59 protein-coding genes and 1 riboswitch (2 of these 60 running past the window's edge) are annotated in these 54,488 nt (G+C 65.0%); of the genes, 33 read left to right on the top strand and 26 right to left on the bottom strand.

Annotated elements, in window-relative coordinates:
• The 5 genes from M2343_RS10125 to M2343_RS10145 all read left to right on the top strand — a co-directional run.
• Positions 1 to 177, top strand: the 3' portion of a protein-coding gene (locus M2343_RS10125) for a DUF2849 domain-containing protein (protein WP_181558725.1). It extends 123 nt beyond the left edge of the window; the window shows 177 of its 300 coding nt (coding positions 124-300); its start codon lies beyond the left edge, outside the window; its stop codon occupies positions 175 to 177.
• Between the two features lies 1 nt (position 178).
• On the top strand, positions 179 to 1,810 hold the full coding sequence (locus M2343_RS10130; protein ID WP_264576543.1) for a nitrite/sulfite reductase: 1,632 nt from the start codon (positions 179 to 181) through the stop codon (positions 1,808 to 1,810).
• The gene (locus M2343_RS10135) at positions 1,803 to 2,243 is read left to right on the top strand and encodes a DUF934 domain-containing protein (RefSeq protein WP_264576544.1); all 441 of its coding nucleotides are present in this window, start codon (positions 1,803 to 1,805) and stop codon (positions 2,241 to 2,243) included. The genes M2343_RS10130 and M2343_RS10135 overlap by 8 nt, the downstream gene beginning before the upstream one ends.
• Positions 2,236 to 3,015, top strand: a complete 780-nt coding sequence (locus M2343_RS10140; protein WP_264574460.1) for a phosphoadenylyl-sulfate reductase — start codon at positions 2,236 to 2,238, stop codon at positions 3,013 to 3,015. The genes M2343_RS10135 and M2343_RS10140 overlap by 8 nt, the downstream gene beginning before the upstream one ends.
• Before the next feature lie 297 nt (positions 3,016 to 3,312).
• Entirely contained in the window at positions 3,313 to 4,497 is a 1,185-nt protein-coding gene (locus M2343_RS10145) for an NAD(P)/FAD-dependent oxidoreductase (RefSeq protein WP_264576545.1), read from the top strand.
• 235 nt (positions 4,498 to 4,732) lie between these two features.
• Here the strand turns inward: M2343_RS10145 and M2343_RS10150 are convergent, their stop codons facing one another.
• Positions 4,733 to 6,235, bottom strand: coding sequence for a replicative DNA helicase (locus tag M2343_RS10150; protein ID WP_264576546.1), 1,503 nt, complete (start codon positions 6,233 to 6,235; stop codon positions 4,733 to 4,735).
• 160 nt (positions 6,236 to 6,395) lie between these two features.
• Between M2343_RS10150 and M2343_RS10155 the strand changes: the two genes are divergently transcribed.
• Positions 6,396 to 6,695 carry a GIY-YIG nuclease family protein gene (locus M2343_RS10155; RefSeq protein WP_264576547.1) on the top strand — a complete coding sequence of 100 codons (300 nt, stop codon included), beginning with the start codon at positions 6,396 to 6,398 and terminating at the stop codon, positions 6,693 to 6,695.
• Between the two features lie 78 nt (positions 6,696 to 6,773).
• On the opposite strand, the gene bcp is transcribed toward M2343_RS10155, so the two are convergent.
• A complete protein-coding gene (gene bcp / locus M2343_RS10160; protein ID WP_264577539.1) occupies positions 6,774 to 7,238 on the bottom strand; it encodes a thioredoxin-dependent thiol peroxidase in 465 nt (154 codons plus the stop codon).
• Positions 7,238 to 9,955, bottom strand: a complete 2,718-nt coding sequence (locus M2343_RS10165; protein ID WP_264576548.1) for a bifunctional [glutamine synthetase] adenylyltransferase/[glutamine synthetase]-adenylyl-L-tyrosine phosphorylase — start codon at positions 9,953 to 9,955, stop codon at positions 7,238 to 7,240. Before M2343_RS10165 ends, bcp begins: the two co-directional genes overlap by 1 nt.
• 128 nt (positions 9,956 to 10,083) lie before the next feature.
• Between M2343_RS10165 and M2343_RS10170 the strand changes: the two genes are divergently transcribed.
• Positions 10,084 to 10,872 carry an ArsR/SmtB family transcription factor gene (locus tag M2343_RS10170; protein ID WP_264576549.1) on the top strand — a complete coding sequence of 263 codons (789 nt, stop codon included), beginning with the start codon at positions 10,084 to 10,086 and terminating at the stop codon, positions 10,870 to 10,872.
• On the opposite strand, the gene M2343_RS10175 is transcribed toward M2343_RS10170, so the two are convergent.
• From M2343_RS10175 to tgt, 3 genes are read right to left on the bottom strand one after another with little or no spacing between them, the layout of a single operon-like run.
• On the bottom strand, positions 10,869 to 11,417 hold the full coding sequence (locus tag M2343_RS10175; RefSeq protein ID WP_264576550.1) for a pseudouridine synthase: 549 nt from the start codon (positions 11,415 to 11,417) through the stop codon (positions 10,869 to 10,871). The genes M2343_RS10170 and M2343_RS10175 overlap by 4 nt on opposite strands.
• Before the next feature lie 7 nt (positions 11,418 to 11,424).
• Positions 11,425 to 12,567, bottom strand: a complete 1,143-nt coding sequence (locus tag M2343_RS10180) for a cupin domain-containing protein (protein WP_264576551.1) — start codon at positions 12,565 to 12,567, stop codon at positions 11,425 to 11,427.
• A gap of 8 nt (positions 12,568 to 12,575) precedes the next feature.
• Positions 12,576 to 13,763 carry a tRNA guanosine(34) transglycosylase Tgt gene (gene tgt / locus M2343_RS10185; protein ID WP_264576552.1) on the bottom strand — a complete coding sequence of 396 codons (1,188 nt, stop codon included), beginning with the start codon at positions 13,761 to 13,763 and terminating at the stop codon, positions 12,576 to 12,578.
• A gap of 449 nt (positions 13,764 to 14,212) precedes the next feature.
• On the opposite strand from tgt, the gene M2343_RS10190 reads away from it, so the two are divergent.
• The 7 genes from M2343_RS10190 (at position 14,213) to M2343_RS10215 (ending at position 19,784) form a co-directional block, all read left to right on the top strand.
• Positions 14,213 to 14,605, top strand: a complete 393-nt coding sequence (locus M2343_RS10190) for a hypothetical protein (protein ID WP_264572030.1) — start codon at positions 14,213 to 14,215, stop codon at positions 14,603 to 14,605.
• A 139-nt stretch (positions 14,606 to 14,744) separates the two neighbouring features.
• Positions 14,745 to 15,635, top strand: a complete 891-nt coding sequence (locus M2343_RS10195) for a MipA/OmpV family protein (protein WP_181558713.1) — start codon at positions 14,745 to 14,747, stop codon at positions 15,633 to 15,635.
• A gap of 33 nt (positions 15,636 to 15,668) precedes the next feature.
• Complete coding sequence (locus M2343_RS10200) at positions 15,669 to 16,208, top strand: hypothetical protein (RefSeq protein WP_264576553.1); 540 nt, start codon at positions 15,669 to 15,671, stop codon at positions 16,206 to 16,208.
• Between the two features lie 4 nt (positions 16,209 to 16,212).
• Positions 16,213 to 16,323, top strand: a riboswitch (TPP riboswitch).
• 58 nt (positions 16,324 to 16,381) lie between these two features.
• Positions 16,382 to 16,792 carry a DUF2065 domain-containing protein gene (locus M2343_RS10205; RefSeq protein WP_264576554.1) on the top strand — a complete coding sequence of 137 codons (411 nt, stop codon included), beginning with the start codon at positions 16,382 to 16,384 and terminating at the stop codon, positions 16,790 to 16,792.
• Between the two features lie 29 nt (positions 16,793 to 16,821).
• On the top strand, positions 16,822 to 18,717 hold the full coding sequence (gene thiC / locus M2343_RS10210; protein ID WP_264576555.1) for a phosphomethylpyrimidine synthase ThiC: 1,896 nt from the start codon (positions 16,822 to 16,824) through the stop codon (positions 18,715 to 18,717).
• Positions 18,718 to 18,810: 93 nt separating this feature from the next.
• Positions 18,811 to 19,077 carry a DUF4062 domain-containing protein gene (locus M2343_RS16720; protein WP_413716016.1) on the top strand — a complete coding sequence of 89 codons (267 nt, stop codon included), beginning with the start codon at positions 18,811 to 18,813 and terminating at the stop codon, positions 19,075 to 19,077.
• Positions 19,062 to 19,784: a hypothetical protein gene (locus M2343_RS10215; protein ID WP_264576556.1), complete on the top strand. Its 723-nt coding sequence runs from the start codon at positions 19,062 to 19,064 to the stop codon at positions 19,782 to 19,784. Before M2343_RS16720 ends, M2343_RS10215 begins: the two co-directional genes overlap by 16 nt.
• Before the next feature lie 11 nt (positions 19,785 to 19,795).
• On the opposite strand, the gene M2343_RS10220 is transcribed toward M2343_RS10215, so the two are convergent.
• Both M2343_RS10220 and M2343_RS10225 read right to left on the bottom strand, forming a co-directional pair.
• Positions 19,796 to 20,062 carry a Txe/YoeB family addiction module toxin gene (locus M2343_RS10220; RefSeq protein ID WP_264574446.1) on the bottom strand — a complete coding sequence of 89 codons (267 nt, stop codon included), beginning with the start codon at positions 20,060 to 20,062 and terminating at the stop codon, positions 19,796 to 19,798.
• Positions 20,059 to 20,319, bottom strand: coding sequence for a type II toxin-antitoxin system Phd/YefM family antitoxin (locus M2343_RS10225; RefSeq protein WP_264576557.1), 261 nt, complete (start codon positions 20,317 to 20,319; stop codon positions 20,059 to 20,061). The genes M2343_RS10220 and M2343_RS10225 overlap by 4 nt, the downstream gene beginning before the upstream one ends.
• A gap of 63 nt (positions 20,320 to 20,382) precedes the next feature.
• On the opposite strand from M2343_RS10225, the gene M2343_RS10230 reads away from it, so the two are divergent.
• Positions 20,383 to 20,772: a nuclear transport factor 2 family protein gene (locus M2343_RS10230; protein WP_264577540.1), complete on the top strand. Its 390-nt coding sequence runs from the start codon at positions 20,383 to 20,385 to the stop codon at positions 20,770 to 20,772.
• 99 nt (positions 20,773 to 20,871) lie between these two features.
• Positions 20,872 to 21,114, top strand: a complete 243-nt coding sequence (locus tag M2343_RS10235; protein ID WP_264576558.1) for a hypothetical protein — start codon at positions 20,872 to 20,874, stop codon at positions 21,112 to 21,114.
• On the opposite strand, the gene M2343_RS10240 is transcribed toward M2343_RS10235, so the two are convergent.
• The 4 genes from M2343_RS10240 to M2343_RS10255 all read right to left on the bottom strand — a co-directional run bounded on the left by M2343_RS10240 (position 21,111) and on the right by M2343_RS10255 (position 22,915).
• Positions 21,111 to 21,527, bottom strand: coding sequence for a DoxX family protein (locus tag M2343_RS10240; RefSeq protein WP_264576559.1), 417 nt, complete (start codon positions 21,525 to 21,527; stop codon positions 21,111 to 21,113). The two genes, M2343_RS10235 and M2343_RS10240, sit on opposite strands and share 4 nt — an antisense overlap.
• A 13-nt stretch (positions 21,528 to 21,540) precedes the next feature.
• Positions 21,541 to 21,675 carry a hypothetical protein gene (locus M2343_RS10245; RefSeq protein WP_264572020.1) on the bottom strand — a complete coding sequence of 45 codons (135 nt, stop codon included), beginning with the start codon at positions 21,673 to 21,675 and terminating at the stop codon, positions 21,541 to 21,543.
• Positions 21,676 to 21,779: 104 nt separating this feature from the next.
• On the bottom strand, positions 21,780 to 22,034 hold the full coding sequence (locus M2343_RS10250; protein WP_264576560.1) for a DUF2061 domain-containing protein: 255 nt from the start codon (positions 22,032 to 22,034) through the stop codon (positions 21,780 to 21,782).
• A gap of 95 nt (positions 22,035 to 22,129) precedes the next feature.
• Complete coding sequence (locus M2343_RS10255; protein ID WP_264576561.1) at positions 22,130 to 22,915, bottom strand: DUF2726 domain-containing protein; 786 nt, start codon at positions 22,913 to 22,915, stop codon at positions 22,130 to 22,132.
• A gap of 159 nt (positions 22,916 to 23,074) precedes the next feature.
• Here M2343_RS10255 and M2343_RS10260 point away from each other — a divergent pair, with 159 nt between their 5' ends.
• Positions 23,075 to 23,530 (top strand): COG3650 family protein, encoded by a 456-nt coding sequence (locus tag M2343_RS10260; RefSeq protein WP_264576562.1) that lies wholly within the window; start codon positions 23,075 to 23,077, stop codon positions 23,528 to 23,530.
• Positions 23,531 to 23,544: 14 nt separating this feature from the next.
• Here M2343_RS10260 and M2343_RS10265 read toward each other — a convergent pair whose 3' ends face one another.
• Positions 23,545 to 24,327, bottom strand: coding sequence for a transglutaminase-like domain-containing protein (locus M2343_RS10265; RefSeq protein WP_264576563.1), 783 nt, complete (start codon positions 24,325 to 24,327; stop codon positions 23,545 to 23,547).
• A 139-nt stretch (positions 24,328 to 24,466) separates the two neighbouring features.
• Between M2343_RS10265 and M2343_RS10270 the strand changes: the two genes are divergently transcribed.
• On the top strand, positions 24,467 to 26,035 hold the full coding sequence (locus M2343_RS10270) for a hypothetical protein (RefSeq protein WP_264576564.1): 1,569 nt from the start codon (positions 24,467 to 24,469) through the stop codon (positions 26,033 to 26,035).
• A gap of 474 nt (positions 26,036 to 26,509) precedes the next feature.
• Positions 26,510 to 27,202 carry a PEPxxWA-CTERM sorting domain-containing protein gene (locus tag M2343_RS10275; protein ID WP_264576565.1) on the top strand — a complete coding sequence of 231 codons (693 nt, stop codon included), beginning with the start codon at positions 26,510 to 26,512 and terminating at the stop codon, positions 27,200 to 27,202.
• Positions 27,203 to 27,290: 88 nt separating this feature from the next.
• Here the strand turns inward: M2343_RS10275 and M2343_RS10280 are convergent, their stop codons facing one another.
• A complete protein-coding gene (locus M2343_RS10280) occupies positions 27,291 to 28,160 on the bottom strand; it encodes a 3-hydroxybutyryl-CoA dehydrogenase (RefSeq protein WP_264576566.1) in 870 nt (289 codons plus the stop codon).
• 107 nt (positions 28,161 to 28,267) lie between these two features.
• On the opposite strand from M2343_RS10280, the gene M2343_RS10285 reads away from it, so the two are divergent.
• Entirely contained in the window at positions 28,268 to 29,398 is a 1,131-nt protein-coding gene (locus tag M2343_RS10285) for a DUF1176 domain-containing protein (protein ID WP_264576567.1), read from the top strand.
• Positions 29,399 to 29,417: 19 nt separating this feature from the next.
• Here M2343_RS10285 and M2343_RS10290 read toward each other — a convergent pair whose 3' ends face one another.
• The 5 genes from M2343_RS10290 to M2343_RS10310 form a co-directional block, all read right to left on the bottom strand.
• Complete coding sequence (locus M2343_RS10290; RefSeq protein ID WP_264576568.1) at positions 29,418 to 29,999, bottom strand: MarR family winged helix-turn-helix transcriptional regulator; 582 nt, start codon at positions 29,997 to 29,999, stop codon at positions 29,418 to 29,420.
• Positions 30,000 to 30,129: 130 nt separating this feature from the next.
• On the bottom strand, positions 30,130 to 33,048 hold the full coding sequence (locus tag M2343_RS10295) for a TonB-dependent receptor domain-containing protein (RefSeq protein ID WP_181558698.1): 2,919 nt from the start codon (positions 33,046 to 33,048) through the stop codon (positions 30,130 to 30,132).
• A 202-nt stretch (positions 33,049 to 33,250) separates the two neighbouring features.
• On the bottom strand, positions 33,251 to 34,507 hold the full coding sequence (locus M2343_RS10300; RefSeq protein ID WP_264576569.1) for a gallate dioxygenase: 1,257 nt from the start codon (positions 34,505 to 34,507) through the stop codon (positions 33,251 to 33,253).
• A gap of 176 nt (positions 34,508 to 34,683) precedes the next feature.
• The gene (locus tag M2343_RS10305; protein ID WP_264576570.1) at positions 34,684 to 35,289 is read right to left on the bottom strand and encodes an SOS response-associated peptidase; all 606 of its coding nucleotides are present in this window, start codon (positions 35,287 to 35,289) and stop codon (positions 34,684 to 34,686) included.
• A gap of 58 nt (positions 35,290 to 35,347) precedes the next feature.
• Positions 35,348 to 36,604 carry a hypothetical protein gene (locus M2343_RS10310; RefSeq protein WP_264576571.1) on the bottom strand — a complete coding sequence of 419 codons (1,257 nt, stop codon included), beginning with the start codon at positions 36,602 to 36,604 and terminating at the stop codon, positions 35,348 to 35,350.
• A gap of 206 nt (positions 36,605 to 36,810) precedes the next feature.
• On the opposite strand from M2343_RS10310, the gene M2343_RS10315 reads away from it, so the two are divergent.
• From M2343_RS10315 to M2343_RS10325, 3 genes are all read left to right on the top strand, one after another.
• Positions 36,811 to 37,269 carry a cupin domain-containing protein gene (locus tag M2343_RS10315; protein WP_264576572.1) on the top strand — a complete coding sequence of 153 codons (459 nt, stop codon included), beginning with the start codon at positions 36,811 to 36,813 and terminating at the stop codon, positions 37,267 to 37,269.
• A gap of 78 nt (positions 37,270 to 37,347) precedes the next feature.
• A complete protein-coding gene (locus M2343_RS10320; protein WP_264576573.1) occupies positions 37,348 to 37,764 on the top strand; it encodes a group II truncated hemoglobin in 417 nt (138 codons plus the stop codon).
• A gap of 209 nt (positions 37,765 to 37,973) precedes the next feature.
• Complete coding sequence (locus tag M2343_RS10325) at positions 37,974 to 38,630, top strand: flavin reductase family protein (RefSeq protein ID WP_264576574.1); 657 nt, start codon at positions 37,974 to 37,976, stop codon at positions 38,628 to 38,630.
• A gap of 308 nt (positions 38,631 to 38,938) precedes the next feature.
• Here the strand turns inward: M2343_RS10325 and yihA are convergent, their stop codons facing one another.
• From yihA to rpmH, 5 genes are all read right to left on the bottom strand, one after another.
• Positions 38,939 to 39,607 (bottom strand): ribosome biogenesis GTP-binding protein YihA/YsxC, encoded by a 669-nt coding sequence (gene yihA, locus M2343_RS10330; protein ID WP_264576575.1) that lies wholly within the window; start codon positions 39,605 to 39,607, stop codon positions 38,939 to 38,941.
• A gap of 222 nt (positions 39,608 to 39,829) precedes the next feature.
• Positions 39,830 to 41,551, bottom strand: coding sequence for a membrane protein insertase YidC (yidC, locus tag M2343_RS10335; protein ID WP_264576576.1), 1,722 nt, complete (start codon positions 41,549 to 41,551; stop codon positions 39,830 to 39,832).
• A 49-nt stretch (positions 41,552 to 41,600) separates the two neighbouring features.
• Positions 41,601 to 41,813: a membrane protein insertion efficiency factor YidD gene (gene yidD, locus M2343_RS10340; RefSeq protein WP_181558690.1), complete on the bottom strand. Its 213-nt coding sequence runs from the start codon at positions 41,811 to 41,813 to the stop codon at positions 41,601 to 41,603.
• A 169-nt stretch (positions 41,814 to 41,982) separates the two neighbouring features.
• Positions 41,983 to 42,423 carry a ribonuclease P protein component gene (gene rnpA / locus M2343_RS10345; RefSeq protein WP_264577541.1) on the bottom strand — a complete coding sequence of 147 codons (441 nt, stop codon included), beginning with the start codon at positions 42,421 to 42,423 and terminating at the stop codon, positions 41,983 to 41,985.
• 44 nt (positions 42,424 to 42,467) lie between these two features.
• Entirely contained in the window at positions 42,468 to 42,602 is a 135-nt protein-coding gene (rpmH, locus tag M2343_RS10350; RefSeq protein ID WP_014074358.1) for a 50S ribosomal protein L34, read from the bottom strand.
• 263 nt (positions 42,603 to 42,865) lie between these two features.
• On the opposite strand from rpmH, the gene ruvA reads away from it, so the two are divergent.
• The 9 genes from ruvA (at position 42,866) to pal (ending at position 49,656) form a co-directional block, all read left to right on the top strand.
• Positions 42,866 to 43,483: a Holliday junction branch migration protein RuvA gene (ruvA, locus tag M2343_RS10355; protein WP_264572363.1), complete on the top strand. Its 618-nt coding sequence runs from the start codon at positions 42,866 to 42,868 to the stop codon at positions 43,481 to 43,483.
• The gene (locus M2343_RS10360; protein ID WP_264576577.1) at positions 43,480 to 43,956 is read left to right on the top strand and encodes a hypothetical protein; all 477 of its coding nucleotides are present in this window, start codon (positions 43,480 to 43,482) and stop codon (positions 43,954 to 43,956) included. The genes ruvA and M2343_RS10360 overlap by 4 nt, the downstream gene beginning before the upstream one ends.
• Before the next feature lie 55 nt (positions 43,957 to 44,011).
• Positions 44,012 to 45,037, top strand: coding sequence for a Holliday junction branch migration DNA helicase RuvB (gene ruvB, locus M2343_RS10365; protein WP_264576578.1), 1,026 nt, complete (start codon positions 44,012 to 44,014; stop codon positions 45,035 to 45,037).
• A 116-nt stretch (positions 45,038 to 45,153) separates the two neighbouring features.
• Entirely contained in the window at positions 45,154 to 45,612 is a 459-nt protein-coding gene (gene ybgC, locus M2343_RS10370) for a tol-pal system-associated acyl-CoA thioesterase (protein WP_264576579.1), read from the top strand.
• A 20-nt stretch (positions 45,613 to 45,632) separates the two neighbouring features.
• Positions 45,633 to 46,337 carry a protein TolQ gene (gene tolQ / locus M2343_RS10375; RefSeq protein WP_181558686.1) on the top strand — a complete coding sequence of 235 codons (705 nt, stop codon included), beginning with the start codon at positions 45,633 to 45,635 and terminating at the stop codon, positions 46,335 to 46,337.
• A complete protein-coding gene (locus tag M2343_RS10380) occupies positions 46,337 to 46,807 on the top strand; it encodes an ExbD/TolR family protein (RefSeq protein WP_181558685.1) in 471 nt (156 codons plus the stop codon). The genes tolQ and M2343_RS10380 overlap by 1 nt, the downstream gene beginning before the upstream one ends.
• Positions 46,808 to 46,816: 9 nt before the next feature.
• Positions 46,817 to 47,680, top strand: a complete 864-nt coding sequence (locus M2343_RS10385) for a TonB C-terminal domain-containing protein (RefSeq protein ID WP_264576580.1) — start codon at positions 46,817 to 46,819, stop codon at positions 47,678 to 47,680.
• Between the two features lie 5 nt (positions 47,681 to 47,685).
• Entirely contained in the window at positions 47,686 to 49,029 is a 1,344-nt protein-coding gene (tolB, locus tag M2343_RS10390) for a Tol-Pal system beta propeller repeat protein TolB (RefSeq protein ID WP_181561302.1), read from the top strand.
• 111 nt (positions 49,030 to 49,140) lie between these two features.
• Positions 49,141 to 49,656 carry a peptidoglycan-associated lipoprotein Pal gene (pal, locus tag M2343_RS10395; RefSeq protein WP_264571999.1) on the top strand — a complete coding sequence of 172 codons (516 nt, stop codon included), beginning with the start codon at positions 49,141 to 49,143 and terminating at the stop codon, positions 49,654 to 49,656.
• 87 nt (positions 49,657 to 49,743) lie between these two features.
• Here pal and M2343_RS10400 read toward each other — a convergent pair whose 3' ends face one another.
• Both M2343_RS10400 and M2343_RS10405 read right to left on the bottom strand, forming a co-directional pair.
• Complete coding sequence (locus tag M2343_RS10400; protein ID WP_181558682.1) at positions 49,744 to 50,046, bottom strand: hypothetical protein; 303 nt, start codon at positions 50,044 to 50,046, stop codon at positions 49,744 to 49,746.
• 29 nt (positions 50,047 to 50,075) lie between these two features.
• Positions 50,076 to 52,949, bottom strand: coding sequence for a M16 family metallopeptidase (locus tag M2343_RS10405; RefSeq protein ID WP_264576581.1), 2,874 nt, complete (start codon positions 52,947 to 52,949; stop codon positions 50,076 to 50,078).
• A 276-nt stretch (positions 52,950 to 53,225) separates the two neighbouring features.
• Between M2343_RS10405 and clpB the strand changes: the two genes are divergently transcribed.
• Positions 53,226 to 54,488: the start of an ATP-dependent chaperone ClpB gene (gene clpB, locus M2343_RS10410; protein WP_264576582.1), read on the top strand. 1,317 nt of this gene lie beyond the right edge of the window; 1,263 of the gene's 2,580 nt are visible here — the first part of the coding sequence; the start codon lies at positions 53,226 to 53,228; its stop codon lies beyond the right edge, outside the window.

Here is a 54,488-nt window from a genome sequence, read left to right on the forward strand (position 1 = left end):
GCCGAAGCCGCCGCGCGTCGCGTGAACGAAGCCTATGTGATCGACGGCGAGCAGGATGGTGAGGGCAATATCCGCCCCGCCCACATCAAGGAGCGCATCCGCGCGCTCGGCCCGACCGTGCGCCTCGACTTGAGCCTCAAACCCGCCGACCCCAATGCCGGCAACTGGGTGATCTGACATGTACCAATATGACACTTACGACCAGGCGATGGTGGATGCCCGCGTTGCCGAATTCCGCGACCAGACCAAGCGTCGCCTCGACGGGCAGCTGAGCGAGGCGCAGTTTCGCCCGCTCCGCCTGATGAACGGCCTGTATCTCCAGCTGCACGCCTATATGCTGCGCGTCGCCATTCCCTATGGCACGCTGTCGGGCAAGCAGATGCACATGCTCGCCCACATCGCGCGCAAATATGACCGCGATTACGGCCATTTCACCACCCGCCAGAACATCCAGTATAACTGGATCAAGCTCGCGGACGCGCCGGATATTCTGGCCGATCTCGCATCGGTGGAGATGCACGCCATCCAGACCAGCGGCAACTGCATCCGCAATATCTCGTCCGACCAATATGCCGGCGTCTCCGCCGACGAGGTCGCCGATCCGCGCCCGCTCGCGGAGTTGCTGCGCCAGTGGTCGAGCTTCCACCCGGAGTTCACCTATCTGCCGCGCAAGTTCAAGATCGCGGTGATCGCGAGCGCAGAGGATCGCGCGGCCATGCGCCTGCACGATATCGGCATCGAGCTGGTGAAGAAGGATGACGAGATCGGCGCCCGCGTGTTCGTCGGCGGCGGCATGGGCCGCACACCGATGGTTGCGCCGGAAATCCGCGACTTCGTGCCCTTCGCGGAGATCGTCTCCTATCTGGAGGCGTGCCTGCGGGTCTACAATCGCCACGGCCGGCGCGACAACAAGTACAAGGCGCGTATCAAGATCCTCGTCCACGAGATGGGCCGGGAGGAATATACCCGCCAGGTCGAGGAAGAGTTCGCGCACATGAAGACGCTCGGGCTCGATCCGCCGCTGGCCGAACTGGCGCGCATTGCCGATCACTTCGCGCCCCCCGCCTATGAGAACGGCCTCTCGGACGAGATCGACCTCTCCGACCGGGATTTCGCGGCCTGGGTGAGCACGCAGGTGAAGCCGCACAAGGTGCCGGGCTATGCCATCGTCAACATCAGCCTCAAGCCCATTGGCGGCATTCCGGGCGATGCCTCCTCCGCGCAGATCGACCTGATGGCCGACCTGGCCGAAAAGTACAGCTTCGATGAGCTGCGCGTCACCCACGCCCAGAACATCGTGCTGGCGCATGTCAAGAAGGCGGATCTCTATGCGCTGTGGAAGGCGCTGGAAGAAGCCGATCTCGGCACCGCCAATCTCGATCTCATCAGCGACATCATCGCCTGCCCGGGCCTGGATTATTGCAGCCTTGCCAATGCGCGCTCAATCCCGGTCGCGCAGAAGATCGCGCAGCGTTTCTCCGATCTCGATCGGCAGAAGGAGCTGGGCGAGCTGAAGCTGAAGATCAGCGGCTGCATCAACGCCTGCGGTCACCACCATGCCGGCAATATCGGCATTCTCGGCGTCGACCGGAAGGGTGTGGAGAATTATCAGCTCCTGCTCGGCGGTTCCGGCGCGGACGATGTCAGCCTTGGCCAGATTACTGGTCCTGGTTTCGACGAGAACGGCATTGTCGATGCGGTCGAGAAGGCCACCAACGTCTATCTCGCCAACCGGCAGGAGGGCGAGCGCTTCGTCGACACCTTCCGCCGGATCGGCATGGCCCCGTTCAAGGAGGCACTTTATGCTTGAATATCTGTCCCTGCGTGAAGGCGGCGAGGCAGCCGAACTGCCCGCCGTGACGCTGGAGGCCTTTTCCGGCCAGAGCAATTCGGCCGCGGTGCGTATCGAGCCGGGCGAGGACGCCCGCGAATTGCTGCCGCATCTGGACCGCGTGGCGCTGGTGGAGGTGAACTTCCCCGTATTCGGTGACGGACGCGGCTATTCGGCGGCGCGCATCCTGCGTGAGGCTGGCTATGCCGGCGAGTTGCGCGCGGTGGGTGATGTCGCGGTCGATCAGATCAGCCATATGGTTCGCTGCGGGTTTGACAGCTTCCGGCCGGACAAGCCGCTCGACCCTGCGCTGGTCGAGGCAGCGCTCAACCGCTTCCCCGGCGTCTATCAGAAGACCGTCGATCCGCGCGCGCCGATCTGGGCGCAGCGCCACGGAGCAAGCAATGGCTGAAGCCGCTCGCCAGATCGACCGGATCGACGCCGCCCCGCGCTGGACGCAGGCGGATGCGGACGCGCTCAACGCGCGCTTCGCGGGCGTGGATGCGGGCACGATGCTCAAGACGCTGTTCGCCGAGGATGCGCTCGGCACGGTCGCCGTCGTCTCCTCCTTCGGCACGGAAAGCGCGGTGCTGCTTCACCTCATCGCGCAGGCGGACAAGAGCGTGCCGGTGATTTTCGTCGATACGCTCAAGATGTTCCCCGAGACGCTGGACTATCGCGATACGCTGATCCGCACGCTCGGCTTCACCGATAGCCGCGTGGTCGAGCCGAAGGCCGACGTGCTGGCGGCGAAGGACGACAAGGGCCTGCGCTGGTCCTACGACCCCGATGGCTGCTGCGAAATCCGCAAGGTCGAGCCGCTGGCGCGCGCCAAGCAAGGCCTCGATGCGTGGATTAGCGGGCGCAAGGCCTTCCAGTCCGTGACGCGCCAGAACCTGCCGCGCTTCGAGATCGAGGACGGGCGCCTGAAGATCAATCCGCTGGGCGATTGGGACAAGGCGGCGCTGGAAGCCTATTTCACCGCGCACGACCTGCCCCGCCATCCGCTGGAAGCACAGGGCTATCTGTCGATCGGCTGCGAACCCTGCACCAGCAAGGTGATGCCGGGCGAAGACCCGCGGGCCGGCCGCTGGCGCGGCTGGGACAAGGTGGAATGCGGCATCCACACCAGCTCGACGCCGCTGGCGGACCCCGAAGACCCGGCCAACCAGCCGGCGTTTTGAGGGGGAAACTCGGCGTCGAAAGCCTCGGGGCCTGTCCGGGATTGCCGCTTGATCTATCGTCACCCCGGGCTTGACCCGGGGTCCAGCTAACTGAAATAGCCCTCTCCCCTTGAGGGGAGAGGGTTGGGAGAGGGGAAACTCGGCACAGCAACTCGCCCCTCTCTACTCCGGCTAGCCGATAAATCGGCAAGCCTGCGTATCTCTCCCCTCAAGGGGAGAGAGTAACTTGCCGGTCAAGCTTCCAAACCTGGTCGTCACGGCGTAGGCATTGCGCCTCACCCCCAGCCGAAAGCCCCCATGCCCACCTCCCCCACCCCCTATGACGCCATCATCCTGGGCGCCGGCGCAGCGGGGTTGATGTGTGCGGCGGTGGCCGGGCAGCGAGGACGCAAGGTGCTGCTGCTCGATCATGCCAACGAGCCGGGCAAGAAAATCCTCATTTCCGGTGGCGGGCGGTGCAACTTCACCAATCTCCACACCGCGCCGGATCGCTACCTCTCCAGCAATCGCCATTTCGCCAAGTCGGCGTTCAGCCGCTACACCGCGCAGGATTTCCTCGCGCTGGTCGAGCGCTACGGCATCGCCTGGCACGAGAAAACGTTGGGGCAACTCTTTTGCGACGGTAGCGCGCGGCAGATCGTCGCCATGCTCCTGGAGGAATGCGCGAAGGGCGCGGTCGACATCGCCTGCGCCTGCCCCATCCGCGAGGTCACCCATGCCGATGGCCAGTACCACGTCAACACACCGCGTGGCATCGCGACCGCGCCGGCGCTGGTCATCGCCACCGGCGGGCCGTCCATTCCCAAGATGGGCGCGACCGGCTTTGCCTATGATCTCGCCCGCCAGTTCGGCCTCAAGGTCGTGCAGCCCCGCCCGGCGCTGGTGCCGCTGACCCTCAGCGGCGACGATGCGCTGTTCCGGGAGCTGTCCGGCGTCTCGGCCGATGTCGTTGCCCGCACCGGCAAGACGCGCTTTCGCGAGGCGGCACTGTTCACGCATCGCGGGCTTTCCGGCCCGGCGATCCTGCAAATCTCCTCCTACTGGCGCCACGGCGAGGGCGTTGGCATCGATTTTCTGCCCGATCATCCGCGCGACTGGCTGCTTGCCGCCAAGCGGGAGGCCCCGCGCACGACCCTGCGCCGCCTGCTCCGCGCCGCGCTGGCGGAGCGCCTCGCGGACCGGCTGGCAGCCGATCTTGCGCTGGAGGCGGAGCTCGGCAATCTGCCCGACCGCGCTCTTGCCGCCGCGCAGGCGCGTCTGGCGGACTGGACGTTCATGCCAAACGGCAGCGAGGGCTATGCCAAGGCGGAGGTGACGGCGGGCGGCGTGGATACGGCCGGTCTTTCCTCGCAGACAATGGAGGCCAAGGCCGTGCCGGGGCTTTATGTGATCGGGGAGGCGGTGGATGTCACCGGGTGGCTGGGCGGCTATAATTTCCAGTGGGCGTGGGCCAGCGCCCATGCGGCGGGCCAGGCTATTTAAGTCCGCCGCACCATCATCGCACCCCAAGTGCTCCTGCGAAGGCAGGAGCCCAGGGCGGAGAAGCCGGTCGATTGCGCCCTGGGTTCCTGCCTTCGCAGGAACACGAGATCAGCTACAACCGCCGCTCATCCCCGTTCGTGTCGAGCGGAGTCGAGACACCCAAGGACAGCGCTCTCCGTGTCTCGACTTCGCTCGACACGAGCGGCACCTGAAGGTTCGGGGCTAGCCCCTCACCTCACTCATAACCATCATCCGCCCCGGCATAGCTATCGTCCGCCAGATCGGTGAACCGCGTGATCTTGGAATCGAAGTAGAGCCGCACCTTGCCGGTGGCGCCGTGGCGCTGCTTGGCGACGATCAGCTCGGAATGGCCGGTGATCCGGTCCATCTTCTCGCGCCAGGCGGCATAAGCGCCCTCGTCCTCGATCTTGGGCTCCTTGCTCATCTCGTAATAGTCCTCGCGATAGAGGAACCACACCATGTCGGCGTCCTGCTCAATCGAGCCGGATTCGCGCAGGTCCGAGAGTTGCGGGCGCTTGTCCTCGCGGCTTTCCACCGCGCGGCTGAGCTGGGAGAGCGCGATCACCGGCACCATCAGCTCTTTGGCGAGCGTCTTCAAACCACGGCTGATCTCGGAAATCTCGTTGACGCGGCTATCGCCGGCCTTGCCCGAGCCTTGCAGCAGCTGGAGATAGTCGACCACGATCATGCCGATATTGTGCCGGCGCTTGAGGCGGCGGGCGCGGGTGCGCATCGCCGCGATGGTGAGGCCAGCGGTATCGTCGATGAACAGCGGCAGATCCTGCAACTCGCGCGAGGCGCGGACGAGGTTCTGGAACTCGCTATGGTTGATCCGCCCCATGCGCAGCTTCTCGCCGCTGATGCCCGACTGCTCGGCGAGAATACGCGTCGCCAGCTGATCGGCGGACATTTCCAGGTTGAAGATGGCAACCGGCGCGCCAATCGACTTTTCCGGCGGGATGCCATCGGCCATGTCGCGCATCCAGCGGCTGGCGGCATTATAGGCGATGTTGGTCGCCAGCGAGCTTTTGCCCATGCCCGGCCGACCGGCAACGATGATGAGGTCCGACGGGTGCAGGCCACCGGTGCGGTTGTTCAGGCCATCCAGGCCCGAGGTGATGCCCGAGACATGGCCCCCGGAATTGAGCGCCTTCTCCGCCATGCCGACCGCAAGCCGCGTCGCCTGCGCGAAGGTCTTCATGCTGCCGGTGTCACCACCCTGCTCGGCCACCGCATAGAGGGCCAGCTCCGCCTGCTCGATCTGCCCCTTAGGGTCGATGGCATCGGAGGTGTCGAGCGCCTTGTCGACCAGCTCCCGCCCGACACCGACCAGCTCGCGCAGCAGCGCCAGATCATAGACCTGCCGGGCAAAATCGCGCGCGCCGATCACCGCCGCGCCGCTGCCGGTGAGCTGCGCAAGATAGGCCGGGCCGCCCAGTTCCTTGAGCGCGGGATCGCTTTCCAGCAGCGGCTTCAGCGTGACCGGATTGGCGACCATGTTGCGATCGACCAGCTTGAGGATCGCCTCATAGATGCGCCCGTGCAGCGGCTCGAAGAAATGCTCGGCGCGCAGCTCCATCTGCACGTCCTCGACGATCCGGTTGTCGATCATCAACGCGCCGATCAGCGCAGCCTCCGCCTCCACATTGCGCGGCATACGGGCTTCAGAGCCGGGCACATCGGGCACCGGGGCAAGACGGATCGTGTTTTCTGACATGGGGGAGGCATTGTCCTCTCTTCCGAGGTGCGGCGCAAGAGCCGAGGAAACGCGCCCTGTGGAACCTGGGGATAACAATGGGGATGGATTTTGGAAGTGGCCACCTCAACTCCGTCACCCCGGGCTTGACCCGGGGTCTCGCTTCTCAGCGCATAAGTCCATGGATCGGGAGCGACAGGGTGGCTGGGTCTACATCATGGCAGATCGCTATCGCGGCACGATGTATGTCGGCGTGACCGCTCATCTCGGCGCGCGCGTTCTTCAGCATCGCAGCGGAACAGGATCGGACTTCTGCGCCCGTTATGGATTAGCCCGAATGGTGTGGGCGGAGCCGGGCGAGGACATCGCCCAATGCATCGCTCACGAAAAACGGCTCAAGCGCTGGCGACGCGAATGGAAGTTCGCGCTGATCGAACGTGATAATCCCGACTGGAATGACAGGTTCGATCTGCTTGTCTGAAGAAGCGGGACCCCGGGTCAAGCCCGGGGTGACGCGAGAAGAGTGGTCGATCTGCCGCGCAATCCGCGGCACAAACCCTCACCCCAGCCCCTTCACCGCCTCCAGAACCTCGGCGGCATGGCCCTTCACCTTCACCTTGGGCCACACGCGCACGATCTTGCCTTCCGCATCGGCCAGGAAGGTCGCGCGCTCGATGCCCATATATTTGCGGCCATAAAGGCTCTTCTCAACCCAGGTGCCGAAGGCCTCGCACACGCTGCCATCGCCATCGGATGCCAGCGTGACGGCGAGGCTGTGCTTGTCGGCGAAGCGCTTGAGCTTGGCCGGCGCGTCCTTGGAGACCGCAATCACCGGCACGCCCAGCGCGCCGAACGCATCGATCAGCCCGGTGAAGTCGATCGCCTCGGTCGTGCAGCCGGGCGTATCGGCCTTGGGGTAGAAATAGACGACCAGCGGCTTGCCACGAAAATCCGCGAGCCGGATCGGCGCCTCGTCCGCACCGGTGAGAGTGACGTCGGGCAGGGTATCGCCTTGGCTCAGCATCATGTCGTTCCTTCCGATGGCGCCGCCTGGCCGGCCAGCGCGTTCCAGCTCATGGCGATGATCTGCCGCGCGGCATCGATTCGGGCAAGCAGCTCGCCCCAGTCGCGGGCCCCGCAGGCCCGTGCGACCAGCCAGCGGCTTTCCTCCACCGGCTCGCTCGATTGCGGCGCGACGAGGCGAGCGACGACCAGATAGCGAGTCAGCAGGTCCGCCGCTTCGCGCAACGCGCCATCCAGCAGCCCGGCGGCGACCAGCCTCTCCAGCGCGATGTTAAGGCTGGGCGAGAAGCCGGTGCGATGGGTGAGCTGGGTTACATGGATGAGGAATTCCAGATCGACGAGGCCGCCCGACATCAGCTTCACGTCGAGTGGCCCGGCCGGCGGCTTGTGGGTGGCGATGTCGCGCCGCATCTTCACCGCCTGCGCGAGCAGTTGCGCGGGGTCGCGCTCCACCATCAGCGTCTCCCGGACGATCTGGTCCAGCGCGGCGCGGGCGCTGGGCGATCCGAACACCGGACGGGCACGGGTAAGCGCCAGATGCTCCCAGGTCCACGCCGCCTCGGCCTGATAGCGCGCAAAGCTCTCGAAGCTGACCGCCAGCGGGCCCTGATTGCCCGAGGGGCGCAGCCGCGTGTCGACCTCATAGAGCGCTCCGGCGGCCGTCGGCACGGAGAGGGCGTTGATCACCCGCTGGGAGAGGCGGTTATAATAGAGCGTCGCGCCCAAGGGCCGGCGCCCGTCCGATTCCGCGTTGAAATCGCCGCTGAACAGGAAGATCAGATCGAGATCGGAGGCGTGGGTGAGCAATCCGCCGCCAAAGCGCCCGAGCGCCAGGATGGCCAACTCGCTGCCCGGCACCCGGCCATGAGTCTGCTCGAACTCCGCCACGGCGGCTGCGGCGAGCACGTCCACCGCCGCCTCCGCCACCCGCGCATAGCCCCGGCCAACCTCAAGTGGATCGACCTCGCGACTGACGATCTGCACCCCCAGCGCAAAGCGCCGCTCGCCCACGACATGGCGGACATGATCGAGCCGGTGCTGGAAGTCGTCGCCGGCATCATGCGTGCGCATCGTCTCGATGAGCGTCGGCACATCGGGCGGCAAATCGAGCGCGCTCTGGTCGATCAGCCCATCGAACAGTGCCGCCCGGCGCCCCAGCGCATCGGCCAGCGTGGGCGCATGGGAGAGGATCGTCACCAGCGTCTCGGCCAGTGCCGGACGCGCGACCAGCAGGCGCAGCAGATTGACCGCCGTCGGCAGGCCCTCGATCACCTGATCCAGCTTGTTGAGCGCAGTCAGCGGCGCCGGCGCACGGGCGATTTGGCGCATCAGGCCGGGCAGCAGCTCCTCCAGCGCCTCGCGCGCCGGGGCGCTGCGCAGCGGGCGCAGGCTGCCGTCGCGCCAGCGGGTGATGCGCGCGACGAACGGCTCGGTCTCCTCGATGCCGATGTCCTCCAGACGCTGCGCCAGTGCGCGCGGCTCATCGGGCAGGCGGTCATCGCCTTCCTCATCCTCGCCGACCAGCCCATCGAAAGTGAGGCCGGTCGCCTCGACATGCGGCCGCAATGCCGCAAGCAGTGCCGCGCCGTCGTCATAGCCGGCCAGCCGCGCGACATTGTCCAACGCGGCCGGGCTTTCGGGCAGCATGTGCGTCTGGCGATCATCGACCATCTGCAGGCGATGCTCGATCGTGCGGAGCATCACATAGGCCGCATCGAGCCGCGCGCGCTCGTCAGGCTGGATCAACCCCGCCTCGCCCAGCACGCGCAGCGCCGCGCGCGTGGCCGGTGCCCGCAGCGCAGGATTGCGCCCGCCCTGAATGAGCTGGTGCGCCTGCGCGAAGAACTCCACCTCGCGGATGCCGCCGCGCCCGCGCTTCAAGTCGAAGCCGGGGCCGAAGCGCTGACCACTGGCGTAGTGCGCGCGGATACGCCGCGAAACATCGCTGATCGCCCGGATCGCACCGAAATCCAGACTGCGCCGCCAGACGAACGGCCGGATCGTGCTGAGGAATTCCTCGCCCAGCGCGATGTCGCCGGCCGCCGCGCGGGCGCGCACGAAAGCGGCCTGCTCCCAACCGACCGCGGCGCTCTCATAATAGCTGATCGCCGCTTCGACCGGCAGGATGATCGGCGAAACCTCGGGCGACGGGCGCAGCCGCAGGTCGACCCGGAAGACATAGCCGTCCCCGGTCCGCTCGGTAAGCAGCGCGACCATCCGCCGCGCCAGCCGCAGCGCTGCCTCCTGTGGTTCTTCCTTGCCGCGCGTCGGGATCGTGTCGGGATCGAAGATCAGGATCGGGTCGATGTCCGAACTGTAATTCAGCTCCCGGCTGCCATGCTTGCCCAGCGCAATCACCGCGATGCCGCGCGGCGCCTCATCCGGATAGCGCTCGGCAAACGCCGCATTCAGCGCCGTTTCGATGGCTTCGTCGGCAAAGTCGGAGAGCCGCCGCGTGACGATATCCAGATCCCAGAGCCCGGCCAGATCGGCAATCGCCGCCACCAGCGCCAGCGCACTGCGCCGCACCCGCAGACGCCGATCCGCCGCCGCATCGGGCTCCAGCGCCCGCCCGGCCTCCCACGCCGCCTCAGCCTGCCCCTCAAGCAGCAGCGCGACCAGTTCGGGATAAACATCGATCTGCCGCGCCAGAAACGGCGAATGCGACCGCGCGCGGTCAACGGCATCGGCAATGGGGGTGGTGGTCAGGCTCTCCATTGCCGCCTCTTAGCGGCAGGAGGGGTGGGCGGAAAGGTCCGTCATGGCTCCGCCGCCACGCCCGCTTCCATCCAACTGCCCGCCGACTGATTGACATGTGACCATATGGTCACTTATCAATCAGGCCCATGGACGCAGTCTTCGATGCTCTTTCCCATCCTGATCGGCGCGCGTTGCTTGACTTGTTGTTTGAGCGCGACGGGCAAAGCGTGAGCGAATTGCAGGCCCGATTTCCCGTCTCCCGCTTTGCCGTGATGAAGCAACTCAAGCTGCTTGCTGCGGCCGGGCTCGTCACAAGCCACAAGAGCGGGCGGGAAAAGCGCCACTATCTCAATCCCGTGCCGATCCGCCTCGTCGCGGATCGCTGGATATCCCGCTACGCGGCACCCTTTGTGGGGGCGCTCGCTGATCTCAAGACACAGGCAGAAAGGACCTCAGCCGTGGCCGATCCAAGGCATGTTTACGAACTCTATGTGCGCGCGCCAGCACAGGCGGTGTGGGACATTCTGACCGATGACGCCAAGACGCCACTCTACCAGCATTTTAACATGACCTCACAGACGGAATGGCGTGTCGGCGGTGCGATTTCCTTCATGATGGACGACCGCCCAGTGATCGTCGGCGAGCTTCTCGCGCTCGAGCCGCCCAAGCGTCTGGTCATGACCTTTCACGCCCGCTGGTCAGCGGAAGTGGCTGCCGACAAGCCATCACGGGTAACTTGGACCATTGAGGATATCCCCGGCGGGGCCTGCAAAATCACCCTGATCCACGATGACTTTGGCGGGGATAGTGCCACGAGCCGTCAGGTCGGGGGTGGTTGGCCGGAAACCCTGTCGCGTCTCAAAACCCTGGTGGAGACCGGCACGCCTTTTGAAATCACCCCGGCTTATGCCCCCGCGGACGGCGACGGCGCCTAAACCGCCACCTCGCGCCACGCCCCCGGCGCCAGGCCGTCCAACGTCCACTGCCCCACTTGCCAGCGCACCAGCCGCAGGGTCGGGTGGCCGACCGCTGCGGTCATGCGGCGCACCTGGCGGTTGCGGCCTTCGCTGATGGTGAGGCGCAGCCAGCAATCGGGCACGCTCTTGCGCACGCGAATTGGGGGATCGCGCTCCCAGAGGTCCGGCGGGGCGATGCGGTCGGCCTGCGCGGGGCGGGTCATGCCATCGTTGAGCATCACGCCACGCCGCAAGCGCTCCAGCGCTGCCTCGTCCGGCTCGCCTTCCACCTGCACCAGATAGGTCTTGGGCGTCTTGTAGCGGGGATCGGAGATGCGCGCCTGCAAGCGGCCATCATCGGTGAGCAGCAGCAGCCCCTCGCTGTCCCGGTCCAGCCGCCCGGCGGGATAGACGCCCGGTACATCGATATAGGCCGAGAGCGTTGGGCGCGGCGACGGAGAGCGTGCATCGGTGAACTGCGGCAACACGCCATAGGGTTTATTGAAGAGGATGAGCCGCGCCATCGTCCGCTTAATCCTCTGGATCGAGGGTGACGCTGCCCTGACTGGCCAGTGCCGCGATCAGCGCCAGCACCGCCGCATCCGGGGTCTCCACCGGCACGTCATCCCCTGCGCAGAGCCGCTCGGCGAAGCGCGCCGCGTCCCCCGTGCAGGCGAACGCCTCGCCATCGACGAACAGCGTCAACGCGTCCGCCCAGTCACGGACGAACACGAAGCGGCTGGCTGGATTGCGGCGCACCGGCAAGCCCTCGTCCAGCGCCTCCTGCACGTCCTCCGCCAGCACCGGCGCTTCAGGCCGCCAGTCTGCCTGCGGATATTTGGGCGTGCTGCTCGCTTGCCCGAACCAGCGCGCGAATCCGGCGCGATCCGCCAGTGCCTGCGTCGCCAGATCATGCAGCCGGGCCAGCGCCGCGGGCGTTATTTCGCCAGGATTGGCCTGGCGCGACAGGCCGGGGTCGGCATAGCGATCATCCTCGGCCAGCCCGTCGGCGACATGCGCGCTCCAGTCCTCGATCAGGTCGCGCTGGGAGGGTGCGCGAAAGCCGATGGAATAGGTCATGCAATCCGGCCCGACCGCCACGCCATCATGAGAGACACCCGGCGGCAGATACAGGATGTCGCCCGGCTCCAGCAGCCATTCCTCGCTCGGCAAAAAGTCCGCGAGCAGGCGCAGGTCGTCGTGGGGGCGCAGTGGGGTCGACTCGTCGCACAGCCCGCCGATCTGCCAGCGCCTTTTGCCCGCGCCCTGGATGAGGAACACGTCATACTGGTCGAAATGCGGCCCGACGCCCCCGCCGTCCGTGGCATAGCTCACCATCACATCGTCCATCCGCCAATTGGGGATGAAGCGGAAGGGCGCCATCAGCGTGGCCACCTCTTCGACATAATGATCGACCGCCTGCACCAGCAGGGTCCACGGCGCCTCGCCGAGGTCGCCAAAGCGCGTCTCGTCCAGCGGGCCATGCTCCACCGCCCAGTCCGTGCCGGCCTGGGTGATCAGCCGCGATTCCACCTCATCCTCGCAGGCCAGGCCGGCGAGATCATCGGGCTCCAGCGGATTAACCCACTCGGCCCACGGATTGCGGATGAGCAGCGGCTTGCGCTGCCAATACTCCCGCAGGAACAGGTCGATATCGAAATCGGCGAGACGCATCGCCGCGCTCAAAACGCCTTGCTCGCATAATCGGCGCGGAAGCGGCCGGCGAACTCGGTAAGCCGCCCGGCGCCGATCGCATCCCTCAGTCCCGCCATCAGCGCCTGATAAAAATGGAGATTGTGCTGCGTCATCAGCATCGCGCCCAGCATCTCCCCGGCCTTGACCAGATGATGCAGATAGGCACGGCTGACGCTGCCGCAGACCGGGCAGGTGCAGCGCGCATCGAGCGGTGTCGGATCCTCGGCAAAGCGCGCATTGCGGATGTTGAGCGGCCCGGCCCAGGTGAAGGCCTGCCCGTTCCGCCCGGAGCGGGTCGGCAGCACGCAATCGAACATATCGATGCCGCGCTCGACCGCGCCGACAATGTCGTCTGGCTTACCCACGCCCATCAGATAGCGCGGCTTCTCCACCGGCAGATGGCCCACGCAATGGTCGAGGCAGGCGAACATCGCCTCCTGCCCCTCGCCCACGGCAAGGCCACCGACGGCATAGCCATCAAAGCCGATCTCAACGAGCGCCTGCGCAGACTGCTTGCGCAGCTCCTCATCGAGCGCGCCCTGCTGGATTCCGAACAGCGCCGCCCGCGCGGCATGGTCTCCGCCCGCATCGAAGCCCGCGCGCGAGCGCGCCGCCCAGCGCATCGAGCGCTCCATGGCCTGCGCCTGCGCATCGCGGCTGGTGGTGGTCGGAACCAGCTCGTCAAAGCACATCACGATATCGCTGCCGAGCAGCCGCTGGATTTCCATCGATCGCTCGGGGCTGAGCATATGGCGCGAGCCATCGATATGGCTGGCAAAGGCGACGCCCTGCTCGGTGACCTTGGTGAGCGCAGACAGGCTCATCACCTGATAGCCGCCGCTATCGGTGAGGATCGGCCGCTCCCAGCCGGAGAGCGCATGCAGCCCGCCCAGCGCCGCCACCCGCTCCGCACCGGGTCGCAGCATCAGGTGATAGGTATTGCCCAGGATGATATCCGCGCCCGCCGCGCGCACTTCCGCCGGACGCATCGCCTTGACGGTCGCCGCCGTGCCGACCGGCATGAAGGCCGGCGTGCGGATCACGCCGCGCTTCATGACGATCTCGCCGGTGCGGGCCTTGCCCTGCGTGGCCTGGACGCTGAAGGCGAACCGCGCCGACTGCGGATCGGCGGGCACGCGGAAGGGCGGGGGAGTATGCGGGGCGCTGTCGCTCATGCCCGCGCCATAGCGCGCCACGGCCGCATTGACACCCCCCGGCGGGCGACGTGTGTCAAGCCAAGAGGATATAACGAACACCCTTCTCCCCTTGAGGGAGAAGGATACGCAGCCTTGCCGCCTTCTGGCGGCTAGGCGGAGTTGGATGAGGGGTGGCGGATCTCTGATCCGCGCGATCCTGGGGATCGCTCACCCCTCTCCCAGCTTCGACTAAGGCAGCAGGCTGCCAAGTCTGCGCATCCCTCTCCCTCAAGGGGAGAGGGCATGAAACCCACCGGCAACCTTCCTTCACCGCCGTTAGATAATCCCGCAAAATTCCATCTGGACCGCCCGCGCACCCGCGCTAAAGTCCGCGCCAGCCGAGGAGCCCACAAGGCCCCGGACCAATCGCCTGCCCCATGCTGCCCGGGGGTGGGCATCATCGGGAGAGATCAGTGGCAGAGTTCGACATGATTGATGCAACGGCCTGGGCGGCGATGCTGCTCGGGGCCTTTACGCTGGCCGCCGCCATCGGCGCGCTGCGCAAGCCTGGCCTGTGGCAGACGATGGTCAAGGAGATCGAGCAATCGCCTGCGCTGCAATTGCTCTGCGGGCTGGTTGAACTGATCCTCGGCGCCGCGGTCTATCTCGCCAATCCATGGATTCCGGCGGATATCCTCACCTGCATCATGAAGGCCATTGGCGGCATCATGATGATCGAGGCGCTGGTCGTGCTCGCCTTCTCGGACCTCTACTTCCACTTCTGGCTGCGCAATCTGGCAAACATGCAGCGCATCTGGGTGGCGCTGACGCTGGTCTGCGGGCTGGCCCTCACCGTGGCGGGACTGATGCGGCTCAACTGACCGCGCGCGGCATGCTGCGTGATGCCGGAAGGACGCAGGCGGACAGGATTGTGGACGGTGAGACGGGCGTGATCGGCGCAGCGGGAGCCTTCTGCCTCCTGCGGCGTTGCACGGATCAGCCTCTTGTCGGAGTTTCAACTTGCGCCCTTTCCCCTCCCTATCCCCTTGTCTTCTCGCCATTCTGGCCGTCGCCCCCGCTTTGTCGGCACCCGCCCTCGGCCAGACCACAACGGCGGCAAGCGAAGCTGCCGAGCAGCGTGAAGCCGCACGCGCCCGCGCGGGGGACCGGCTGACCATCGGCCTGGGCGCCGCAGTGATCCCGGAATATGAGGGCGCCAACGGCACCAGCATCACGCCAGTGCCCGGTGCGGTCGGCAAGCTGGGCGGCCTCAACTTCCTGTATGTCGGAAACCGCGCCAGCATCGATCTGATCAACGATGGCGGCTCGCGCTGGGATTTCCAGCTCGGTCCGGTCGCTACCATCGGCCTCAACCGCACCAATGTCGACAAGATCGACGACGAGCGCATCCGCGCGCTCGGCAAGGTCGGCACCTCGGTCGAGTTGGGCGGCTATGCCGGCATTGCCCGCTGGGGCCTTATCACCAGCAACTATGACCGCCTCTCTGCAACGGTCACCGCGCGTAAGGATGTCGCGGGCGCCCATGGCGGCACGATCATCACGCCGTCGGTCAGCTACATGACGCCGCTGAGCACCAAGAGCCTCGCGGTCGTGTCCTTTAGCGCCAATCATGTCGATGGCGATTATGCCGGCACCTATTTCTCGATTACCCCCGCACAGAGCGCCGCCAGCACCCTGCCCGTCTATACCGCCGGCAGCGGCTGGAAGGACTGGACGCTCGCCGCCGCCGGCAACATCGCCCTGACAGGTGACCTCTCGGGCGGCCTCTCGCTGGTCGGTGGCGTCGCCTATACCCGCCTGCTCGGCGACATCGCCGACAGCCCTGTGGTCCGCCTCGCCGGATCGCGCAACCAGTGGATGTTCGGCGCGGGACTGGCCTACACATTTTGACGAAATGGCGGCGCGCCGGTACGCCGGTGCGCCATGGAACGTTGGACCCAAGCGCTTTTCACGCACTCATCGACCCGAGAGGCTATTCTCGAACACCGTTTTCTTGCGGCAATAGGGAGTCAGCTTTGGGAGGAAGGCGAATTCGACCTCGCTGTCTCGCATAGCGAGGTCGACAATGCCGGGCATGACGTGATCATCGAAGCGCGCGGGGTAGTGAGGCACATTCAGCTCAAGGCGCTCCATGCGGCCGGGCGTGCTCGCCATTTTCCTGTTCAAAAGCGCCTGGAGGATAAACCTTCAGGTTGCGTCGTTCTTATGCGTCATGATCTCAGAACGCTGATGATCACTGGATATGGCTTCTACGGAGGCATGCCCGGCGAAAAAATGCCTAGCTTGGATGGAAAGATCGTCAAGCACAGCAAGGCAGATGCAAAAGGGAACAAAGCCCTACGCCCGGGCTTGCATCTGCTGCCAGTTTCCCGCTTCCAACCGGCCCCGGACGCGCAGTCTCTGACGCGACTGCTCTTCGGCGAGCCCGGTTTACAGCTTGGCCCCGTCGACAAAGCAGGGTAAGGATAGCCCTTCCCCGGGGAGCCTGCTGACTGGCTGAGAGGGATGGGTAGCGCCATCCGACCCGTTGAACCTGAACCGGCTCGTACCGGCGGAGGGAGCGGAGCGTGGCCAGTCTTGCCACCCTCATTCCCTTAGCCACAGGCGCGCCGGCCCTTGAGAGGAGGGTGGCGGCGATGATGACGGGCAGCGTGCTTACCCTGCAACTGGCGCAGGTGCTGGGGCTTTATCTCATTCTCATCGGCCTTGCCGGCCTTTCCGCGCCGCAACGCTGGCGGGCGCTGCTGGATGATTTCGACCGCGCGCCCGGGCTGGTGCTGCTCGCCGGTGCGGTGACCTTCGCCATCGGGGCGGCCCTCGTGCTCGCCCACAGCAGTCTGACCGATCCGCTCGCGACCCTCGTCACGCTGTTTGGCTGGGGTGCGCTCATCAAGGGCGCGCTGCTGATCGCCGTGCCGGGGCCAGTGCTGCGCATCGGCCGCGCGGTCTCCTCCGCGACCGCCACTCGCATCTGGGCGATCGCCGCGATCGTCCTTGGTCTTCTGCTCGGCGTTGCCGGGCTCACCGGCCGTGCCGGTTTCCTCTGATTCCTCCGTTCACAGAAAGGCTCATCCCTATGGCTGACATCCCCGCAAAGGCCGAGATCGGCGTGACCACCGGACCCATTCGTGGCAGCCGCAAGATCCATGTTGGCCCGCACCGCGTGGCGATGCGCGAGATTCACCTCGAGCCCAGCTCCGGCGAGCCGCCGGTGCGCGTGTATGACACCTCCGGCCCCTACACGGATCCGGACGCGCGGATCGACATCATGGCCGGCCTGCCCGCCTTGCGCCGCGACTGGATCCTCGGGCGCGGCGATGTCGAGGCCTATGATGGCCGCGCGGTGAAGCCGGAGGACAACGGCCAGCTCGGCCCGGATCGCTCCGGCGGCGTCCGCCCCTTCCCCAATGTGGTCAAGCGCCCGCTGCGCGCCAAGGCCGGCGCCAATGTCTCCCAGATGCATTATGCCCGGCGCGGAATCATCACGCCCGAGATGGAATATGTTGCCGAGCGCGAAAATCTCGGCCGCGCCCGCCTCGCCGAATATATCCGCGATGGCGAGAGCTTCGGCGCCAGCATCCCCGATTATGTGACGCCCGAGTTCGTGCGCGATGAGGTAGCCCGCGGCCGCGCGATCATCCCCAACAACATCAACCACCCCGAGAGCGAGCCGATGGCGATCGGTCGCAACTTCCTGGTGAAGATCAATGCGAACATCGGCAACAGCGCCGTCGCGTCCGATGTCGCCAATGAGGTGGACAAGATGGTCTGGTCGATCCGCTGGGGCGCGGACACGGTGATGGACCTCTCCACCGGCCGCAACATCCACGATACGCGCGAGTGGATCATCCGCAATTCCCCCGTCCCCATCGGCACCGTGCCCATCTATCAGGCGCTGGAGAAGGTCGGCGGCATTGCCGAGGACCTGACCTGGGAGATTTTCCGCGATACGCTCATCGAACAGGCCGAGCAGGGCGTGGATTATTTCACCATCCACGCCGGCGTGCGCCTGGCCTACATCCCCATGACCGCCAAGCGCGTCACCGGCATCGTCTCGCGCGGCGGATCGATCATGGCGAAATGGTGCCTCGCGCACCACAAGGAGAGCTTCCTCTACGAGCATTTCGACGAGATCACGGAGATCATGAAGGCCTATGACATCGCCTACAGCCTTGGCGATGGCCTGCGCCCCGGCTCCATTGCCGATGCCAATGACGAAGCGCAGTTCTCCGAGCTGTACACGCTGGGCGAGCTGACGCACCGCGCCTGGAAGCAGGATGTGCAGGTGATGATTGAAGGGCCGGGCCATGTGCCCATGCACAAGATCAAGGAGAATATGGACAAGCAGCTGCAGGTCTGCGGCGAGGCGCCTTTCTATACCCTCGGCCCCCTCACCACGGACATCGCGCCGGGCTATGACCACATCACCAGCGGCATCGGCGCCGCGCAGATCGGCTGGTATGGCACGGCGATGCTCTGCTACGTCACGCCCAAGGAACATCTCGGCCTGCCCGACCGCGACGATGTGAAGGTTGGCGTGGTGACCTACAAGCTCGCCGCTCACGCCGCCGATCTTGCCAAGGGCCACCCCGCCGCCAAGGTCCGCGACGATGCACTGAGCCGCGCCCGCTTCGAGTTCCGCTGGCGCGACCAGTTCAACCTCAGCCTCGATCCCGAAACCGCCGAGCAATATCACGACCAGACCTTACCCGCAGAAGGCGCCAAGACCGCGCACTTCTGCTCCATGTGCGGCCCGAAATTCTGCTCGATGAAGATCACGCAGGAAGTGCGCGACTTCGCCGGCAAGCAGAATCAGGGCGTGGAAGGCTTCATCGCGACCGGCCCGACGGGCGCCGAGACAGCGGCGGCGAGCAAGGCGGCAGCGCTTAAGGGCATGGAAGAGATGAGCGCGAAGTTCCGCGAAACGGGGAGCGAGCTGTATATGGGGAGTGGGGGACGGGAGCGGGATTGAGGCGGAGCTTCCTTCATTTCCATCACCCTTGCATGACGGTTCTTCATCAGGCCATAGTCGCCCGCGATATTTTGCCGGCTTGGGGGGAAATAAATGGCGCGACCCAGAGTGTTTGTGAGTAGCACGTACTTCGATCTGAAGAGTGTGCGAGCTGACTTAGAACACTTCATTCGTGAGCGTGGATTTGATCCAGTACTCCATGAGCGTGGCTCCATCCCTTATGGTAATGCTGAAGCGTTAGAGCGATACTGTTATAAAGAAATAGAAACGTGCGACATTTTGATATCTATAATTGGCGGCCGATTTGGCTCGCAATCTGATGATTCATCTATTCTGTTTCTCAGATGGAACTCCGCGTAGCTCTAGAGCAAAACAAGCAAGTTTACATATTCGTTGAGCGAGAAGTTTATCACGAGTACAGAACATTCGAACGAAATCGAGATTCAAAAATTAAGTGGGCTTCTGTCGATAATTCTAGAATATATGAATTTCTCTCTGAAGTTTACGGATTAAAAAATAACAATCCAATTCAGCCGTTTGAAACTTCTTTTGATATCACCGAGAATTTAAAGGAACAGTGGGCAGGGCTTTTCCAGAGACTTCTCACTCAACAGTCTCTTATCGCTCAATCTAGTCTCTTTCATGAGCTTCGGCTTTCTTTGGAAACAGTCCGCTCTTTAACGGATGTTGTAGCTTCTCATGCCGACCGTCGTGATGATGTGGTTGCGGAACTAATATTGACAAGCCATCCCCTCTTCGCGTCGCTACGGCGACTTATGAATGTTCCTTATAGATTTATTTTTGACGACAAAGGAAGTTTCTCTGACTGGATACAAAATAGAGGATTTATTGAGGATCCATTTGAAGATGGTTTGGAATGGTACAAAATAAATAAATCTAACGGTTCGATTGAAACGCTAAAATTGAACCGCAACATATTTGATGAGGCAGGCCGGTTAAAACCCTTTTCCACGGCAGATTGGTCAGACGACTTAGTAACCTTTGAAATTCGGAAATCGAAAAAATCAGCTAATGCTTTTGATGATGATGACGAAATTCCGTTTTAAATTATAGTACTTCAATAATGATACCGACACTGCGCCACCTGCAGCGTCTGGTCCTTCCCACTCCCCGCCACCCGATATACCAGCCGGTGCTCATGGTTGAGCCGCCGCGACCACCAGCCTGACAAATTGCCACCCAACGGCTCGGGCTTGCCGGTGCCCTTGAAGGGATGGCGCCGGCATTCCTCGATCAGCCCGTTGAGCTTCTCGGACATTTTGGGGTCATGGTCCTGCCAATGGCGATAATCTTCCCACGCCGTCGGCCAGAACGTCACGTTCACGGGAGCGGCACGCCCTCGTTATCAACACCGGCACCGCCCGCCTCGAAGCCCCGCACGGCTTCCAGCAAGCGCTCGGCATTTTTGGGCGAACTCAGCAGGTACAGCGTTTCTTCGATCGAGGCCCATTCGCTCGCCGAGATCAATACAGCGCCTTCACCGCGCTGACGCGTGATGGCGAGCGGTGCGCGATCCGCAACGACCTTGTCGATCATCGACTTCAAATTCTCGCGCGCTTCGGAATAGGATACAGCCTGCATATCCTAAATATGGACAGAGATTTGTACAATGTCAATTGCGTCACCATCCCCGGCACGGACCGTATGACCACCCCCGCCGATCTCCCCATCCGGGCCCGCCGGGCCGCTTTCAATCGCGCGATTGCTGATGGCGATGCGCAGGCCATCGGCGCGATCCTGGGCAAGGACTGCGTCATGGTCACTGGCACGGATAGCGCGGTCATCACCGGGCGGGCCGCTCAGCTGAGGGTGTGGCAGCGCGAGTTCGCATCGCCCAGCCGGCTCGTCTATGAGCGTATCCCCACCGCCATCACGCTCTCGCCGGTCGAGCCGATTGCGCTGGAGCAGGGGGAGTGGCGCGGCGTTGGGCGGGAGAGTGGCGCGCTGGCGGCCTCGGGCGTCTACACCGCCAAGTGGCGCGAGGTGGCCGGGCAATGGGTGATCGAGGCGGAGATTTTCGTCACGCTCGCCTGAGCGGGCGTGCGCCGCCCGTGCGCCGCGCACGGCTCTGTCCTCCGCGCCTGCCATGCGCTAGGGGATGGCTCCCCTTCCCCGCAACCCATAGGAGCCGGCATGGCCGATCTGTATCTCAAGGCGCTGGAATCCGAGCGCAAGGCCCTGTGGGCGACCTGCCGCTTGAAAGGCCTGCCGCGCGACACGCCCGAGCGGGAGCGGATCGCGGCGATCGATGCGGACATTGCCGCGCACAAGGCCAAGCAGGCCAGTGGGAGACAGGTTGGTGGGAAGCCAGCCAGTGCCAAGGCCCCCGCCAAATCTGCCGGCGCGAAGAAGGGCGGCGCGGGCAGCGCGCGCTAGGGCTTGCGCGCGGCGCCGGTCCGCCAGGGCCAGTCGGTCACGCCGCTCGCCCACAGCGCCCACCAGATGATCACCGGTTGCAGCGCCAGCCGGGGCGCATGATACCACCAGCCCAGATGCGTGCCGCCGATGGCGATGTCACCCAGCGCATGGTTGAGGTTCGCCGGCCACACGCACAGCGCATAGAGCGCGAGGCCAATGCCCGCCGCACGGCGCAGCGGCGGGATCATGAGACCGAGCGCCCCCGCGATCTCGGCAAGGCCCGTCAGCATCACCACCTGTGCCGGCCAGGGCACCCAGTCCGGCGTGATGGCGATGAAGCCGGCCGGCGTCCGCAGATGCGCAGAACCGGCGACCAGATAGGCCGCCGCCAGCACCCACCGTGCCGCGCGTCGTCGCCAGGAGGTGGGCATCGCGCGCCTGACCTTAGCTGTTCCGCATATTCTCAAGCCCCTTGACCACGCCGGTCTTCTGGCTGGGCTGGGACGCATTCTGCTTGGGCGGCTTTTCCGCCTTCGGCTTGCGGACTTCCTTGTTCGACTTTTTCTGGCCCTTGGCCATTGGCGTTCCTCTCCGGGTCACGAGCGCATCAGCCCGCACCACGCATCCTACGCCTGTCGCCCCGCAAAAGCGCGTTTATTCGCGGATCTCCTTCCGTCGGGCGATCACCCCCAGCGCACCGCCGCCATGCGCGCATCGAACGCCTCGCCCGGAACCGCTGCTGGAGCCGCCGCTGCACGGGCATCGGCCGCCTTCCAGGCTCTCTCATGGAAGAAGAACGCCACCGCATTCACCGCCGGTTCGATGAGCGCGATGCCGCCAGCCATCGCCAGCGATCCGGTGAGCAGATATGCCACCGTGAACCCCACGGTCAGGTGAACGGCCAGATAGGTCAGCGTCTTGGTCAGGTCACGGGGCATGGCAGTCCTCAATATCTTTCCACTGGCCGGGCACGGCAGCGGGGTGGCTGATCATTTATTGAGAACCGTTCGCAAATTCCAATCGATTGATCCGCTTACAGTGATGGATCGGGCGTGCGCTCCACCCCTTTCCTCCCGAATATCACCCGCACCGTATCGGCTTCCTGGGTCTGAGCAGCGGTGGGCGACGTCCTAGAAGAATCGGGCTGCGGGCCATTCGCAGGCACCGCGGCCTTCCGCGGCTTTTGCCCGTCCCGCGCATAGAGCTTGCGGATGATCGCCCGCACATCGGCAGGACTGTCCCCGCTCGTCACCTCCACATAACCGATGCCCGCGCGGCGCAGGGCTTCCTTTTTCACCGCGTCGCGCGCGGCAGCCGCGCCCTGATGGTGGCCCGTGCCCTGAAATTCCACGGCGTGAAGGGGCCGGCAATCCCGGTCGACAATCAGCAGATCGACCCGCTTGGCGTTGATGGCGCGGAACGCCTCATGATCCCGGCTGCCCAGAATCTCGCCGAGCGACACCTGCCCCATCGCCCGCCAGTCCGGCGCATCCTCGGCCAGCGCCCGGTCGATATGAGCGAGCAGTCGGCGCTCCGGCTTGTTGAGGAGGGCGCGGGGGAAGAAGGATGCGTTCATCACCGTGCGGAGCTGGTCGGCCGCGTCCGGTCCATCACGCAGGCCCGCCCGGCGACTATCCTGCACCCCCACGCCTGTATGATATGCCCGCCGCGCATTGCGCTTTTCCCACCATGCGCGGCGCTTGGCACGGCTCGCTTTCTCGAGCGACCGCTCGATCACCATGCCGAACAGCGCGCCCGCAAGCAGCAGCATGAAGAGCAGCCACGGCTTGTCGATCAGTGCGAGAATTTCCTCTGGCATCAGCATCACCCGGCAAGTGCGGTCAGCGCAAGTCGCTCCCGACTCGACCTGTCACTAACAGCATGAAGTTAATGGGTGTTTGAACGTGGGCGACGCTCCCACCTCCGCTCGCATCGCAAAGCGCTTGCCCGCAAAGCATAGCGGGCGCAGAGGGGAGGCATGATCGACGCCGTCACCCTCAACATCGTCCGGGCGCTGCCCCTGGCGCTGCTGCTCGCCGGTTGCCAGTCGCATGGCGATGAGCCCAATGTGCCGGGCAATCGCGACGATAATCGCCCTTATTCGGAGATTGCGGCGAACGAGACCGTGCGCTTCACGGGCACTGAACCGTTCTGGGGCGGTCAGGTCGCCGGCAAGACGCTGGTCTATGAAACGCCCGAGACACCCAAGGGCGAGCGGATCGCGGTGGAGCGGTTCGATGGGCGCGGCGGCCTCTCATGGAGCGGCACGCTGAACGCGGCGCCCTTCACCATGACGCTGACGCCGGGCGATTGTTCGGATGGCATGTCCGACCGCACCTATCCGTTCGTGGCCACGCTCCAGATCGGCGATGCACTGCGCTCGGGCTGTGCCTGGTCCGATGCGCATCCTTTCAAGGGCGATGCGGCGCCCTGAGCCGGACGCCGGCTTTATTGCTCGACCACCTCAACCTCGACCGTCTGACTGTTCATGATGACCGGGCCGAAGGAAGTCAGGAAGGCCACGTCCGCCGCATCGCGGCCGATGCCGATCTTGGCCATCTCCCCTTCCGTGGCCATGCCGGTCGCATCGACCAGATGCCAGCTGCCATCTAGGAAGACCTCGGCGACCGCGTGGAAATCCTGCGGGGTGACATTGGGCGCATAAACGCTGGCAAAGCGGGCGGGGATGCAGGAGGCGCGGGCGAGCGCGATCACCATATGGGCGAAATCGCGGCAGACGCCCTGCCGGCGCACGAAGGTCTGCAGCGCCGTCGTTTCGGGCGTGCTGACGCCGGGGAGATAATGGAAATGTCCGCTGACATAATCCCGGATCGCGGCGATGCGCTGCCCGCCCTGCAGATCGCCGAACGTCTCGCCGACAAAGCTAATGAACTGGCTGCCGGGGCAATAATGGGAATCGAGCAGATACTGCACGGCCTCGCCCGGCAGCATGTGCGGCGGCAGCGCTTCCAGCCCGCTCACATCGGCCAGCAGGCGGTGGATTTCCACCGTCGCATGATAGTCCGCCTTCAGCTGCCCCTGTGCGCGCATCAGCACACGCTCGCCGATATGGTCGTGCGCGGCGACACGAGCGAAATGATCGAGCACGCTCAGGTCCAGCCGGGCATCGGACACCGTCTGCTCGGGCAGATGCGCAGCTTCGATATGGAGGATGAGATCGGTCGGCTGGGGCAGCGCATAATCGATCGCGGCATGGATACGCAGTTTCATCCCCGCGCAACGTGCGGGCGGCATATTGGTGGCGGGGGCTGCTCTAAAAAAGACATCGTGCATCGCGGACAGCCTCATTTCACCCTTGTCGTCCCTTGCGCGCCTGCCTAGCGTCCGGCCGCGGGGGAGATGAATAGCAATGCCGATCAAACTGTTAGCATGGGCCGCACTGTTCTTTGCGACCATGGCACCGCCTGCGCAGGCGGCCTGGCTGGAAGCCTCCAGCGAAAACTTCGTCATCTATGCCGACCAGAAGCCGGAGGAGATCAAGCAATTCTCCGACCAGCTCGAACGCTTCCACCATGCCATGGGCTATGTGCTCTCGGTTGAGATGGAACCGCCCAGCCCGTCCAACCGCGTGAAGGTCTATGTCGTGCGCAGCGACAAGGATGTCCGACGGCTGCAGGGCGGCGACAGCAAATATACCTACGCGTTCTACGTGCCGCGCGCGGGCGACGCCTTCGCCATCGTCCCCCGGGTAAAGACCAGCAACACCACGCTCGATATGCCGATGCTGGCGCTGCTGCACGAATATGCGCATCATTATCTGATCTCGACCAGCAGCTACGGCATGCCGCTCTGGTTCTCGGAAGGCGCCGCCGAGTTCTTTGCCTCTGCCCAGTTTCGCAAGAACGGCAATGTCGGCCTGGGGATGCCCGCCAGGCATCGCGCGGGCGACCTAATGTACGGCGATGTCATCCCGGTCGCGCAAATCCTCAATTCGGGCCATTATCCGAAATCCGCCTCCCAGGGGGCGGCTTTCTATGGGCGCAGCTGGCTGCTTTATCATTACCTCACGTTCAGCAAGGAGCGTCCCGGGCAACTGGCAATCTATCTGCGCCTGCTGCGCAGTGGCAAAAGCCTTACGGACGCGGCGACAGGCGCCTTTGGCGATCTCAATGCCCTGCAGCGGGATCTGGACAAATATCTGGGACAGAGCCGCATGACCTATCTGGAGCTCCCTGCTGCCACACTCAAGCCCGGCCCCGTCTCGGTCCGCGCGCTGAGTGAGGGCGAAGCGGCGGCCATGCCGCTGCGGATCGAGCTCAAGAACCGTCCCTCGCCCGAGGAGCTGGAGACGCTGGTGGCGGACTTGCGCGCTCTTGCGCCGCGCTATCCCAACGATGCGGCGCTGCACGCGACGCTGGCCGAAGCCGAGCTGGAAGCGGGTCACGAGGATGCCGCCCTCGCCGCTGCCAACACCGCGCTCGCGCTCGATGACCGGCAGGTGAGCGCCTATCTGGCGAAAGGAAAGGCGCTGTTCCGCAAGGCGGAATCCGCCCCGGACGCCAGCGCTGCCTATGCCGAAGCGCGCCGCCCATTCATCGAGCTCAACAGGTTCGAGAATAATCATCCCCTGCCCCTGCAATATTTCTACCGCAGCTTCCTCGAACAGGGCCGGCGCCCGACGGAGAATGCGATAGCCGGGCTGGAGCGCGCTGTGGTGCTGGCGCCGTTCGACCAAAATCTCCGTACGATGCTGGTGATGCAGCTGCTGCGGGACCAGCGCTATGATGACGCGCTGATCAACCTCGGCCCGCTGGCGTTCGATCCGCATGGCGGCCCCAGCGCGACGTGGGCACAGGGCCTGCGCGATCGCATCGAGGCGCATGACCGCAGCCAGCCGCTCGATGTGGACGCCCTGCTGCAGGACCTCGCAGCGGCGCAGGCCGAGGATGCCGGTGATGAGGGCGGCGAGGAACGGTAAGGCGCGGGTATCTCCCTCGCGTGGCTCAACAAGGGTGGTGCGCCGAGAAGGTCATGCCACGGCGTAAGCCCCTCCTCTTCAGAGGAGGGGTTGGGGTGGTACAACAACCGCGCGGTCATTCACTCACCCCGCGATGCTGACGCATCGCCACCACCCCCGGCCCCTCCTCTGAAGAGGAGGGGAGGCGTCGAGGCATCCGCAGCTTGATGAATGCTCCATCACGGCGGTCCCTGCCATGCGTTGTTTCCCGATTCGCAGCCTCAAACCACTCGCAAATGTAGCGTCTTATAAACGGTCATCGTAGTTAATGACCCCATTTGGATCATTAACTAATTCTCTTAAAATTTCCCCTCAGAATTCCCTGATTATTTTGCGATAATCGAAGTTAACGCGCGTCCAATCGTAGTTAATGCCATTCTGTATCGAGATGTATTCCTTCACACCGGCTTCAGGACTTTTGAAGGGAACATCGCCGTGAAGAAAACGCTTATCGCTCTCGCTGCCGGTGCAGCCGCTATCGCCTCCGCTACTGCCGCGAACGCGAGCACCTTCGTCATCAACAGCCTCTCGACGCAGTATAGCAGCCCGAGCGGCGAGGTGAGCATTGGTTCGGGCTGGAGCAGCACCTCATACGACGGCTCGTTCTCGCCCCAGAATATCTCCGGCACATGGGACGGCAAGGCGGTCAACTTCCTAGCTTACTGCCTCGAAGTCACCCAGAACTCGAGCACCGGCACGTTCAATGTCGTGTCGCTGAGCAACTATCTCGGTGGCGCGCTCTACAATGATGTCGCCTCGCTGGTCAGCAACTACGCCGGTGGCGACAAGACTCAGTCCGCTGCCCTGCAACTGGCACTCTGGGAGACTCGTTACGAAACGAGCAACTCGAAGAACCTGGGCGCCGGTTACTTCGAGCTCGAATGGGCGAGCCAAGGCGAGTCCACGCTGATCAACACCGCCAATTCCTACCTTGCCAACAAGGGCACGATTAACAGCAATCTGGATTTCTGGGTCGCGACCAACAGCAGCAAGCAGGACCTGCTGTTCTACACCGTCAAGCCCGCCGTGCCGGAGCCGGCCACCTGGGCAATGATGATCATCGGTTTCGCTGCGATCGGCCGCACGCTGCGCGCACGCCGCCCCAATATGGCGATCAGCTTCAGCTAAGCACAGCCTTTACGATGTGGGAGCGGGAGCCTCGTGTCTGCGGACACGGGGCTCCTTGCTGTGCGGCCAGCGCGCGCCGAAAGGCCTTTCACCGCGTCGGCACGGGCTCGTCGCCGGCGTAATCGTAAAAGCCCCTGCCCGTCTTGCGCCCCAGCCAGCCGGCTTCGACATATTTGACGAGCAGCGGCGCGGGCCGGAATTTGGGATCGCCCGTCGTGTCCTGCAGCACCTTGCAGATCTCCAGACAGGTATCGAGGCCCACGAAATCGGCCAGGGTCAGCGGACCCATGGGATGGTTGAGGCCCAGTTTGATCGCGCTATCGATGTCTCTCACGCTGGCAACGCCCTCGCCGAGTGCGAAGATCGCCTCGTTCAGCATCGGCAGCAGGATGCGGTTGACGATGAACCCCGGCGCATCGAACGCATGGACGACCTCCTTGCCCAGCGCCTGCGCATAGGCCTCCACCGCCTGCACCGTCTCCGGCGAGGTGGCGAGGCCGCGAATGACCTCCACCAGCGCCATCACCGGCACGGGATTGAAGAAATGCACGCCGATGAACCGCGCCGGGTCGGGCGCCGCCTGCGCGAGCCGCGTGATCGGAATGGACGAGGTGTTGGTCGCGAGGATCGTATCCGGCGCCAGGACCGCGCCCACCTCCGCGAAGATTGCGCGCTTGATGTCCTCCCGCTCGGTCGCGGCCTCGATTACCAGATCGCACCCGGCGACATCATCGAGCGCCACCACGGGCGTGATCCGTGCCAGCGCCGCCTGCGCATCCGCCTGCTCCAGCTTGCCATTCTCCACAACGCGCGCGAGTCGCTTCTCGATGCCGGCTTTGCCCTTTTCCGCACGCGCGAGATCGATATCGCGCAGCAGCACATCCATGCCGGCCTGAGCGCTCACCTGCGCAATGCCCGCACCCATCTGGCCGGCGCCGATCACAGCGATTCTGCGCATATCTGTGTCCTTTCGATCCACTTGGCCCGGCTTGGTGACCACGGGCTGTCGCAACACATGCAGCTTGGCGCTACACCATTGGCTTCAACTGCATTATGACTGGCGGAATGACAAGGATTTCACGGCTTCTGCGCGTCAGCGCGCTGGCTCTCGCGGGCCTGGCCACGGTCGCGCCCGCCGCCCCGCAGCGCGGCGACCAGACGTCGGGGTCTGTCCTCTCGACCGCGCCCGTTGTGGCAGAACCGGTGCTGGGTCGTCTGCGTGTTTTCGACAACTGGGCCGTGGGCTGCGACAATCGCCTGTCCTGCAGTGCGGTATCGCTGAACCCGGAAGGGGTGGACACGCCCAACCGGCTGCTGGTCCTCATCCATCGCGACGGCGGACCCGCAGGTGCCACCAGCCTGCGCGTGCTGCTGGCCGACCGGCTGCGCGACCGGGTCGATTTCATGATCGATGGAACGCGCCGTGTGCGACAGAAGGTCGATGGCGACACGATTGCGCTGGATGGCCAGACCGCATTGGAGGTCGTGCGGTCCATGGGCTCCAGCTATGTGTTCGAGCTGTACGATCGCAACCGGACGGTCATCGGCGCCCCGTCGCTGCAAGGCGTCGCAGCGGCACTGCGCTACATGGATGAGCAGCAGGGCCGCATCGGCAGCCGCGGCGCGCTGGCCGCCATCGGTGATGGCCCGGCCGACATGGCGCGGCCGCTGCCGGCCGATCCCGCGCTGCCCAAGACGATCCCGCTCCTCGCCGAAACCGCGACGCCTGCGCTCACGCCGCAAGAGCAAGCCACGGCCCAGCGCCTGGCGCAGTGCGAGAGTGGGCTGGAGAGCAGTCGTCAGCCCGATCTCCATACACTCGATGCCGGGCATGTCCTGCTGCTGCTGCCCTGCGATGCGGGCGCATATAATGTGAGCGCCGTCCCACTGATCGCGAGCGGCGAGCCCGGCAACCGGACGATCGCCTTCGCCCCGTTCGATCATCTCCCCGGCTTCACCGGCGATGCCAGCGCCCCGCCGCTGATTATGAACGCCCGCTGGAATCCTTCGCGCGGTGAGCTTTCCAGCTTCGCCAAGGGACGTGGCCTTGGCGACTGCGGCACGGCGGAGACCTACCGCTGGGATGGCACCCGCTTCCGGCTGACGGAAGCCCGCTCCATGCCGGTCTGCCGGGGCGCCTGGGAATGGCCGGTGCTGTTCTCGCTGAAGGAAGAGGCGACAACGGGACGGCCGTAACCAGCCGCATGACCGCGCCTCAGCAGTAATCGTCCAGCCGGGCGTGGACCTGTTCCAGGACCTCCAGCGCAATGGCCAGCTTCTCAGGTGGAATGTCCCGCAGGATGTCCGCGCGCAAATCATTGGTGATCGCCATGATGTCTCGCGTGGCGGCCAGCCCTTTTTCGGTGATCCGGTTGTGGACGACCCGGCGGTCGACCTGGCTCTGCGCGCGTTCGATCAGGCCGTCGCGTTCCAGCGTGTTGAGCATATGGGCCATGGTCGGCCCTTCGACGCCGATCAGTTGGGCCAGTTCGCGCTGGGAGAGGTCGTCGCGGGCGCAGGCGAGCAGATACATCGTCTCCCACCGCGCCATGCTTTGCCCAACACTGCGGACCTTGTCATTGGCAAGCTTGCGCCAGCGCCGTGCCGCGACGACCAGCGCGCGCGTGGTCCGGAAAAAGGTGACGGTCCGCTCGTCGGGCTTGGCCCCGGCGTAGAAATTGGAGAGATGTCGCGTGGCATCCTCAATGGGAAAACCGCCAAATCGCGGAAGGCTGCGCGATGTCGCCGCGTCCTCTTCGCTGGTGGAACCCTGTGCGGACGGAGCCTTGTCGACCATCATTCTCCCTTACGTGCCGTTCCAGCAGACCTCCCGCACCTGCACCCGCTCCGTCAAGAGCGATCCGTCGGCCGGCCTGTGCGCCAAAGGGTGCCGTGCCGGACGAAACGCGCCCGGCACGGCAGGGGGATCAGAAGGACGTGCGGATGCCGGCCTTGTACATGCGCCCAACCGGGTTGAAGAGCACGTTGTTACCGCTGCCGTTCGCACCGGGGAAGTTCGGCGGATCGACATTGAACACATTGTCCACGCCGAAATAGACGCTCAGCTTGTTATCGCCGCCGACCGGCACCTTCACCGTGCCCATCATGTCGACATAGGTACGCGAGGGCATGGCGTTGGTGCTGGAGCTGCTGGAGGCCGTGATTACATAGCCAGGCTGCTCGGCGCCGATGAACGCCGCGTTGTAGAAGCCCTTGTTGATCCAGCGAACATGGGTGGAGAGCGAGAACAGCTCACCCAGGTCGAGGCCCACGGTCGCGTCAACCGTCCAGTCGGGGATGCCCGGAGGCGTACCGCCGCGCAGACCGGTCTGGCCGGCCCGTTCGACCGGTCCAACGGCGTCCACGGTCACCAGATCGATGACATGGCTGGCCATGACGGACAGGTTCACCGCGCTGGCCGCGCCGACGGGCTGGCGATAGTTCAGCTCCATGTCGATGCCGCGGGCGTTGAGCTGGTTCACATTCTGCACAACGTCACGAACATTGGTGATGACGCCATTGGCCGCACCACCATCGCGCGTGACCAGCGAGCAGCTCAGCGTATCGCCCTGCGAGCAGCGCGTCACGATGTTCTGCTGGCCGAGCGTGCTGATCGCATCCTTGATCTTGATGTCATAATAATCGACCGACGCCCGGAACCGCCCGAGCATCCCACCGCTTGGCTGCAAGACGATGCCAGCGGTGAACGTGTCCGCCTTTTCCGGCCGCAGATTGGGGTTGGAGCCCAGCGTGATCGGCACGACCGTCTGCTGACCGCCACGCGCCGGATCGTTGAGAATGCCGGACGCACTCGTGATCGGGCCGAACAGTTCCGAGACGTTGGGCGCGCGGATGTCGCGCGACTTGGTCACGCGGAAGCGGACCGCATCGACCGGCGCCCAGACGCCGCCAACCTTCCATGTGGTCACATTGACCGTGCTGCTCGGGAAGAAGTCGCTGGACCGCTTGTAGTGGGTCCGGCGGACGGCGCCGTTCAAGCTCAGTTCGCGGAAGAACGCCGTGTCGCGCAGGATCGGCACTTCGGCCTCACCATAAGCCTCGACCACCTGAATCTTGCCCGAGATAACCGATCCGTTGCCGGTGAAGAAGGCCAGCGCCTTGGAATTGGCATCGGCATCGCCGCTGACGCTGTCGCTGCGATATTCCGCGCCCACGGCGACGCCGAGCGGCCCGGCGGGCAGATCGAACAGCGAGCCGGTGACGTTGGCAGCGACGACATGCTGGGTGGTGATGTTGGTCTGGAAGGCATCGGCCGTGACATAGGCCTTGGCCGCCGCGAAGGTGGCGCCTTGGCCGGAGCCGAAGGGATTGAGGGCCACGCAGGCAGGGTCGTTATTGGTTGTGCTGGCATCGGCATTCACCCGGCACACCGGCGCCCCGCCGGGCCCGGCCACCGCGTCGAGCGCCTTGAGGATGCGCGAGGTGATCGTGCCGCCCGTGATATCGCTGCGGAACTCGTTGCGGCCGAACTGATAATAGATGTCCGCCGACCAGTTGGGCGAAATCTCATATTTGGCGGACGCGACGGCGCGATAGACGTCGTTCTTCACGACCAGCTGGCCCGGTCCAACATCCTTGAATCCCTTGCCCAGCGTGAAGCTGGTGAGGCCATTGGCGTCCATGATGGTGCGCAGGTCCAGCGCGGGATTGCTGGAGGTGGGAATGAACGGGTTGTCGCGCTGGATGGTGATGGCCGTATTGCGATACGGCACTGCGCGGTGGCGACCTTCGCCATGGCCGTAGTTGAAGCCGAACTCCATCGTCAGGGCCGGCGTGGCTTCCCACGTGGCGAACGCCATGGCGTTGTAGCGCTTGGTGGGGGAGACGATCGGGAAATCGAAATAGATGTTCTCGCCCGGGCCGTCATTGGTGCCGCCAAGCTGATAGAGGTTGTTGGCCAGCGTGCCCTGTGTGGTGCGGAACGGCGTGCCGTCGGCGCGGAAGCCGATGCCGTCGATCGCGCGGAGAGCCGGGACGAGGCGGCCGGCATAAGCCGAGCTCGGCGGCGTGGTGATACCGTTATAGGGCGCCGTCCAGGGATAGACGCCCGCGAGGATGTTGTTGGCGGGCAGGCTTGTCACGCCGGGATTGCGGCTGATGTTGATGAAGCCATTGGCGCACCAGTCGCGCGAGGGGCAGCTTTCCACACCCTCCGCCTTTTCATATTCGCCGCCCACGAGCAGATGCAGCGTCTCGCCGATCTGCCAGCCACCGGCCGCACCGAACTGGGTGGTGAAATTATCGCCATATTGCGAAAAGCCGACCTGGGCATTGGCCTTATAGCCGGTGAACGCCTTGTCGATGAGCAGGTTGACGACGCCCGACACGGCATCCGAACCATAGACCGCCGAGGCGCCGCCCGTGACGACTTCGGCACGCTGGAGCATGATCGAGGGGATCATGTTGGTGTCGACCGTCGCCTGCGTGGTGGACGGCACGAAGCGCTTGCCGTCGACGAGGGTCAGCGTGCGCACCGCGCCCAGACCGCGAAGATCGAGGATGCGACCGCCGACATAGCCGCCCGCCGCGCCGAGGCCGGTCGAGGCCGGAGAGTTGGTCGCGCGGAAGGCAGGTAGCTCGTTCAGCGCATCGCCGAGATTGGTGATGCCGCGTGTTTCCAGTCGCTCAGCGCCCAGAACCGCCACGGGGGTCGGCCGGTCGAAACCGGAGGCGATGCGCGATCCGGTGACCACGATGGCCTCGTCGCTTGCATCTGCTCTATCGCTTTGGGGGGCGCTGTCCTGCGCGAAAGCAGGGAAAGCGAGGACGGTGGCGAGGGCCGCGAAACAGGCGTGCTGACGCAGCACGCGCGCAGATCTCTTCATTGCAAAGTCTCCCAGACAAATTATCGTTGTTAGGGAGCTATCTATTCATCAGATTCTGTTAGTTTGCAATCTACTTTGTCGGTGTCCGGGCGAAGGTCGATATGGTGTGGCGCAAATGCGGCAGGCTGTCGCGGGATGCCCCATGAGAAAGGCGGTAAACCAAGGTCCGCCGCCCTCTCACGTGCAATCCGAGCCGCGCGGCTTATTGCTTGCCGGCCACCGAATAGGTGATCGCGGCATTGCGGGTCTTCTGGAAATCGGGAACGCTCAGGCCCTTGAAGGCGGCATAAACGTCGATATTGCCGATACCGAGCACCGCGGCCATCTTCTCCAGCATGAAGAAGATGACGCCATAGTGGATCATGCCGATCCAGTTGCGGCTACGGATCAAGTCCTTCTCTTCGTCGGTCAGGTCCGACTCGGCGAAGAGCGCTTCCTGATCCTCGACAAACCGCTTGCGGAACTCCGGCTCGATCAGGCGGTGGAGGAAATGGTTGATGCGGAAGCCCTTGACCGCCCGGTCGATGGTGAAGGGATAGGTGCCCTCGATCGCCTCGACGCCCGCCAGCTCGCGGGACGCGCGGGCACGCAGTTGCTCGTCGGTTTCGGCTGGCGGCACCGGATCGCCCAGATCCTTGAACAGCATCGTCGCGATGGCCGTCATTGACGGGAGGAAGTAGCTCTGGTGCAATTTCTCGACCTGTTCGGAAAGCGCGCCGCGCATCAGCAGCCACATCACCACCTCGGCCCCTTCCCAGCCGCCGAGCTTGGCGAGATCCGTCACCGTCGCGTCGAGCAATGATTCAGGATCATTGGTGAGCTTCTCCATGAACTCCATGTCCCAGGCGGTATTGTTGAACCCGCACCGCTCGCCATGGACCTGATGGGAAAGGCCACCGGTACCCGCAATCGCGACCTTGATGTCCTTGGGATAGCTCTGGATCGCGCGACGCAGCGAGCGGCCGAACTTCCAGAAGCGACGCGCCTTGGGGATCGGATGCTGAAGCACGCCACATTGGAGAGGGACCAGCCGACACGGCCAGCCCTGCTCATGCGGCAGCAGCACGGAGAGGGGCGAGAAGGCGCCATGGTCCAGCCCCATGCCCTGCCAATAGGCCAGGTCGAACTCGTCGGCGACCATGCACTCCGCGATGTGCTTGGCAAGGTCCGGGTCGCCCTTGATCGCGGGCAGATCGCGCTTGCCGCCGCCTTCGTCCGCCGGCTCATACTCTTCGCCAATGCCCAGCGCGAAATGCGAGTAATGGGTGAAGAAGGAGGTCATGTGGTCGTTGTAGACATACAGGATGACATCGGGCTTCTCGTCCGCCAGCCATTGCTTGACCGGCTCGAACCCCTCAAAGATCGGCGCCCAGACGGGATCGGTCTGCTTGTTCGCATCCTTGGCGAACGCGATGGTCGGCGTGTGCGAAACGGCGAAACCGCCGATGATCCTGGCCATGAGCCTCTCCTCTTGTCTCTGCGGCGCAAGCACGGACTCGTCGCCGGTGGCGCGGAGTGTAGGTTGCACCCTATTTGTACGCAACACAAACGAAGTGGCCGAAGGGCGGCATTGGCGAGCGCCCGACCTCCTTATCTCGTTATTCCCGCGAACGCGGGAACGATGAAGGGGATTGTTTAGCGTGGCCCCGCATCATCCATCGTCATCGCCTGCGACGGGTAAGGCGCAACCAGCCGCTGCGCCTCCTTCCAGTCCGCGCGCAGCCAGCGGCCATGGTCTTCGGCATGCAGGATGACCGGCATGGTGCGCGGGTTGACCGAGGCGACCAGCCGGTTCGGCTCGCAGGTCAGCAGCGCGAAACTCGCCACCTCGCTGTCCCGCCAGATGCCCGCGAACGCGAAGATCGCCGCATCCGGCAGCGAGAAACGATGCGCGACACGCTTGCCGGCGCGCGGATCGGGCACCTGCGACCAGAGCTGGAAGCTGGTAACCGGCACCAGGCAGCGGAACTCGGTATGCCGCAGCGTGCCAATCCAGAATGGGCTTTCGACATGGCGCACATGCGCGACCGGCGCGCCGCCGGTAAGCGCAGCGGCTGGCGGCGGCGGCACACCCCACAAACGCGGCACCAGCCGGCGCAAGCCGTCGCGCCCGCGCACGATCACCGGCCCATAGCGCCCCGGCGTCATATATCCGCCCGGCCACGGGTCTTCACCGGGGTCCGCATGGAGCGCCGCGCCGATCTGCGCGGCACTGGCATCGAGGCGATAGAGGGACGTCATGGTTGCGCCCGACCCTTCCCGCGCGGGACCGCGCGGTCAAGCGGGACGATTTCCCCTTCTACCGCGACGCTGCGACAGAAGCCACTTCGGCAGAAGGCGGTGCCTCAGATGTCTCGGGAGCAGCCACGGGCTCGACAGATTCGGACGCCGCAGTCGGACCGGACGAGTCCGGATAGGACGCGAGCGCGCGCTCTGGCAGATCATAGCGGTCCATCGTCACCGCAGAACAGGCGTAGGTGGCCTGATTGTGCCACTGCGCCGCAGCCATGCGAGCCGCAAGATCAGCATGACGTGAAGATACCAACGTCCGCGCCTGCTCGATGTTGCTTGTCCAGAACATGGCGCTCTGCACCTTCTGGCCAGTCGAAAGGCTTGCGCCCATGACAGGCACGAAATCGCCCGCGTAGACAACCGAGCCCGGCGCCACATGTAGACGGGGGGCACCAAAGCAATTGCTGCTGGTGGCTACCGCAGGGCCGGCCACCATGTTTTCCAGCGCATAGTCGCCGGCCGTGACTCGAATAAGCTGGACCTCATAGTTCTGCTTCTTGTCCGCGCTGGCGATATTGAGGCGATAGGTGGTGCCATCGCCCGTTTTCTTCCAGTCGCGCGGCTGGTAGACCAGATCCTGCTTTTCTACGTCGTAGCGGGCGAGACTGACGCTGGCTGAGCGTCCTGCGCTCGTGACCATCGGACGGCGAAATGCCAGGACGACCAGCCCCTCATTCTCGCCCAGGGCGATAGCCGCCCCTGGATCGATCTTTTTGCCCGCGAACAGGCTGCCAGGCCCGGCAGTCGGCGCGTCCAGGGTTAGTGCCGGATCCTCGACCTGCGTAAAGCTCGTGCGCGTGGTCACCTCGCCTTCAACCGTCTGCGCACCCACGATCCCGTCAAAATAGGCGTCACGCTGCGCGTCGCCCATTGCGAGCAGGCTCTCTTGTCGCGACTTGGGCGCCTCCACCAACCGCCAGCCGCGAATGAGTAAGCACTGGCGCCGATTGGCCCGCCGCTGCTCGCCTTGGACGATCATGCCGCCGATCAGTCCGCCAAGCCCGCCGCCGATGCCCGCCGCAAGTGGAGAGATAACGGCAGGGTTATAATAATATGGGACGGTTCCTGCAGGCGTACGGGAGCCGCGTGCGATCAGGCGGCATTCCTGCCAGTCCCGGTCATAGTCCGCCCGGGTTGCGCCGGGCTTGTTGTAGAAGCGCGTGTCCTTAAGGTCGCGAGCGGCGTCCTTGGCGATATCCTCCGGCTTATCATCGGGGTCGACAGGCGGCGACTGCGGAACGGCAGGCGGACTATCGCCGCCCACCGGGACCAGGACCGTCCCCTGCGCCAGCCCCGGCTCGGCCGGTAATGTTGCAAGAATTCCGAGCGCCAGACAACGGCGCGCAAAAGCACGATACCCCCTCATGATCCCCCCTAAACTCCTGTTTCAACACGGCGTTATCGCCAATCTGGAATGTGGGCAATCGAGATTTCTTGCCCAGTAATATAATGGTGTCTCATAATGATTTCATGACCGATCCCACCGCCCGCGCCCTCATCGACCGCCTCGCTCTCCAGCCGCATCCGGAAGGCGGATGGTATCGCGAGACCTGGCGGGCTGAGGCCGTGCCCGGCGAGCGCGCCGGGGCGACGGCGATCTATTTCCTGCTCGAGGCTGGTCAGCGTTCCCATTGGCACAAGGTGGATGCGAGCGAGAGCTGGCTCTGGCACGCCGGCCACGCGCTCAGCCTCTCCACCGCGCCGGGCAACGAAGGCCCGGTCACAGCCCTACGCCTCGGCGGCGATGTGCTGGCGGGCGAGATCCCGCAGCATGTCATCGCCCCGCACCACTGGCAGGCCGCCGAGGCCGACCGAGGCTGGGCGCTTGTCTCGTGCATCGTCACCCCGGGTTTCGACTTTGCCGGTTTCACGCTCGCTCCGCCTGGCTGGGCACCGGGTTGCACATCAGGCGATCCCTCCCCGGCTTGATCCAGCGCAAGGCGACGCGGCGCCGGCCCTGACATGCAAGCCTCATGATGAGGAGCCCTGCGCCATGAGCCACGCCGAATGACCCAGTCCACCGCCGCCGAAGCACCCCCGCCCGATCCGGCCCCGCTGCCCTATGACGAGATCGGCGGCACGCCGGCCGTCCGCGCGCTGGTCGAGCGCTTCTACGATCTCATGGAGCAGGACCTGCGCTTTGCCGAATTGCGGGCGATACATGCGCCCGATCTGGCGCCGATGCGGGAGTCGCTGACCGGATTCCTCACCGCCTGGCTCGGCGGCCCACGTGACTGGTTCACGCAAAAGCCCGGCGCCTGCATCATGTCCGCGCATCGCCAGATCGGCTTTGGCGATGTGGAAACCCGGCAATGGACGCAAGCAATGGCGCAGGCGCTGATCGACACCGGCGTAGAGGAAGCGCTGGCCGAGAAAATGAACGCTGCCTTCGCCCGTATGGGTAGAGCGATGCAGAGCGATTAGACCGGTTGGCTTAGGGCCGTTCTGCATCGTTGCCGCTATCGGCCCGCCTCGCAAAACCGCGTGGCGGGCGAAATGTCGTGAATGCGGCCTCCAATCACACCCCGCGAAAATATCTTAGACGGAAGCGCAGACACGCCTTATAGGCCTAGCGAGTCAGAAACCGGAAATAATTCCGGCATAGTGAAGCTTGCCAAGGGACCTGCGTCATCATGAGAGAATTTCACTCCTATCGCCCGGCCGAGGGCCATCGTCTCAAGCACCAGCCGGCCAACGCGATCGTCGCGCCCCGCCCGATCGGCTGGATCAGTACGGTCAGCGCCGAGGGGGTCGCCAATCTCGCCCCGTTCAGCCTGTTCAACATCGCCAGCTATCGCCCGCTGATCATCGGCTTTTCTTCCGGCGGTGAGAAGGACAGCGTCCGCAATGCGCGGGAAACCGGTGAGTTCGTCTGGAACTTGGTTGGCCGCGACGTCACAGACGTGATGATCCTGACGGGGGACGAGGTGGGGCCCGAGGTCGACGAGTTCGAGATGGCGGGGATCGAGAAGATCGCCTCGATCGATGTCGCACCGCCGCGCGTGGCGGCGAGTCCCGCCCAGTTCGAATGCAAGGTGACGGAGATCGTCCACCTCAAGGATCTGGATGGCGTCCCCAGCGACTTCCGGGTGGTCTTCGGCCAGGTCGTGCACGTGCACATCAATCAGGATTGTATCCTCGACGGCACCTATCAGACTACCCATGCCGTGCCGGTGTCGCGCGGGGGCGGCCCGGCCGATTACTATGAGACGCGTGCCGATGCCCTGGTTCAGAAATGGCGGCGCGGCCCGGTCACGCCCGTCGACCGCAAGCGAGAGTTTTCCAAGTGATCTGACGGCTCGAAATGTCTGACCCGCCCCCCCCGAGTCTCGACACGGACGATATGGGCGACGACATTTGAAGCGGCTGCCAGAGGTGAAACGGGGGGATTTTCGGCTTTGACCGTCAGCGGCCAGGTCTTTTGGATTTGCAGGGCGATAGGCTGGTATTGGGCTGAGAGCTGCCTGCACTATCGCCTGCAATGCTCGAACGCGCTCGGCGCGATGGAGACGCCCGACATAAGCCATGTTGCGGCAGGAGGGGGCCAATACCGCGAACGGCATCCCTGAGATGCCGCGCCCAGCCCCGCCGCCAGCCCTCAGTCGAGCGCCTCAATCACCGCCGCGCGCAACTCCGGCAGGCCCATGCCCTTCTCGCTCGATGTCGGGATGATCTGCGGATGGGCCGCCGGGCGCTTGCGCACTTCTGCTGCAGTCCGCTCGGTGACGATAGCGAGGTCGGTCGCCTTCACCTTATCGGCCTTGGTCAGCACCATGCGGTAGCTCACCGCTGCTTCATCCAGCATGTCGAGCAGCGTGCGGTCGACATCCTTGAGGCCGTGGCGGGCATCGACCAGCACCAGCGCGCGCTTGAGGACGGCACGCCCGCGCAGGAAATCGTTCACGAGGAAGCGCCACTGCTTGACCACATCCTTGGGCGCCTTGGCATAGCCATAGCCGGGCATGTCCACGAGGCGGAAGCGCAGCGGCTCGCCCACGTCGAAGAAGTTCAATTCCTGCGTGCGTCCCGGCGTGTTGGATGTGCGCGCAAGACCATTGCGGTTGGCCAGCGCATTGATGAGCGAGGACTTGCCGACATTGGAGCGCCCGGCAAAGGCGACCTCCGGCACATCTGCTGGCGGCAGGAAGTTCAGCCCCGGCGCGGATTTGAGGAAGCTGATCGGCCCGGAAAAGATCCGGCGGGCCTCCTCGATGCGGGCGGCGGTGTCCTGATCGCTCTGGGCTTGATCTGTGTCGGTCTGGCTCATGCCATCCCCCTAGCGCCAGACGCGGCGCCCGTCACCTGAAAGGGCAAGGAGCGGGAAAGCGGGGTGCGGTCGATCCCGAAGATCAGCGGGACCCCGGGTCAAGCCCGGGGTGACGAAGTTGGAATGAGATCATCCCTGGAAGCGCAAGTGGGATAGGGCGCTTGCTCCCCACCGTCACCCCGGGCTTGACCCGGGGTCCCGCTGCTCGATCTTCCCCTCGCCTCAACCCTTCGCCGGATCCGCTGCCGGCTGCCCCAGCACGGGATGCTGGCGATACAGCCACCATTGCTGCGCGATGGTGAGGATGTTGGATGTGCACCAGTAGATCAGCAGGCCGGCCGCGAACGGCGCCATGATGAACATCATCATCCAGGGCATCAGCGAGAAAATCTGCTTCTGCACATCGTCCATCGGTGCCGGGTTCAGCTTGAACTGCAGCCACATGGTGATGCCAAGGATCACCGCCAGCACGCCGATGCCGAGGAACGAGGGCGGCGTGAACGGCAGCAGGCCGAACAGGTTGAGGATGTGCGCCGGATCGGGCGCGGACAGATCCTTGATCCACAGGTAGAAAGGCTGGTGGCGCATATCCACCGTCAGCATCAGCACCTTGTAGAGCGCGAAGAAGATGGGGATCTGCAGGAAGATCGGCAGGCAGCCCGCGAGCGGATTGACCTTCTCCGTCTTGTACAGCGCCATGATCTCCTGCTGCATCTTGGGCTTGTCGTTCTTGTAGCGCTCCTGCAGCGCCTTCATCTTCGGCTGGATGGCGCGCATCGCCGCCATGCTGGCGAACTGCCGCTGGGCGACCGGGAACATCAGGCCACGCACGATGAAGGTGAGGCAGATGATCGCCACGCCGAAATTGCCGATGTGGCGGAACAGCCAGTCGAGCAGATAGAAGATCGGCTTCTCGAACCAGCGGAACCAGCCCCAGTCGATCGCGCGGTCGAACAGCGCGATGCCCTGCTGGTCCATGTAGCGGTCGAGCACCGGGGTTTCCTTGGCGCCGACGAACAGCCGGCTCGTCGTGCTGAGCGAGGTACCGGGCTGGACGACGGCGGGCGCATAGGTCAGGTCGGCCTGATAGCGGTCGCTCGCGCCCTTGCGGAACTGCGCATCGACCGGCAGCGTCTGCGCCGGGATGAGCGCGGCATGCCAATAGAGATCGGTAAAGCCCAGCCAGCCGCCGGTGGTGGAGAAGCGCTTGTCGCCATCCTTGTCCAACTTGTCGAAGCCGATGTCATAATTGGCCGATCCGTTGAACACGCCCATCGGGCCGGTGTGGATCGTCCAGGTCGACTTGTCCTTGCTGTGGCCGGTGCGCGAGAGCAGGCCATAGTTGCGGACGGCGATGGCATTGCCGCCCGCATTCTCGACCGTCTGCGCGACAGTGAGCAGATAATCCTCGTCGATCGACAGGCGGATGAGGAAGGTCTGCCCCACGCCGTTGCTCCAGCGCAGCGTCACCGGCGTCTGCGGGGTCAGCTTGGTGCCGTCGGCTGTCCACACGGTGTTCGCATCCGGCACGCGCACGCCTTCGCCGCTCCAGCCGAAGCTCGCGAAATAGGCGTCCGCCGTGCCGCTCGGCGCGAGCAGGCGGACCGGGGGCGATTTTTCATCCACCGTCTGGCGGTGCGTCGGCAGCACGACATCATCGATGCGGGCGCCGCGCAGATTGATGGAGCCGCGCAGCTTGGGCGTCTCGATGGCGACGCGCTGGCTTTCGCCCAGCACGGCCTCGATCGGGCGAATCGCCTGCGCGCCTTCGGCCAGCGGTCCGCCGCGCACATTGGGCGCTGCGCCCTTCTGCTTCGCCTGCTGCTCGGCTCGCTCGATCGGCTGGGCCGATGGCGGGAAGAAATAATTGCTGATGACCGGCCAGCCAAAGAGAATAGCAATGGTCAGCACCACGGCGAGAAGGATGTTGCGCTTGTCGTCCACGTCTCTTTGGCTTCCGTCTCTTTGTCAGCTCATGTCAGGGGATTCGGCGTCAGGGCACCGGATCATGGCCGCAGCCGCCCCATGGGTGGCAGCGCAATAGCCGCTTCAACGCCAGCCAGCCACCCCTTATCGCCCCATATTTCCGCAGGGCCTCGATGGCATATTGGGAGCAGCTCGGCGAATAGCGGCAGGAGGGCGGCAGAATCCGGCTCGGCCCGATCTGCCAGAAGCGCGCGACGAGGATGAGAAGGCGCGCAATCACGGGGCGGAGTGGTCGAGTATGCGGCGACGCCATGGTCTTCCAGCCTCGATCACCGTGCTCCTGCGAAGACAGGAGCCCAAGGCCCGACCGACTGCTCTTGCCGTCCTAGCCTCCTGCCTGCGCAGGAGCACGGGTTGTGCGGGGCCAGAGCGACAATCCCTCATCGACATCATGCGGGCGGCTCGTTGCGCGGGGCAGGGTCATTGTGCGGCGCCGGGGGCGTCACCCTCTTGCTCCCACCGGAGCCGCGACCACCCCGACCCCGTCCGCCTTCGCGCGGCGGGGCACCCTTGCCGCTGGCGACGCGCCGCAGCGCTTTCTCAAGCTCGGCGGCCAGCGAGGCATAATCCCGCTCCACGCCGCCCTCGCGGCCGATCAGCACATGATCGGCGCCGGCAATGGCGTGAACGGGGAGGATCTCGCGCGCAAGCGCACGAAAACGGCGCTTCATCCGGTTCCGGATGACAGCGCCGCCTATCTTTTTGGTGACGGTAATGCCGAGGCGGGCCGTGGGATCGCCATCGCCCCGATCGCGCACCAGCAGCACGAAGCCTGGCATGGGTGCGCGCTGGCCGCGATTGGCGGCCAGATAGTCGGCGCGGCGGGTCATGCGACCCACGACGCGCCGCAGCGCGCCGTCCGCGCCGGGCTCGATCAGGCGGTCAGCTTCTTGCGGCCGCGGGCGCGGCGCGCGTTCAGCAGCTTGCGGCCGGCTGCCGTCGCCATGCGCAGGCGGAAACCGTGGCGGCGCTTGCGAACAAGGTTGCTCGGCTGAAAGGTGCGCTTCATCGTTCATTCCTCAAAATCGAATCAGGTTCTGCAGACTCGACAAAAATGGCCGCCTCGCCCCGATCCGGGAGGAGCGGCCGTCTGTCCGAAGGCGCGCGGATAGGCAAAGCGGGCTTATTTGTCAATCAGCGGCACGGAAAAGGACGCCGCCCTGCGCTGCTCTCTTAGGCGGGCCGCGCTGCGACCTGCAAGGGAATGAATAGCCACGCGCGCCTCATTCAGAAACGGTGGAAACGAAGCGGGAACATCGCTACACCCGCCTCATGATCGCGCATTTGAAAGGCCTGCTCGTCTCCACCGGACTGGATAGTGCCGTCATCGATGTCGGTGGCGTGGGTTATCTGGTCGGCATGTCCTCGCGCAGCCTGTCCGCGCTCGGCAGCGTCGGCGGAGCCGTCACCGTGCATACCGAGATGCTGGTCGGCGAGGAGTTCATCCGGCTGGTCGGCTTCGCCAGCGAGGCGGAGCGCGACTGGTTCCGCCTGCTGACCGGTGTGCAGGGCGTGGGCGCCCGCGTGGCGCTGGCCATTCTCTCTGCGCTGGAGCCGAGCGACCTCCACCGCGCCATTGCCGCGCAGGACAAGGCGATGGTCGCCCGCGCGAACGGCGTGGGGCCCAAGCTCGCCGAACGGATCGTGCGCGAACTCAAGGACAAGGTGGGCGCCATCGCCACCGGATCCTTCGCCATCGGGCTGGATGCGAGCGGCGCGGCGATCCCGGCCGCGACGGGCGTGCAGGCCGATGCTCTCTCCGCCCTCGCCTCGCTGGGCTTCAAGCCGGGCGAAGCAAGCATCGCCGTCAGCGCCGCGCTGGACGAGCTGGGCGACAGCGCCTCGCTGGATGCTCTGGTCCGCCTCGCGCTGCGAAAGGCTGCCAAGTGAACGAAGAGATTGAAGCCATCATTCTTAAGGAGTGCGCTAGCATCGAAGCGACGGCACTGACTGACGGATTTAAGGTCGTGCTGGAGCAGCATAGTTCGTCTTTCAAGTGGCTCAACGCCTCTCTTCTCGCAGTCAACGGCGGGGGCGCGATCGCAATAGTGTCCTCAACGCAACTTTCAGATGTCACCAAGCTCCATGCTTGCTCGTCCTTCTTTATTGGCATTCTGTTGGCGCTACTGAGTGGTCGAGTTAGCCAAATGATTGCCACCAAAGCCCTCCCCTCCATAAAGAACCAAATCTTCTATTGGACAGGCGTTTCGATCAGTGGCCAACGAGATCTCGACGAAGAAAACCTTTTGAAAAAGGAAGCCGATGATTCTCTGAAACGGGCTTGGATCGGTCAGGGATGCGGATGGCTTTCTGTGACTGCGTTCGTGGCAGGCGCTGTTTTTATCGGACGCGGTTTAGCTTAGAAATGGCGATCAGTTCAAAATGGCGAAGGCTCTAGCAAGTGTGGGTTCTGCAACGATGCCGATAGCCTCCTCCCCCCTCCTCACCGCCGGCCGCACGCCTGAAGATATGGATGCCGCGCTGCGCCCAAAGACGCTGGACGATTTCGTCGGGCAGAAGGGCGCGCGCGAGAATCTGCGGATCTTCATTAATGCCGCCCGCGCACGCGGCGAAGCGCTCGATCACGTGCTGTTCTTCGGCCCGCCGGGCCTAGGCAAGACCACCCTCGCGCAGATCGTCGCGCGGGAGATGGGCGTGGGGTTCCGTGCCACGTCCGGTCCGGTCATCGCCAAGGCGGGCGATCTCGCCGCGCTGCTTACCAATCTCGATGAAGGCGACGTGCTGTTCATCGACGAGATTCACCGGCTCAATCCGGCGGTGGAGGAAATTCTCTACCCCGCCATGGAGGACCGCGCGCTCGACATCATGATCGGAGAAGGCCCCTCGGCCCGCTCGGTGCGGATCGATCTACCGTCTTTCACGCTGGTCGGCGCGACGACGCGGCAGGGCATGCTGGCCACGCCGCTGCGCGACCGGTTCGGCATCCCCGTGCGGCTCAACTTCTATACCGTCGATGAGCTGGAGCATGTCATCACCCGCGCCGCGCGGCTGCTCGACCTGCCGATCGCCCCCGATGGCGCGAGCGAAATCGCCCGCCGCGCCCGTGGTACGCCGCGCATTGCCGGACGGCTGCTGCGGCGGGTTCGTGATTTCGCCCATGCCGCCGGCCATGATGTCGTCGATGCCGCCGCCGCCGACGCCGCGCTGACCCGGCTGGAGGTCGACCAGCTCGGCCTCGACCTGATGGATCGCCGCTACCTGCGGATGATTGCCGACATTTATAAAGGCGGCCCGGTTGGTGCCGAGACGCTCGCCGCTGGCCTCTCCGAACCGCGCGACACCATCGAGGATGTCATCGAGCCCTATCTGCTCCAGCTTGGCATCATCGCGCGGACGGCCCGGGGCCGCATCCTGAATGCGCCGGGCTGGAAGCACCTCGGCCTCAATCCGCCAGAGGGCAGCCAGGACGGTTTGTTCGACTGAGGCGACAAGCGGCAAGCGATCCTCCCCGGTCCCGTGCGATAGAACGAAGATCTGCTGCGTTCTGACGCTTGAAAAGGCTTTCCGCCGCGAGTCGCGTCGGTTAGGACTGGTCGCCCATGCCTTCGCAAAGCGCCCTTCATCCCGCTTCGGGACAGTTTGAGAACGGAGAACATCGCTTCCCCGTGCGCGTCTATTTCGAGGACACGGACCTTTCCGGCGTCGTCTATCACGCCAATTATCTGCGCTATATGGAGCGCGCCCGCTCGGACATGCTGCGCCAGCTCGGTATCGATCAGCGCGCGGCACAGGAATCCGGCGAGGGCGTGTATGCGGTGACGGACATCGCGCTGCGCTACCGCGCGCCGGCGCGCCTGGACGATGATCTCACCGTGCGCAGCCAGCTGACGCAACTCGGCGCGGCGCGCTGCGTTATAGCCCAGTCGGTCTGGCGCGAGGACATGGAACTGACCCGAGGCAGCGTCACTGTTGCTTTCCTCGACAGCACCGGTCGCCCGCGCCGCCAGCCGGCTGACTGGATCGATCGCTTCAGCCGGCTTGCGCCGCTTCCTTCCTGACCGGAGAAAAACCCCCGCCCATGACCCTCACCCTCATGCTTGCTGCCGCAGCGCCGGACAATGCGCTCACTTTGTCGCCGGTGGACATGTTCCTCCAGGCGGATCTCGTCGTGAAGGCGGTGATGGTCGGCCTGCTGCTGGCCAGCGTCTGGACCTGGGGCATCATCTTCAGCTTCGCCGGACGGCTCCGGCGGATGCGCAAGGGATGCGACGAGTTCGAGCGCGCCTTCTGGCAGGCCAAGGACATGGACGCCTTCGCCAAGGAGCGCGGCCGGGAAGACCTGCCCAGCGCGCAGGTGCTCAATGCCGGCATCGCCGAATGGCGCCGCTCCACCGCCCAGCGCGGCATGAACCCGGACGGCACGCGCGACCGGCTCGCCACCGCCATGGGCTCCGCTCTGGCTGGCACCATCGACAAGATTTCCGACCGGCTGAACATCCTCGCCACCGTCGGCTCGGTGGCGCCCTTCGTCGGCCTGTTCGGCACCGTTTGGGGCATCATGCGCGCGTTCATCGCCATTGCCGGCGAGCAGAACACCAGCCTCGCGGTCGTGGCACCCGGCATTGCCGAGGCTTTGTTCGCGACCGCCATCGGCCTGTTCGCGGCCATTCCGGCGGTGATCGGCTACAATCGCCTCAGCCATGGCGTGAACCGGCTGGAGGCGCGGGTCCAGCGCTTCTCGGACGGACTCTACACCACCTTCAGCCGCGAGCTTGAATCCTGATGGGCATGAACCTGCCTTCCAACCGGCGGGGCGGGCGACGCGCGCCCATGGCGGACATTAACGTCACGCCGCTGGTCGACGTGATGCTGGTGCTGCTCATCATCTTCATGGTGACGGCTCCCTTGCTGGTGACCGGTGTGCCGGTGCGCTTGCCGGAAAGCCGCGCGAGCGCGCTGGACCAGGACAAGAAGCCCGCCATCGTCTCGGTCGATCCGGAGGGCGCGGTCTTCATCAATGACGATCCGGTGAGCGACGATGCGCTGCCGGACCGGCTCAATGCCTTGCGCGCCGGCCTTGGCCCGGACGAGCAGGTGTTCCTGCGCGCCGATGCCGCGCTCGATTATGGCCGCGTCATGCGCGTGATGGGCGAGCTCAATCGCGCCGGGCTGGACCGGGTGGCGCTTGTCACCACCGGGATCGGCATGGGCGGATCGGATCCGTCCACCGTGCGTTCAGTGACGGGCGAATAAGGGCGGGCAATGGACCAGCGCGAGCGTCTAGGACTGGGAATTTCCACGGCGGGCCATGTGCTTCTGCTCGGCGCGCTGTCGCTCGGCCTGTTTCAGAAGAGCGCCGATTTGAAACCGCCGTCGACCATCGACGTGACATTCGCGGATGCTGTTGCGCTCGAAAGCTTCACCCGCGAGCATGCGCCGGACGTGCCGCAAACCGCCACCGCGCCGGAAATCGGCGAGGTCGAGCCGGACGCGGCCCCGCCGCCGCCCTCCACCGCAGCGCCCGCCTCTACGGCGCAGCCCGATCCGGTCGCGCCGCCACCCCCGCCGCGCGCGCAGGCCCCCACGCCCAAACCGGCTCCGCCCCCGCCACCTGCGCCCAAACCGCGCGAACAGCGGGCCAGCACGCGCGAGACGCCAGCCGCCAAGCCCGCGCCCTCCCGCCCCGCGCGTGAGGAGGCGCCGCGTCAGCGTGCATCCCGGCTGGGCGACGATTTCCTCAAGGGCATCGATGCCGAGACGGCCTCCAGCCGCGCGACGCCCAACACCAGCGGCTCCAACGCCAAGCTCAGCCCGGTCGCGGCCCGCGCGCTCAATGCGGAGATCACCCGCCAGATCAAGCCGCACTGGCGCCCACCCTCGGGCGCCGATGCCGAAAAGCTGGTGACGCTGCTCAGTGTCCACCTGACACCGGACGGGCGCATCGATGGCCGGGTCGAGGTCGTCGGGCAGGAGGGCGTGACGGCCAGCAATCGCGCCCAGGCCGATCTCCATGCCGAGCGGGCCGTGCAGGCCGTGATGCGCGCCGCGCCGTTCAAGAACCTGCCCGCCGAATTTTATGAACAGTGGAAGTGGCTCCGGCCGCTCCGCATTTATGCGAGTCTGTGACCATGATGATGCTCAGCCTTCGACGCAAAACCCTGCGCGGTGCCAGCGCCCTGCTGGCCCTGCTCATCGCGATGCCCGCCACGGCGCAGCTCAGCGTGGACGTCACCAATCCGGTCGAGAGCGATCTGCGGATCGCCGTTCCGGCTATGCCGACCCAGCAAAATGTCGAAACGCCGGCGGGCTCCACCCAGTCCCTCGGCCAGCGTATCGCCGAGGTGATCGCCAACGATCTGCGCGGCTCCGGGCTGTTCACGCCGCTCGGCCCCAATGGCGTGCAGCCGCCCTCCATGGCGGAAGTCACCAGCCCCGTCTTCGCGCGCTGGTCCGCGATGAATGCCGAGGCGCTGGTGCAGGGCTTCGTGCGCTCAGCGGGCGGCGATTCGCAGATCACGGTCGGTTGCTATCTCTATGACGTATCGCTCGGCACCGAGCTTGCCCGGCAGGGCTATGTCGTCGCACCACGCGACTGGCGCCGGGCCGCCCATCGCTGCGCCGACCTTGTCTATTCGCGCCTGACCGGCGAGAGCCCGTTCTTCGATAGCCGCATCGCCTACATCGCCGAGACCGGCCCCAAGGACAATCGCGTCAAGCGCCTCGCCATCATGGACAGCGACGGCGCCAACCATCGCTTCATCACCAACGGCCAGAGCCTCGCGCTCACCCCGCGCTGGTCGCCGGATTATCGCTCCATCGCCTATGTGAGCTATGTCGGCCGCAACGTGCGCATCTACATCTATGATGTCGATCAGGGCCGCCAGCGCGTACTGCTGGAAGGCAGCGGCGCCATCTTCGCCCCGCGCTGGTCGCCGGACGGCCGCACTTTGCTCTACTCGATGGCCAGCGGCGCCAATACGGACATCTACAAGATCCCCGTCGCCGGCGGTCGCCCGACACGGCTGACCAACACGCCGGGCATCAATGTCGGCGGCTCCTTCTCGCCGGACGGGACGAAGGTCGTCTTCGAGAGCGATCGCTCGGGCGGGCAGCAGATCTATGTGATGAATGCGGATGGCTCGGGCCAGCGCCGCATCAGCTTCGGCGGTGGTCGCTACGCCACGCCGGAATGGAGCCCGCGCGGTGACCTCATCGCTTTCACCAAAATCGCCGGCAACTTCCGGGTCGGTGTGATGGATGTGAACGGCAGCAACGAGCGGCTGTTGACCAACGGCTGGCAGGATGAAGCGCCGACCTGGTCGCCCAATGGCCGTGTGCTGCAATTCTTCCGCACCGCAGCCGGTCGCTCCGGTAATTCCTCCATCTGGCAGGTCGATCTGACCGGCGTGAACGAGCGCAAGATCGTAACGCCGGTGGACGGCTCGGACCCCGCCTGGGGGCCGCTGCTTCAGTGACGGGGAACCAATAATTCATCTTTGTTTTCATATCTTCAGGTTGACTTGTCGGCAAAACGCCCCAACCATACGACGAACCGGTTTGTGTTCAGGACAGTAGGAGAAGCCCCCATGCGTACCACACCCCTGTTGCTGCTGGTTTCCAGTGCCGCGCTCGCCCTTTCGGCCTGTGCCAAAAAGGCGCCGGAGACCCTTCCCCCCGCTCCGGCTGACACGGCTCCGCCGCCGGCCACCACGCCGACGCCCACGCCGAGCGGCCCGACCCCGGGCAGCCAGGCCGACTTCGTCGCCAGCGTGACCTCGGACCGCATCTTCTTCAATACGGATGAGAGCGACATCGACGATGAGGACCGCAATGTGCTGCGCAGCCAGGCCGAATGGCTGATGCGCTACCCGCAGAAGCGCGTGACCGTCGAAGGCCATGCCGACGAACGCGGCACCCGCGAGTACAACCTCGCCCTCGGCGAGCGTCGCGCCAATGCCGCCAAGAACTATCTGGCCTCGCTCGGCATCGATGCCGGCCGCATCAACACGATCAGCTACGGCAAGGAGCGCCCGGTCGCGCTCGGCTCGGATGAAGCCAGCTGGGCTCAGAACCGTCGCGCAGTCACTGTCACGGTCGACTGACACGCGCCACAGCGCCAAACAGAAAGGGCAGCCTTCCAAGCGGGAGGCTGCCCTTTTCTATGATCTGCCCTTCTGGCGGGCGGGCCGTCAGCCGCGCCGCGTACCCGTCATCGCCATAGTGCCGAAAGCGCCGGCATCGATGGTGCCGCTGATCTTGCCGTCGGTCACGATCGCCTCGCAGGTGAGCGTCATCGGCATGGGCATGGTCATTTCCATGGTCCAGGTCAGCCGATTGCCGTCCACCTTGCCGTTCTTCACATCGAGCGAGCCGAGCGGCCCCGCATTGGTGCCGTTGAACGTGTCTCCGTCCGTCACGACGGTGAACACGCTCGCCTGATCCCCCATCGGGGTTTTGGTGGTGCAATCATAAGCGCCGTCTACTTTGGCCATTTCATCTCTCCTTCCGGAATGAACGTTCTTCAGCGAGCGGGGGCCGCGTCGGGGGTGATCTCCGTCACGGGCAGCCCCAGCGGCTTGAGCTGATCCGCAATCTGGCTCTTGTCGCCCACCACTACCCAGCTCAGCTGTGCGGGATCGATCAGCTGCTTCGCCGCCGCGTCGAGCTGGGCCGGGGTGAGCGCCTGATAGCGCGCCCGCAGCGTCTCGACATAATCGAACGGCCGGCCGAACAGCGCATCCGCCTGCATCTGCCCGAGCACCGCGCCGGTCGTCTCGAACTTGCCCGGCAAGCCGGCGATCTCGCCATTCACCACGCGCGCGAATTCCTGCGGCGTCACGCGTTTTTGCCCAAGGAAGCTGACGATCTGATCCCGCATCGCCGCGATGGCCGGGCCTGTCTTGTCCGCCTGCACCGGCGCGCTGACCAGATAGGGGCTGCGCTCCAGCCGCCGGCTGAGCGCACCGCGCACGCCATAGGACCAGCCCTTGGCCTCCCGAATGTCCGCGTTCAGCCGCGAGAGGAAATCATCGCCCAGCACGGTGTTCGCCATGTTGAACGCGACCAGGTCATCGCGCCCCGTCGCCTTGGTGACGACGCCGCCCAGAATGACGGACTGCGGCGACTGCGGCCGGTCGATCAGGTAGATGCCCGGCTTGGGCGTCGGCACCGCCACCGAGAAATCCTTGACCGGCGAGGCCATGCGGTTCTGCGGCCAAGTGCCAAAGCGAGCCTCCAGCAGGGGCTTGATCTCGGCCATGGTGATGTCGCCGGCGACGAAGATCTCCGCCTTGCTCGGGACGATCCAGCCGCCATGGTAATGCACGAGGTCATCGCGCGTGATCGCCTTCACGGTCGCCTCCTCACCCCGCGCGCTGACGACGCCATAAGGATGCTGCGGGCCATAGAGCAGCGGCGAGATTGCCCGGTTGGCAAGGCCGCTGGGCTGCGTCTTTTCCGCCGCGATGCCGGCAAGCTGGATGGTCCGCAGCCGCTCGATCTCGCTCGGCGCGAAGGCGGGATTGCGGATCACATCCTGCAGCAGGTCGAGCGAGGGCGCCAGATTGGGCTTGAGTGCGAACAGGGAGATGGACGTGCGATCCATGCTCTGCCCGGTCGAGATGCTGGCGCCGAGCCGCTCCTGCTCCTCGGCGATCTGGATGGTCGAGCGGCTGGTGGTGCCCGCCTCCAGCAGGTCGAGCATCAGCGTGCCCAGCCCCATCCGGTCCCGCCGGTCACTGGCAAGCCCAGCGTCGAAATTGACTGCGATGCTGACGGTCGGCACGGTCGAGCGGGTCGCGACGTGCAGCTTGATGCCATTGCCGAGCGTCGCCGTCTCCACCGTGGGGAAATCGAGGTCCGGGTTCTGCGTTACATCCGGGATCGCCAGCGTCGGCTTGGGCGCCGCGACGTCCGCCGGCGCATTCTCGCCCGGCGCTGCGACAGTGGCGTCCGCATAGGCCTCCCGCTCACCGGGCTCGACCGTCAGTGCAAACACGGGGCGGGTGAGCCAGCGCTGCATCGCTGCCGTCACGGCCGTGGGCGTTGCGGCGGCGATGGCCGCCAGGTCCTTCTTGTACTGGGCAGGATCGCCCGAATATAACAGTCCCTCAGCGAGGGTGGACGCCTTGCCGCTGAATCCGCCGACCACTTCAAGCGCGGCAATCTCGCCGGCGACCTGCCGCGTGGCCACGCGGGTGACTTCATCGGCGGTCGGGCCAGTCTTGATGAAATCGCCCATGATCTCATCGAGCCGGCGGGAGACCAGCGCCGGATCGGTGCCGGGCTTCACGTCCGCCGTCGCCATGAAGAAGCCGAGTTGCTCGAACTGCTGCACGCCCGCGGTCACGCTCACCGCGATCTGCTCATCGCGGACGAGGATATTGTCCAGCCGCGAGCTGGCGAGACCGCCGAGCACCGCGCCGCCTACCGAGAGCAACGGCGCATCCTTGTCATTGCGGCCCGGCGTCACCCACATGCGATAGATGCGCGTGGTCGCCACGCGGTCCTTCATCACCTTGTCAACGCGTGCGGGCAGCGTCGGGATCGGCGCGGCAACCGGCTTGACCGCCGGCCCCGCCGCGATGCCGCCGAAATATTTCTCGACCTTCGCCTTGGCCGTGGCGGCGTCGATATCGCCGGCGAGCACCAGGATCGCGTTGTTCGGCCCGTAATGATCGCGGAACCAGCCCTTCACATCCTCCAGCGAGGCGGAGTCCAAATCCGCCATCGAGCCGATGGTCGAGTGGCCATAGGGATGGCCCTTGGGCAGCAGCGTCTCAAGCTGCACATATTCCACCAGGCCATAGGGCTGATTGTCACCCTGCCGCTTCTCGTTCTGCACCACGGCGCGCTGGGCGTCGAGCTTGCCTTGCGTCACCGCGCCGAGCAGGCGGCCCATGCGATCCGCCTCCATGAACAGCGCCCGATCGAGCGTGCCCGTCGGCACCGTCTCGACATAATTGGTGCGGTCGAACCACGTCGATCCATTGGTGGGTGTGGAACCGGCCGAAACCAAAGGCTCATCGAAATTGGGCACATTCTCCGACCCGCCGAACATCAGATGCTCGAAGAGATGCGCAAAGCCGGTCTTGCCTTCCGGCTCATGCTTGGAGCCGATCCGGTAGTAGACGGTGACGCCGACGACCGGCGCCTTGCGATCGGTATGCACGATTACGCGCAGGCCATTGGGCAGCGTGAACGTCTCGTAGGGAATGTCGACTCGCTTGATGAGATCGGCGAGCGGCGCGGGCTTGACGGCTGCGCTGGCCGTCGCGGCGGCTGCCGGACGGGGGGCAGGCTGCGCTTGCGACCAGGCCGGCACGGATGCCGTAAGGGCAAGGCTGCAAACGCCCAGATACATGAGGGCAGTCGAACGACGAACAGTCAGACGCATAGAATCTCCGACGAATATCAACAGGTCGCCACCCGTAGCAGCGACGGCCTGAACCATGGCCGGACCATAGCGGCAGGCGGCGGCCAAGCCTAGCACCGGATCGAACCGGCCCCGGATTGAGAACCCGCCAGCGAGTTTGAGCGTTGATCCCAACGAAGCTGGCATGGCATATTGGCGCAGCTCGATCATGCTGCCCGGATCGCGCCGGAGAAAAACGCGCCGCCCTCTTGTGTTGCGAAATAGCAACACCATCTGTGGCGGGCGAAGGGAGATAGTATGAATCTCGAAAAGTTCACAGACCGGGCCAAGGGCTTCTTGCAGAGCGCGCAGACGGTCGCGATCCGCATGAACCATCAGCGCATCAGCCCGGAGCATCTGCTCAAGGCGCTGCTCGAGGATGAGCAGGGCATGGCCAGCGGGCTCATCAAGGCGGCGGGCGGTGATGCCGCGACGGCGCTGCGCGAGACCGACGCGGCGCTTGCCAAGGTGCCCGCCGTCAGCGGATCGGGCGCGCAGCAGACCCCCGGCCTCGACAATGACGCGGTGCGCGTGCTCGATTCCGCCGAGCAGGTCGCGCAGAAAGCCGGCGACAGCTATGTCACCGTCGAGCGGCTGCTGCTCGCTCTGGTGCTGGCGACGACGACCGCCGCCGGCAAGGCGCTGGCCACCGCCGGCGTGAAGGCCGAGGCGCTCAATGGCGCGATCAATGCCTTGCGCGGCGGGCGGACGGCGGACACGGCCTCTGCCGAGGACCGCTATGACGCGCTCAAGAAGTTCGCCCGCGATCTCACCGAGGCCGCCCGCGATGGCAAGCTCGATCCGGTGATCGGCCGCGACGAGGAAATCCGCCGCACCATCCAGATCCTCGCCCGGCGCACCAAGAACAACCCGGTGCTGATCGGCGAACCTGGCGTCGGCAAGACCGCCATCGCCGAGGGCCTCGCCCTGCGCATCGCCAATGGCGACGTGCCCGATACGCTCAAGGACCGCACGCTGATGGCGCTCGACATGGGCAGCCTCATCGCCGGCGCGAAGTATCGCGGCGAGTTCGAGGAGCGCCTCAAGGGCGTGCTCGACGAGGTGAAGGGCGCGGACGGCCAGATCATCCTCTTCGTCGATGAAATGCACACGCTGATCGGCGCGGGCAAATCGGAAGGCGCGATGGATGCCTCCAACCTGCTCAAGCCGGCCTTGGCGCGCGGCGAGTTGCACTGCATCGGCGCGACCACGCTCGATGAGTATCGCAAATATGTCGAGAAGGACCCCGCCCTCCAGCGGCGGTTCCAGCCCGTTTTCGTTGGCGAGCCGACGGTGGAGGACACCATCTCCATCCTGCGCGGCATCAAGGACAAGTACGAGACGCACCATGGCGTGCGGATCGCGGACGGGGCCATCGTCTCCGCCGCGACGCTCTCCAACCGCTACATCACCGACCGCTTCCTGCCGGACAAGGCCATCGACCTGATGGACGAGGCCGCGAGCCGCATCCGCATGGAAGTGGAATCCAAGCCCGAGGAGATCGAAAATCTCGACCGGCGG

It is taken from the genome of Sphingobium sp. B8D3B (assembly GCF_025961875.1).
Classification (GTDB): domain Bacteria; phylum Pseudomonadota; class Alphaproteobacteria; order Sphingomonadales; family Sphingomonadaceae; genus Sphingobium.

What these genes read in the sequence shown, in the direction of transcription:
- M2343_RS10130 (WP_264576543.1), top strand. Translation starts at nt 179, where the DNA reads ATGTACCAATATGACACTTACGACCAGGCGATGGTGGATGCCCGCGTT.
- M2343_RS10135 (WP_264576544.1), top strand. Translation starts at nt 1,803, where the DNA reads ATGCTTGAATATCTGTCCCTGCGTGAAGGCGGCGAGGCAGCCGAACTG.
- M2343_RS10140 (WP_264574460.1), top strand. Translation starts at nt 2,236, where the DNA reads ATGGCTGAAGCCGCTCGCCAGATCGACCGGATCGACGCCGCCCCGCGC.
- M2343_RS10145 (WP_264576545.1), top strand. Translation starts at nt 3,313, where the DNA reads ATGCCCACCTCCCCCACCCCCTATGACGCCATCATCCTGGGCGCCGGC.
- M2343_RS10150 (WP_264576546.1), bottom strand. Translation starts at nt 6,235, where the DNA reads ATGTCAGAAAACACGATCCGTCTTGCCCCGGTGCCCGATGTGCCCGGC.
- M2343_RS10155 (WP_264576547.1), top strand. Translation starts at nt 6,396, where the DNA reads ATGGATCGGGAGCGACAGGGTGGCTGGGTCTACATCATGGCAGATCGC.
- bcp (WP_264577539.1), bottom strand. Translation starts at nt 7,238, where the DNA reads ATGCTGAGCCAAGGCGATACCCTGCCCGACGTCACTCTCACCGGTGCG.
- M2343_RS10165 (WP_264576548.1), bottom strand. Translation starts at nt 9,955, where the DNA reads ATGGAGAGCCTGACCACCACCCCCATTGCCGATGCCGTTGACCGCGCG.
- M2343_RS10170 (WP_264576549.1), top strand. Translation starts at nt 10,084, where the DNA reads ATGGACGCAGTCTTCGATGCTCTTTCCCATCCTGATCGGCGCGCGTTG.
- M2343_RS10175 (WP_264576550.1), bottom strand. Translation starts at nt 11,417, where the DNA reads ATGGCGCGGCTCATCCTCTTCAATAAACCCTATGGCGTGTTGCCGCAG.
- M2343_RS10180 (WP_264576551.1), bottom strand. Translation starts at nt 12,567, where the DNA reads ATGCGTCTCGCCGATTTCGATATCGACCTGTTCCTGCGGGAGTATTGG.
- tgt (WP_264576552.1), bottom strand. Translation starts at nt 13,763, where the DNA reads ATGAGCGACAGCGCCCCGCATACTCCCCCGCCCTTCCGCGTGCCCGCC.
- M2343_RS10190 (WP_264572030.1), top strand. Translation starts at nt 14,213, where the DNA reads ATGATTGATGCAACGGCCTGGGCGGCGATGCTGCTCGGGGCCTTTACG.
- M2343_RS10200 (WP_264576553.1), top strand. Translation starts at nt 15,669, where the DNA reads ATGGAACGTTGGACCCAAGCGCTTTTCACGCACTCATCGACCCGAGAG.
- M2343_RS10205 (WP_264576554.1), top strand. Translation starts at nt 16,382, where the DNA reads ATGATGACGGGCAGCGTGCTTACCCTGCAACTGGCGCAGGTGCTGGGG.
- thiC (WP_264576555.1), top strand. Translation starts at nt 16,822, where the DNA reads ATGGCTGACATCCCCGCAAAGGCCGAGATCGGCGTGACCACCGGACCC.
- M2343_RS16720 (WP_413716016.1), top strand. Translation starts at nt 18,811, where the DNA reads ATGGCGCGACCCAGAGTGTTTGTGAGTAGCACGTACTTCGATCTGAAG.
- M2343_RS10215 (WP_264576556.1), top strand. Translation starts at nt 19,062, where the DNA reads ATGGAACTCCGCGTAGCTCTAGAGCAAAACAAGCAAGTTTACATATTC.
- M2343_RS10225 (WP_264576557.1), bottom strand. Translation starts at nt 20,319, where the DNA reads ATGCAGGCTGTATCCTATTCCGAAGCGCGCGAGAATTTGAAGTCGATG.
- M2343_RS10230 (WP_264577540.1), top strand. Translation starts at nt 20,383, where the DNA reads ATGACCACCCCCGCCGATCTCCCCATCCGGGCCCGCCGGGCCGCTTTC.
- M2343_RS10235 (WP_264576558.1), top strand. Translation starts at nt 20,872, where the DNA reads ATGGCCGATCTGTATCTCAAGGCGCTGGAATCCGAGCGCAAGGCCCTG.
- M2343_RS10240 (WP_264576559.1), bottom strand. Translation starts at nt 21,527, where the DNA reads ATGCCCACCTCCTGGCGACGACGCGCGGCACGGTGGGTGCTGGCGGCG.
- M2343_RS10245 (WP_264572020.1), bottom strand. Translation starts at nt 21,675, where the DNA reads ATGGCCAAGGGCCAGAAAAAGTCGAACAAGGAAGTCCGCAAGCCGAAG.
- M2343_RS10250 (WP_264576560.1), bottom strand. Translation starts at nt 22,034, where the DNA reads ATGCCCCGTGACCTGACCAAGACGCTGACCTATCTGGCCGTTCACCTG.
- M2343_RS10255 (WP_264576561.1), bottom strand. Translation starts at nt 22,915, where the DNA reads ATGCCAGAGGAAATTCTCGCACTGATCGACAAGCCGTGGCTGCTCTTC.
- M2343_RS10260 (WP_264576562.1), top strand. Translation starts at nt 23,075, where the DNA reads ATGATCGACGCCGTCACCCTCAACATCGTCCGGGCGCTGCCCCTGGCG.
- M2343_RS10265 (WP_264576563.1), bottom strand. Translation starts at nt 24,327, where the DNA reads ATGAAACTGCGTATCCATGCCGCGATCGATTATGCGCTGCCCCAGCCG.
- M2343_RS10270 (WP_264576564.1), top strand. Translation starts at nt 24,467, where the DNA reads ATGCCGATCAAACTGTTAGCATGGGCCGCACTGTTCTTTGCGACCATG.
- M2343_RS10280 (WP_264576566.1), bottom strand. Translation starts at nt 28,160, where the DNA reads ATGCGCAGAATCGCTGTGATCGGCGCCGGCCAGATGGGTGCGGGCATT.
- M2343_RS10285 (WP_264576567.1), top strand. Translation starts at nt 28,268, where the DNA reads ATGACAAGGATTTCACGGCTTCTGCGCGTCAGCGCGCTGGCTCTCGCG.
- M2343_RS10290 (WP_264576568.1), bottom strand. Translation starts at nt 29,999, where the DNA reads ATGGTCGACAAGGCTCCGTCCGCACAGGGTTCCACCAGCGAAGAGGAC.
- M2343_RS10295 (WP_181558698.1), bottom strand. Translation starts at nt 33,048, where the DNA reads ATGAAGAGATCTGCGCGCGTGCTGCGTCAGCACGCCTGTTTCGCGGCC.
- M2343_RS10300 (WP_264576569.1), bottom strand. Translation starts at nt 34,507, where the DNA reads ATGGCCAGGATCATCGGCGGTTTCGCCGTTTCGCACACGCCGACCATC.
- M2343_RS10305 (WP_264576570.1), bottom strand. Translation starts at nt 35,289, where the DNA reads ATGACGTCCCTCTATCGCCTCGATGCCAGTGCCGCGCAGATCGGCGCG.
- M2343_RS10315 (WP_264576572.1), top strand. Translation starts at nt 36,811, where the DNA reads ATGACCGATCCCACCGCCCGCGCCCTCATCGACCGCCTCGCTCTCCAG.
- M2343_RS10320 (WP_264576573.1), top strand. Translation starts at nt 37,348, where the DNA reads ATGACCCAGTCCACCGCCGCCGAAGCACCCCCGCCCGATCCGGCCCCG.
- M2343_RS10325 (WP_264576574.1), top strand. Translation starts at nt 37,974, where the DNA reads ATGAGAGAATTTCACTCCTATCGCCCGGCCGAGGGCCATCGTCTCAAG.
- yihA (WP_264576575.1), bottom strand. Translation starts at nt 39,607, where the DNA reads ATGAGCCAGACCGACACAGATCAAGCCCAGAGCGATCAGGACACCGCC.
- rnpA (WP_264577541.1), bottom strand. Translation starts at nt 42,423, where the DNA reads ATGACCCGCCGCGCCGACTATCTGGCCGCCAATCGCGGCCAGCGCGCA.
- rpmH (WP_014074358.1), bottom strand. Translation starts at nt 42,602, where the DNA reads ATGAAGCGCACCTTTCAGCCGAGCAACCTTGTTCGCAAGCGCCGCCAC.
- ruvA (WP_264572363.1), top strand. Translation starts at nt 42,866, where the DNA reads ATGATCGCGCATTTGAAAGGCCTGCTCGTCTCCACCGGACTGGATAGT.
- ruvB (WP_264576578.1), top strand. Translation starts at nt 44,012, where the DNA reads ATGCCGATAGCCTCCTCCCCCCTCCTCACCGCCGGCCGCACGCCTGAA.
- ybgC (WP_264576579.1), top strand. Translation starts at nt 45,154, where the DNA reads ATGCCTTCGCAAAGCGCCCTTCATCCCGCTTCGGGACAGTTTGAGAAC.
- tolQ (WP_181558686.1), top strand. Translation starts at nt 45,633, where the DNA reads ATGACCCTCACCCTCATGCTTGCTGCCGCAGCGCCGGACAATGCGCTC.
- M2343_RS10380 (WP_181558685.1), top strand. Translation starts at nt 46,337, where the DNA reads ATGGGCATGAACCTGCCTTCCAACCGGCGGGGCGGGCGACGCGCGCCC.
- M2343_RS10385 (WP_264576580.1), top strand. Translation starts at nt 46,817, where the DNA reads ATGGACCAGCGCGAGCGTCTAGGACTGGGAATTTCCACGGCGGGCCAT.
- tolB (WP_181561302.1), top strand. Translation starts at nt 47,686, where the DNA reads ATGATGCTCAGCCTTCGACGCAAAACCCTGCGCGGTGCCAGCGCCCTG.
- pal (WP_264571999.1), top strand. Translation starts at nt 49,141, where the DNA reads ATGCGTACCACACCCCTGTTGCTGCTGGTTTCCAGTGCCGCGCTCGCC.
- M2343_RS10400 (WP_181558682.1), bottom strand. Translation starts at nt 50,046, where the DNA reads ATGGCCAAAGTAGACGGCGCTTATGATTGCACCACCAAAACCCCGATG.
- M2343_RS10405 (WP_264576581.1), bottom strand. Translation starts at nt 52,949, where the DNA reads ATGCGTCTGACTGTTCGTCGTTCGACTGCCCTCATGTATCTGGGCGTT.